Below are 54,016 nucleotides of genomic sequence, written 5' to 3'. Positions count from 1 at the left end.
GTTGCCGCGCAGGGTGTGCACGCTGCGGGCCCGGATGTCGCCGGAGACCGAGTGGACGTCCAGGACCTGGAGGTCGCCGTGGACGGTGGTGTCGGCGCTGGTGGTCTCCAGCCGGACCGAGGACTGGTCACTCGGCAGCTTCACGTCGACGGTGATGGTGCCCATCCCGCCGCCGGAGACGACGGTGCCCTGCTCAGCGACGACGCGGCCGTTCGAGACGACCTTGCGGCCGCCGATGATGACGTCGCCGTTGCTGATGGTCATGCCGGTCACGGAACCGGTGACGACGCCGAAGTTCTGCCCGACGACCATGTTGCCGCCGTTGAAGCTGAACGTGGAGTTGCCCATCGTCATCGTGTTGCCCCGAACCTTGGGGACGCGAACGGTGAGGCAGTTGAGGTTCTGGTGGGTGCTCTCCTGCTTCGTGGCGCCACGCACCGCGTCGGCGAGGGGGCCGTCGTCGTCGCCGGTGCTCACCGTGATGTCGGCGTGCTTGAGGGTCGGGTCAACGGTGACGTTGACCGCCCCGACATGGCTGATGATGTCGGTCCACACGGCGCCGGCGGCGGTGGCGGTGAAGGTCTGGGAGGTACTCAAGGTGGACTCCTTGGTCGGAGAGTGCGGGGGCCTGGTGACCCCCGCACATCAATAATGCATCCTCGAAGGATGCATTTCTAGTGTTTGGCATCTTCTGAGGATGCCTTTTCTGTTTGTGCAGATCAGGCGGCCACGGCCGGGGGAAGCGAGTGGGGGTGCGGGCCGTCGGCGGTGCGCCTCACTGGTCCCCGCCTCCGGCCGGCTGCCGGTCGGCGAGGGCCAGGAGCTCCGCGGCGAGGTCCGGCGCGGACAGGATGGTGCGCAGGATCGAGGTGATCCCGTCGCGCTCGATCGGGTTGAGGCGGTCCCACACGGCGTGGGCGTCACCGTGGACGCCCACGGTCTTGAGGTAGTCGGCCTCGGACGTCGCGGTGTGCTGAGCGCCGCACCGGCCGCATCGGAAGGCGGCCTGGTCCCATCCGCACGCGGGGGTCTTGGCCGTCATTCGCTGATCGCCTCCATTGCCTGCGCTTCGAGGTCGGCGCGGCCCTCGGGGTCGTCGTCCTGGTCGTCGTCGCCGTGGTGGCCGTGGATGGTGCAGCGCACGTCCGGGTCGTTCATCAGCTCGCCGGTCAGGGCGCGCAGAAGGTCGGTGACGGTGTAGGCCGGGGCCCACGCCGCGCCCTGGCACTCGTCGTCGGCGGGGCAGCGCACCAGGACGTCGAAGCCGATGTCGCCGTCGATGTCGTTGCGCTGGGCGAGGACGATGCGGTCCGCTCCGAGCCGGATCTCCGCGACGCGGTCGCCGCCGGCGAGCTGCGAGCCGTCGCGCCAGCGCCACATCGGCAGGATCTCAGGGCCGAAGGTGCGGCGGACCAGGAGCAGGTCGCCCAGGCCCTCGCTGTCGTCCCAGCCGAGCTCCGCGCGTCGGGCGTCGCTGAGCGGCTGGAGCAACTCCCCCAAACGGTTGAGGTTCTCCGCGACGACGACGTGGTCGAACCCTTCGGCGGGCAGGCCGGGGAACGCGTCGACCATGGCGGCGTGCTGCGCGCGGACGGCTGGCTCGGGAACGCGCCGGTTCGCGGGCCGGCCTTCCTGGCGCTCCACGCACACGGAGACCGGGGTCGGGACGACCAGGGCAACGGTCGGCACGCCGTGGCGGCGGGCGGTCGCGATCAGGTCGGCCCGCACGGACTTCCCGGTGTTCGTCGCGTCGAGGATCGTCGTTTTCCGGCGGGCGAGGCGGGCCTCCAGGACGGCCTGGAGCGCGAACACCGCGTCACCGGTGGATTCCTGGCAACCCGCGTCATCGCTCACGAAAGCCCGGAACTTGTCGAGTTCGAGGACCTGCGTGGCGGGCCAGGTGGAGGCCCAGGTCGACTTGCCCGAACCGGCCGCGCCGATCAGGCAGACCAACGAGGGCTCGGGGATCGTCGTATCGACGGGCAGTGCGTTCTCCAGGCGGAACGGTTTCATGGGGCATCTCCTTGCATGCGAGGTGTGGGGGCGGTCCGGATGAGCCGCTGCCCGCCCCGGACGGGGCAGGGCGGGCAGCGGCCGGGCATCAGTCCTGGCGGTGTCCGGGTCAGACCATGGCGCGGTACTCGGCGGTCATGTCCGCGAGCTCGCGCAGCAGGCCCGCGGCGCGGGCGACGAACACCTGCTGCTCCAGCTGTGTGCCGCCGTCCAGCTCCACGTCGAGCGCCTGGTCCAGCAGCCCGGCCGCGGTGCCCAGGTCGTCGGCTCCTGAGATGCCGACCTGGTCGAGGCGGTCTTCGGCTTCGCGGAGCTGGTCGATGAGGTCGGCCCCGGTCGTGGCGTAGGGCTCCTCGGTGAGGAAGGCGAGGTTCGTGGCGTGCCGGGCGATCAGCTCAGCGATCGAGGCCGGAGGCCTGGTCGCCGTCCAGGCGAGGTGGTCGAGAGCGCGTTGCAACAGAGGCCGGTGGGCGGCGTACAGGGTGCGCCCGGCGGCGGTGATCGCCGTTTCGAGCTGCTCGACGCTGCCGAACGGCCACCAGTTGGCGTCCAGGGCGTCGTCGGCGCCGACGGCGGTCACCGTGACGTCGAGCTGGAAGAGCGCGGAGGTCGAGGACACCCAGGCGCGGTCCGTGTTGCGCCAGTCGTCGACGAGGTCACGGCCGAGGATCACCGGGATACGGTCGCGGAGGTCGACGCCCGTCTCCTCACGAAGCTCCCGGACGAGCGTGTCCGGGGCGGTCTCGCCGGGATCGACCATCCCGCCGGGAATCGCCTCAACGCCGATGTCGGACCGGGTAATCAACAGCACCCTGCGCTCCTGGCCGTAGCCCGCGACGACGATCGGGTCGGCCGCGGGGTTCTCGCCCCACTTGCCGAGGTTCCGGCCGGTGCGGCCGGTGCGCCCGTGCGGGTTCAGCGGCTGGCCCCGCTCGTCGAGCCGGTAGGGGACGAGCGCGTCGGCGTGGCGGCGGTCCCAGTCCGGGACTTCGGCCGGGGTGGGGGCGGCTTCGGCCCAGTCGGGCACGTGGTGGGCCAGAGCCGCGGGGAGCAGTTCGGCGGGAGTGATGTCGGTGGGCGTGTACTGCGGCCAGCTCACCGACCAGTCGCGCAGTGCAGCGGGGACGGCCGCGACGGTCTCGGTGGTCTCGCTCATGAGGGTTCCTCCAGGTCGGGTCAGGACGTAGGGACGAGTCAGGTCAGCGGCGGGCGGCGTGGCGGGTGGTGAGCCAGGTGGTGACGGCGGCCGCGCCGATCCCGACAGCGCGGTGAAGTGCCGCGTCCAGCTCCATCCACGCACTGCCAGGCCCGTTCACCTCTCGGGTGAGGGTGCCGTCGTCAGCGAGCCGGACGGCCTGGCAGTGCTCGATGTAGCCGGTCTTCTTGGTCTTCTTCGCCAGCCACAGCAGCAACGCGCCGCGGTCGATCGCGGCGTGCGTCCCGGCGTTGATGGCTGCGCCGGCGAGCAGCGCGGTCGGTGTGACGCGGTAGCCGAACGCTCGGGTGATCGCGATGGTCGCCCCGAGCTGCACGGCGGTGTACGAGGCGACATGGGAGGCTGCGGCACGCCTGCCGAGCGTGGTGGTGGTCATGGTCGGGCGGGTGGAGTCAGGCGTGGCGGGGGAGCCGTCAGCGTGGACCAGGTCCTCGCCGTACAGCCGTTTACGCGAGGCCGTCTTACTGCCCTGGACCCAGTGGTCGCAGGCAGGATGGAGTTCGCCGAAGGTCGCCAGCAGGGTGCCGAAGAGGGCCAGGCGCTCGGTGGTGAGGGGCAGACGGGGCATGCTGGGGTTCTCCTGATCTCGAATCTCGGGTGAAGGGAGCGGGGCGGCCGGCCTCTTTGCCGATGCTGCGGTCAACCCCGTGTGCGCCTCCGTCCCGGCCGGTGTGGCCGGGACGGAGGTCGTTCAGAACGGCGGTTCGTCCGGCCCTGCGGGAACGGGCCGGGGCGGGTTGGGCAGCGAGTCGTTGGGACTGGCGTAGTCGTGCTCGGGGCTGTCGGCGATCTCGCAGGCGTCGGAGCAGTACCGGCGGGCCGTGTAGTACGGGTTGCGCCGCACAGGGCGCACTCGGTCTCTGTGACGTCCTCGAGTTCCCGTACCCAGTCGATGATCACGCTGGGGTCGATGCAGGCTTCGCAGCGTCCTGAGGTCTGGTCGGTTACGCCGTGGCAGCCGTCCTGGCAGATCTGCCAGTCGATCGCCGTGCAGCCGCACTCGCACAGCACGGTCGGGGCGGGGGCCGGCGGGCCCGGGACGGTGCGGTTGGTTGCTTCGGCCAGGACCTCCCACAGGCGGGTGCTCGGGCCGAAGTCCGGGTCGGCGAGGGTCACCTGAAGGGCGCGTGCGGCAGTGTCGATCGCCTTGGGGAAGCCGCGCCACATCAGTTCAAGGTCCCCGACTCCGAGCGCACGGCCGAACGCGGTGTGGCTCTCGCCGTCCCTGAGCGTGGCCACGGCGCCGGGGCCGTGGCCCTGCTGGGCGTCCAGGAGGTCGTTGACGATGACCTCGAGTCCGGCCTTCTCGGCCGTGTCGATCAGCCGGCGCAGCACAACCGGGTCGGAGATGAACCCGTCAACCGCGGCGCGCTGCGCCCAGTGGGTGCCGGTGGCGTCGGTGGTGAGGAGGCCGGGCTGGGAGCCGTGGGTGAGGTATCCGCCCCGGTTGGCGGTGGCGAGGACCTGCACGTGCGGCAGTGTCTCGTCATCCGGTCCGTACCGCGGCTGGTACCCGGGCCTGCTCTGGATGGCTCCTTCGAGCCAGGCTGCGGTCAGCTGGCCGAGGTCGTGCAGAGTATGGGCGGCGTGCCACCGGGTGCGGTCGGCTCGGCTCATCCATGGCAGTCGGAACTTCATCAGTGTTTCTCCCACAGGTCAGGCTCCGCCCGGCCTTGACGGCCGCGGCGAGAACGTCGAAACGGTGGCTCGTCCGGCCAGGCCAGGAAGGACGGAAGCCAGATGCGCGCGATGCGGATGCTGCGGACGTCCGTGGTGCCTTCGCCCCGGCCGGCCGGACTCCGGCCGGGGGCGGCGGTGTTCAGAAGGACGGCACGTCCCAGGCCGGAACGGGCAGGAGCCTGATACGGACTTCGCGCCGCTCGGACCAGCAGCCGCACGCCTCCATCTCGGGGAAGGCGCCACCGACCCACCAGCCGCCCTCGCCATGGCAGCGCGGGCAGCACGGCCGGGGTCGGGGGGTGATCTCGATGCGGTGCCGGTCGGCGTAGAGCTTGAGGTGGTTGGCTCTGAGCGTGGCGGCGACCGTCGCCGCGGCGAGCGGGACTGCGGCGGCCAGCAGCAGGGCGCCGCGCAGATGGCGGGCGGTCATTTCAGCGGGATGGCGCGGCAGGCGGCGGCGTGGTTGTTGGCTTCCGGCCGGATGCAGAACAGGAAGTCCTCCTCGGGCCGGTCGGAGGAGTCTCCGCAGCCGTGGCAGTTCCAGCGGTTCTTGTCGGAGTGCTCGCCGGGGCCGGTGACGTCCACGTACGAGCCGCCGACCGTGATGAACCTGATCAGCAGGTTCTTGGGGCGGTCCGGCTCAGTGAAGGCGGCGGTGCTCATGGGCTGGTGTCCTCTCAGGGTAGGAGGCAGGTAATGGAGGAGAGTGCGGCGGGCGTGCCGGCCTGGAGTGCGTTCAGCGCTGGGTGCAGGCCGGGTATGCGGCGTTGGCGCGGCATGCGTCGTAGTCGTCGACCGTGACCTGGAAGGTCCGCGCGCTGCCGTTGGGCGTCTTGACGGTCAGCTCGAACCGGCGGGCGTGCGTTGCCGGGTCGTGTTTCTGCTCCCGGCTCTGCACCTGGCCCGCCGGACCGGCGGGGTAGGGGTCGCAGGAGGTGGCGGTCAGTACGGCGACTCCGGTCAGCACCACGGCGGTCATACCTCGGGCGGTGTTCATGGTGTCCTCTCTGGGCTATGCAGCCAGCCGATGCGTGGCCGGGGGTGCGGTGTAGCTGCTCGGGTCGGCCGGGGTGCCGTCGTGGCACTCCAGGCAGGACCCCAAGGTCTTGAGCGGGAGGCAGTGGAAGTAGCGCCGGCCGCAGGGGCCGGAGCATGTCTGGCGGGCCGCCATCGCCTTGTCGAGCGCGGCTTCCTTCGCGAGCGTCATCGCGAACTTCGGCTTCGCCAGGTCGATCCGGTACAGCCACGCCCACCGCTTCCCGCCGCGGCATTCGATCCGGGCGACGGGCTCCTGGCCGCCGGGGCGCAGTCCCATCTCGCGCAGCTGGCGGCGGGTCGCAAGGTTCTCGCGCCCGGCCTGCTTCCACCGGAAGACCGGTAAGGAACCGTCGCCGGGGTCGTTCGGGTCGATATCGACCAGGTCCTGGTCCTGGTCGGCCATCACCTGCTCCAGGTGCCGGGGAACTGGGCGGGACGGCGGGGGTAGCGGGGGCCGGGGCGCTGCGGGCGGGGCCGGCCGATCCTGCGACGCGGGCGGGGCATGAGCACGGTGGGTCCTCCGGTAGATCGCGGTGGCAGGCGTGCACCAGCTGGAACGGGTGCGGGGTCTGCAGGGGTGAGGGGTGCTCCGGGGCGGCTGGGGTTCGTGGCCGGCAGCAGATCCGGGCGCTCAGTAGCCCGTCTGGTGGGCGGTCGTGGTGGCACGCGCGGCGTCGCCGATCAGCACGGCGAGCGCGTGACCGGCGTCAACGGCGGCCGCCAGGCGCTCGGTCAGCTCGGGGTCCAGGTGTCGGCCGCGGGCGCCGATGAGGAGCCCCTCCAGGTAGTGGACATCCGCGAGAATGCAGCGCCGGGCGTCCACCACGCCGGCCTGAACGTGCAGGGCGTCGATGTTCATCTCGCCGGCCAGGGCCGCGTGGTCAATGGCCTGACGGTTGGCCGTCGCGGTCTGCGCAGCGAGCAGGATGTCGAGGTGGACCGGGTCGGTGCAGACACGGGACCAGGCCCTGCTGGCTGCGGTGGCTTTGCTCCATACACGGCGGATGACGGACACGGCTCTCCCATGGGTTGATGGCGGGCAGTGCTGCGCCCCGCCTACGGACGGTCTGTCGGCGGGGCGTTGGGTGTGGCGGGTGGCCGGTCGGCCTGCCCGGTCACCGGGACCAGCCGCCCCGGGGCGGGGTGGTGGTGCCGGTGGCCGGACGGGGTGACCGGATCAGCTGGTGGCCGCGAGGGCGGCGGTGCGGGCGCGGTGGACGTCGTGGCGGCGGGGCCGGGTGCCGCTGTGGGAGGTGCACAGGGCGTTGGGCGGGGAGTCGCAGGCCGGGCAGGCGATGGCGAGCGCGGGGTTGGTCAGGGCGGGCGTCTGGTCCCGGGTGTCGGGGGCGTCCTGGGGTGTGGTCTCGTCGGGGTACTGGGCGACGAGCTGGTCCAGGAGCTGGCGGATGCGGTCGGCGTTGCCGCGGATCCACTCGGGGGTGAGGCGCTGGCCGTGGCCGGCGGTGTAGAAGGCGGCGGTGTCACGGGGGTCGGCGGCGAGCGCGTCCTCCAGGTGCGCAGCGGCCTCGACCATCGCGGTGATGGCGGGGGCTTCGGTACGGCCGAGGGGGCGGCTGTGCTCGCAGTGCTGGGTCTGAGGGGAGATCAAGGCTGTTCCTTTCGCGGGTGAGGGGGTGGTCGGGGCCGAGGGTCAGAGGGCGGCGGAGACGACGAGGAGGATGAGGGCGGCCGACCCGCCGATCAGGAGGGCGGCGCCGGCGTTGGCCCACCAGTAGTGGCCCATCGCCTTCTCGTCGCGGAGGTCGCTGAGGCCATCGGCGATGCGGGCGTGGAGAACGGCCAGCGGGGGCAGGGCGGCGTACCAGCGGCCCAGGCGGTCTATCTGGCCGGCGAGTTCGTCGTCGGGGAAGTGGCCGCCGTGGACGGCCTGGCGGTGGGCGTCGCCTTCGGCCGTCAGGTCGTCGGGCTGGTGGACGATGGGGCTGGTGGTGCGGCAGATGGTGCAGCGGTAGCGGTATCGGCGCACGGTGGTCGGTCTCCCGAGAGGGTGGTGTTTCGGGCAGGGAACGGCGACGCCCCGCCCGGAAGGTTCCGGGCGGGGCGCGAGGCCGAGCTGGGTGGGGTCTGTTCTCCGCGTTCTGGGCGGAGGGGCGGTCAGGTGTTGATCTGCCTGCGGACGTCTTCGACGCGGCGGAGGATCTCGTGGGCCATGTCGGTGATCGTCTGGAGCTGCCTGTCGATGTCGGCCGGGTCCGAGCCGGTGAACGAGAACGAGCGGCCGTCGTCGCTGCCCGGCTGCGGGCCGGTGAACGAGAACGACCGGTCGTCACGGTCCGGTTCGGGGTTGGTGAACGAGAACGACACAGGCAGCTCCTCCAGCGTCAGATGTTCATGTGTTGGGCGCGCCGGATGGCGGCCTCCCACACGCTACGCACCTGCGCTCCGCTGTGGGAGTCGTTCCAGGAGGGGATCGTCTCCCACTTCTTGCCGTGCTGGCGACGGGCCTCGTCCAGGAGCAGGTTCCCGGCGTCGCAGTAGGCGGCGTTGCGGGCGCCGGCCGCGGCGCGCAGGGCGCCGATGGAGCAGCGGGCGCCCTCGGGGTGGACGAGGCTGCGCCTGGCCCAGCCGTGGGTGTCGAGGAAGGTGAGGGCGTCGGTGAGGGTCTTCTCGACCGGGCCGGTCAGGCGCACCGGCGGGGCGACGGGCGGGTTGAGGGGAACCTGCGCGGGAGCCGCGGGGGTCGCCCGTGTCGTGAGGGCGGCGGGTTCCGGGGCGGGGTCGAGGAGCTGGAATGCCTTCGCGTACAGGTCGGAGTCGATGGGGTTGAAGTCGGAGTCGATGATGTCGGTCTCGGTATGGGTGTTCATGCTGCCCTCCACAGGCCGTTCTCGTTGATGACCTCGTCCCGCTTCTTCAGCTCGGACAGGCGCGGCTTGATGCGCTTGGCCGGGATCTCCAGCTTTCGGGCGATGGTCTCGGCGGTCATCGAAATGGACTGCTCCCGCAGGAGCTCGAGGATGCGCGGCTTGATCAGCTCCTGTCCCTCGGGTGCCCCTGTGGCTACGCCAGGAGCACCGGGCCTGCTGGATCCGGCGATTACCTGAAGGCCGCCGGGGTTGTGGTGGGGCGCCTCCTGCGAGGAGGGGGCGCCCTCGGCTGCGGCGAGGAGGTCGGCGAGGCTGCCGATCAGGTTCTTGCCGCGCTTGTCGACCATCGGCGTCTGGGCGATCGCGTCGCGCTCGCGCCAGGCGTCGCAGTCCTCGATTCCGACCGGCCGCTCGCCTCCGGCAAGGGAGACGGGCGGCACGTCCAGGTGCAGGGAGCGGAACTGGACGGCCTGCGAGCCGGGGGTAAGGAGGTAGCCCAGGCCGAAGGTGCCGTCCTCGGGGGCGGCGGCGACCTCGGTGGCCAGACCGGACATGTCCCGGTCGGCGACCTTGGCGTACTGGCCCGGCCACTGCGAGGGGATCATCGACAGGTCGAGGCCCTCCGCGCCCTCCACCGCGTTCGCCCCGACCAGCGAGCCCTGACCACGCGCGCAGCGCAGGAACACCGCGCCACCGCCGATCAGCAACTGGGAGCGGATCACCGTGGAGTTGCCGAGGTCTTCGGCCAGCGGCGTCTGGGTGGCCAGGACGACGCCGATGCCCCGCTTGAGGGAGCGTCGGGTCAGCTGCTCCACGATCGCCTTCGCCTCCAGGTGGTACGGGGAGGAAGCCGACAGCAGCATGTGCGCCTCGTCGACGACGAACTCGATCAGCGGGTCGGTGAAGGGGAAGGCCGGGCTGCGGTAGCGGGCCTCGCGGTCGAGCATCATCGCGTAGGCCAGGCGCAGCGCGCCCATCGCCTCGTCCAGGCCGTCCCCGAGGTACGCGGCCAGTGAGGCGCCGGCAATGGTCCCGGCCTGCGGGGAGGCGAGGACCACCGCGACACCGGAGCGGTGCGCGGAGAGCAGGATCTGCTCCAGCAGCCCCGACTTGCCCGACCGCGACCCGCCCACCAGGTAGAGGTGACGGGCGCCGGAGCCGGGCTGCGCCAACGGCAGCAGGGCGGGGCGGCCGTCGACGTAGGTGCCGGCGCGGACGTAGCCGCGCGAGTCCATCGACAGCTCGTCCAGGACCGAGGAGAGCATCGTGCCGTGCATCAGCGCGTGCTCCCGCATCACCCGGATCCCCATCTGCGACGGCTTGTCGCCGGGGGCCAGGGCGATCTGGATCGTCTCCAGGTCGAGGTTGCCCGCGAGGTCCTGGAGGTTGACGGTTCCGATCGCCCTGCGGTCGCGGGTGGCGATGCCTTCCCAGTCCAGCGGCCCGTCGTAGCGAATGAGGGTCAGGGTGGTGCCGGGCATCGCCCCTTCCGGCACGCCCACAAACGCGTCCCACAGCTCCTCGGGAGTCGTGGGGGCACCAACCGCGATCTGCGGCTGCTCCGCCGGCACCCTCAACTGCACGGTGACCGGCAGCGCGTTCGGCGCATAGTGCTTGGGGTCACCCAGATCGACCTGCGAGACGGGGACCCGGTAGACGGAGGCGATGTCAGCCGCCTTCACCCTCACCTGCTGCCCCTGCGGCAGGGTGATGATCCCGGTGAACGCCACGTGATCGCCGTCGGCCTCGAGGGCGAAGTGCTCCAGGTTCGCCCCGGCCTGGATGAGGGCGCGCCCCTCGGTCTGGGTCGGGCCGGAGATGAACTCCTTCCAATAGGCGGTGATGAGCTGTTCCTGCGACGTCAGCCCGACCGCCGTACCCGCGCCCGTGGTCGTGGGTACGAGGGCGGGGGTGTGGCCGGTGATGTTGCGGTGGTGCGCGAGGGCGGCCGCTCCGGCCGGGACCGCGAGCCCGAGGGCGATCAGCGGGTTCATGCCGCTGGCGAGGACCTCGCTGGCGGCGATGCCGCAGCCGGTGGTCGTGAGCCCGCACGCGATCAGGGACCGCAGTACCGGGGCGGAGGTGTTGACGGCCCACGCCCCGGCCCCGGCCGCCGCGGCGGCGAGGGCGGACCAGGGGCCGACGACGAGTGGCACCACCGCGAGAGCGGCGGGCGCGTACTGGATGAACTGTGCTCGGGTCGGCCCCATGATCCTCTGTGCTCCTTACTGCTGGGTGTAGAAGCTGGCTTCGGCCATCTCGACGGGGGAGGTGTCCACGGCGTCGGCGATCCCTCCGTGGTCGCTCTCGGTGGTCGTCTTCGCGTCATCGGCGGCCGCGGAGGCGCTGTCGGCGGCGGAGGTGTAGGCGCCTGCCGCGTCCTTGACTCCGGTCATGGTCAGCGCGGCGTCGGCGAACTCGGAGGTCGTGGCGTCGTCGACGGCCAGCGCCTTCATCGTTTCGGAGGCGTCCAGCATCTGCTCGGCCGCGTCGTCGACGTCGGAGGCGAGGGTGGTGACGGTCTGTGCGTGGGCGTGGACCTTGTGGGTGAGCCAGGCCAGCTTGGTACGCAGGGCCGCGTAGTTCGCGGCGTCCTTCAGGGTCTCGGTGACGGTCATGTGGGGCCTCCCTATCGGGCGTTGTAGAAGTCGCGTTCGGCGGGCTTGGTCAGGGGGGAGTCGGCGACGGCCCTGAAGATCGGCCCGTGGCGGAGCTCCGCGTTCGCGGACGCGGTGCGGCAGGCCTCCTCGCCGCCCTGGATCTTGTCGTGGACGTCCTTGGCGGCGGCGGCCTGGAGGTCGAGCTGCTCCTTGAGGTATTCGCACTTGCCGATCAGGTTCGCGCCGACGCCCTTCGCGGTGATCTCGGCGATGAGCGAGTCGCAGTCCGTGGCCAGCTCCGTGGACTCGTCCATGAGTTCCAGGGCGGTGTCGGTGCTGGCCTGGCACAGGGTGGCCGAGCCTTCGGCGAGGTCGATGACCTGGGTGAGGGTCATGACCTCACCACCGCTGTAGGTGCGGGACTTCCCCGCGGCGGTCGTGACGTGGGTGCCCTTCTCGTCGACGGTCGCGGAGTGCGGTACGGGCGGGTTGGGCTGCATCGCGGGGTCCTTCCGGATGTGTTCGGGCAGCGGGACGGTGCGGGGCGGGGGGACAGTGCCCACCGGGGGAACTGCCGACCCCGGCACACCCGTCGGCGGTGGGGTCGAGGGAGCCGTCGGCGGAGGTGTTGACGGCGGAGCCGTCGGGGGCGGAGGAGCCGTCGGAGGTGTGGTCGGGGTCGTCGGCGGTGGGGTCGGCGGAGCCATCGTCGGAGGCGGGGGAGCCGTCGGAGGAGTCGTCGGGGGTGCGCTGGGCTTGGGCGGCACGGTGGCCGCAGAAGGCCCTGAAGCGGGCCCGGTGGAAGTGGAAACGGAAGGCTTACCGGTCGGCTTCTTGAGGTAGCCGGAACGCCATCCGTCGCGCAGGCCACCGGCCATATGGGCGCCCGCCAGAAGACCGTAATGCGTTTTCGCCGCGACGTTGTACGGCGCGTTTCGGAATGTGTCCGGCGCTCGGGTCGGATTCCATTTCTCTTTTGTTTTAGCGGGGGGTTTCTTGATTCCCGCCTGTTCGTATTTCCCATTCGCCTTCTCCACGCCGAACAGGTAGCTGATGGCGAGAAGTACCAGGAGTTCCATGACCCTCCCTTCTGTGACTCTGTGTGGTTGCGGTCGGTTACCGGTTACCGGTTACAGCCCTCAGAGACCCGCCGAACCCCCCGCTGGAGGGTCCGAACCAGGGTTCTGGGTGCCTGTAACCGGTAACCGGTAACCGCGATCTGTCACTCAGCGCGACGACGAGCCGATGTTGTTCACGGTCGTGTTCGCCGTGTTGAAAACCGACTCCAGCGTGGTGCGGATCTCCTCACTGAAAGGCGTGTACGGCAAGAAGATCCCAGAGACGATCAGCATGATGCAGACCGCCATCTGCTTTCCCTTCGTCTTCTTGAAGGTGAAGAACAGGGCCCAGCAGAACAGGGCGAGAGCGAAGAACTGAAGCGTCATTTCATGCACCCTTCTCGAAGGTGAATCCCTTGTCGTTCATGGGGGTTACCGCGCCCGAACCGGAGGGCGCGGAAAGCTTCTTGTAGGCGATGAATCCACCGCCTCCGACAAGCGCCACCCACAGCCACGGACTGGAGGTGATGCCGCCGCCGGCACCGTCACCGGAGGACTTCTGGGCCCTGGGGGCCGTCCCGCTGAAGACCGGGGCGTCGCACTCGGGGATCCTCGCGATGTCGTACGAGGCGGCCTTGGCGACCGCCGCCGAACGGGCCTTCATGCACTCGCGGTAGACAGTCATCTCCCGCTCGTACGTGACCTTGGCGGCGGCCTCCTCGGTCTGCGCCCGCTGCTTGTCGGCCTCCGCTTCGACCAGGGCGTTCGCGGCGCTCTCCTGGGCCCGAGCACGCTCCTGGGCGGCCTGCTCGTTCTGCAGGCTGGTGATGGCAATGACCGTGCCGCACACGGCGACGACGGCGATCGTGCCGCACACGGCGAGCGCCGCGGTGTTGCGGCGCATCCCGCCGACCGCGGCGGACAGACGCGAGGCCGCGGGCTTCTCCGGTTTCTCCGGTGTCTGCTCCTGGGGGGTCTGAGGGTTCATGCGGGTGAACTCCTTGTCCCAGTCGATTCCGGACATGGGGCCAGCTCCTTTTCGATGTCGTTCGAGTCCACCCCGGCATCCGCCGGAAGCAGGTCCTGATCAGGGGAAACGCGCTGTGATGTACTGGATGGGTGACTGCTTCCGGCAGTCGCGACGAGGGCCAGCCCGATTCACGCGGGCTGGCCCTCATTGGTGTGTGCCGGATGTCTGAGAACTCGCTGGTCAGCGCCGCTTGCGCGGCAGCAGCCAGGGGTGGCACCACCAGCAGGTGGGGCCGTGGTCGTGCAGCGTGCGGGAGTGGACCAGCAGGAACGGCGTGGCCAGCATCGTGACGAGCGCGATCAGGACGAGGATCACGCCGATCGCGTACTCCAGGTTGCTCATGTCGAGTTCCTCTCAACTCAGTGGACGTTCCGTCATTGCTCGGGGAGGGGCGGGCGAGCGCCTGGCGCTCGCGCTCACACACCGGCCCGCGCTCGGGATGCGAGCGCGGGCCGGTGTGTGAGCGTGGGCGCCAGGTGGTGAGCGCGTCGCGCTCACCGGCGCTCACCTACGCGCCCGGGGTGGCCTCTTCGACCTGAGCGCGCAGACGCTGGGCGGTCTGGCGGGAGACCGGAGTGTCGGACAGTTCCGCGTCGGTGAGCGCGTCGCGGATCTCTGTCCACTGCGGTCGGCGCCCGAGCTCGGTGTAGAGCCGACGGATGCGGGAGTGGCGGCGCTCGGTGAGCGCGTCACTCTCGCTGCGCGTGAGCGCGCCGTCCGCTCGGTGAGCGTCGATATCGTCCGTGGCGCGCTCACCCTCGTGAGCGCCGGAGGTGAGCGCTGGGCGCTCGCGCTCACTGTCTGTCTCTCCGGGCGCGAGCGCGCTCACGTCCGGGTGGGCGCGGGCGCTCTCCTCCACCCGCTCGACAGTGAGCGCATCCTCGGGCGTGAGCGTGTCGGCGAGCGCGGCGGGCGCCTGCCCGAGCTTGAGCGCCATCCGCTTGTCCAACGGAGCCTTCCAGCGCCACAGCAGACCGAAGTCTTCCTTGAGCTGCGCTCGCATGTAGGTCTCCTCCTGGAGGCGGGTGAGCGCCTGCTGGTAGGAGGTGATCTCCCACAGGATCATCCGGCGGCGCAGCCGGGCGGTCGGGAAGGGAGCGAGGATCCAGCGGGAGCGGCGTACCGTCTCCATGCGCGTCTTGCCGGTGACCGCGCCGATCCTCGTGCCGTACACGTGCGAGGCGATCTCGGAGAAGATCACCCAGAGCAGCGTGAGGGCGGCGTGCCCGATGCGGCCTCCGGGGGTGGAGGACGCCTGCCAGTTCAGGTAGACCGTCACCGCCGTCAGCACCCGAGGAACCCACCGGATCCAGCGGAGCTCCATGCCCATCCGGATCAGGATGAGGCTGGCGCCGGTGAACGCGGGGATCGCGACGTCGATGCCGACGGGCAGCAGCCACGGCCAGTCCCAGCCCCACGTAGCCGCCTTGGTCTCCAGCGCGGTGTAGGAGGAGAGCAGCCCGAGGGTGGAGACGACCGCGGCCGCCAGGACGATCCCGACGACCAGCACCAGCTCCTGGCCGGACAGCGGCGGCACCCCGCCGGCGGGCCGGGCCTCGTCGCGGGCCTTGCGCCGCTTGGCGCGCGACTCGGTCCGGATCTCCCGGCGCCGCGCCCGCTGGACGGTGCGCTGCGTCGCCGCCTCGAGGATCCGGTCGGCTTCGGCGCGGGCCTGGGCGGCGGCGGCCTGGTCGGCCGTGGCCTGCGCCGCCGCCTCCCGGGCCGTGTTCGCGTCCGTCTCGGCCTGCTCGCGCAGCCGGGCGACGTCCTTGTCGGCGGCGACCCGCAGCTCCTCAGCGGAGGTGCGGGCGTCGGCCAGGGCACGGTCGGCGTCGGTACGAAGGCCGGCGGCCACCTTCTCGGCTCCGGCCCGTACCTGCGCGGCCTGGCCGTCCGCGCTCTCCCGCATCCGGTCGGCCTCGCCCCGCGCCTGCTCCAGCACCTGCTCGGCGTCGGTGGTGGCCCGGGTGCGGGTCTGCGCCGCGGTGCGCTCCGCACCGGCCAGCAGCTCGGTGCGCTGCGTCTCCGCGTCGGCAAGGGCCTTCGCGGCGGCCTGCGCGGCCTCGGTGCTGACCTGTTCCGCCTGCGCGGCCGCCGTGGTGGTGACCTCCTGTGCCTGACGGCGCGCGTCGGCGAGCAGCTGCTCCACCGTCACCTTGGCGTCGGCAAGGACCTTCTCGGCTTCACTGGCCGCCGTCGCCGCGACCGTGTCGGCCTGGCGGCGCGCGTCGGCGAGCAGCTGCTCCGCCGTGGCTTCGGCGGTTGCGCGGACCTGGTCGGCGTCGGCCGCCGCCGTGGTGGCGGCCTCCGTACGGGCGCCCTCCATCAGTTCGTCGGCGAGCGCCTGGCCGTCGGCGACGATGCGGGCCGCAGCGTCGGCGGCCTGGTCCCGGAGGTCGGCGGCGCGGTCCGCGGCGTCGGCCAGGACCGGGTCGGCCTCCAGGTGCACCAGCGGGACGGTGGTCTCGGGGGCGGCGGCCTGGGCGGGGATGGAGGCCGGCGTCGCCGGTGCCTTGGCGCGCCCGGCGCCGCGGGGCTTCGCGGTCGTCGCTGGCTGGCGCCTGCGGCGGGTGGCGGGCTTGGTGGCCACGGGGTGTCCTCTCTCTTCCGGGCGCCTCGTGCAAGAGGGCACCGTGGATCTACGGCGGTGGGTAAGGTCGTGACCAGGCCCTCCGGGGCCCCGGCAGCTGAAATGCCGGGGACTCGGAGGGCCGTTGTGCTGGGGTGGTCAGCGCGGGGCGGGCAGCGTGCTGCGGTCCTGCGCGAGGTGCTGGCGCAGCCAAGCGACGGCGGCCGGGGTCATCGCCCCGGTGTCCGTCTCGCTCAGCGGCGCGGTGTCGATGTCGTGCATCGCGTCCGTCGCCGGGAGCGGCCGCATGTAGTCGGGGTCGATCCCGGCGCGGGCGCGGTTGCCGCTCAGCTCCGTCAGGTCGTACAGGAGCTTGCCGTTGTGGACGTTCGTCCAGGACCGCTCCACCCGGCCGACGAACGTGTGGCCGGGCAGACCGAGCCAGAACCGCTCGACATCGCGGAACAGGACCAGGTCGCCCTTGATGTAGTGGGTCTGCGGTCGTACGGCGGGCTGCGTCTGCGGCTGCTGTGCCATGGGGTCTCCTCGTATCTCGTGCACCGGCGCGGGGCCGGCGGATCCGGCCTGTCCGGCTCCCAGTCACCGCCCGACCCGGCCGCCAGGAGAGGCGGTCGGTGCGGGCGAATCAGGCAGCCGTCAGACCGTGGCGAGGGGCCGGTGCGGGGCGATGATCTGGCCGTCGGGCAGCAGCTCCCCGGTGTCCTCAAACAGCAGGAGGCCGTTGCACAGAAGGCTCCAGCCCTGCTCCGGGTGAGCGGCCACGACCTGCGCGGCCTCACGGTCCGAGCGGGTGGCCGTCGGGCACTTCGGGACGTGCGTGCACGGCGAGTCCGGCATCTGGGTGGTGCCGGTGGGGGGCGTCGCGGTGTCGAGCTGGTGGCTGCTTTCCATGGGGCTCTCTCTCCTGCGGGGAGGAAGGCGGTCCCGGGATTTTCCCGGGCTGGAGACGTACGAGAAGGCCGGTTGCCCGTCGTGCGGACAGCCGTTGTGCGGCGGTGCTGCGAGGCGGGCAGGGAGTTGCCCGCGGCTCCCGTATGGCGGGAGTCAGGCGGTGTGCTTGCGGGCGGCGCGGCGCTTCATGCGGCGGCGGTCGTCCTCGTCGGTGCCGCCCCACACCCCGGACTCGGTACGGTCCAGGGCGTCCTGGAGGCAGTTCTCCATCAGCGGGCAGCGGCGGCAGACAGCCTTCGCTTCCTCGATCTGGAGCAGCGCCGGGCCGGTGTTGCCGATGGGGAAGAACAGCTCGGGGTCTTCGTCGGCGCAGGCCGGGCGGGGCTTGGCGGGCGCGGCGGTGGAGATGGCGTCGTGGTCGTACGGGGCGGTGCTTACGATGGTGAACACATGGGCCTCCCAGAAGGTCCGGTAGTACGAAGCGGCCCCGGGGATGCGAGCCCCGGGGCTGTTCTATGTCGGCGGCCGGAGGAGCCGGAGCGGGCGGGAGCTCCCGGCGCTCTCCGCCGGCCCCGCCCGGTGAAGGCGGCGGGGACGACGGGCTACGCCGGGAAATCAGCGCTGCCGGTTGGACTGGCGGGCGTGGTAGGCGTCCTGGAGCTCGGCGAACCGCTCGTGGATCGGGGCCCCCTCCGCACACGGCGTCTCGCCCTGGCAGGCCGGGCAGGCGGCGGTGTGCTTGGTGGAGTCCTCGAACGCCTTCATGTAGCGGACGAACAGGTCATCCGAGTTGCGCGCGGTCATCGGCGGTTGCTCTCCGACCTCTTGTTCTGCTCCGCGTTCTTCCGCGACAACTCCTCGCGTTCCGCGTCGGTCAGGCAGGTGACGGCGTTGTTCATCACTTACCTCCCCGCGCCCGGCGCAGCGCCTCGTCCATGTCCGGGTCCGAGTCCGAGTTGCCGAGCGGGCGTGCGATGCTGATCTGCATCAGGTCCTCCGATTCAGGTCCTGGACAGCCCCGGGGGGTTCCAAGTCGCCGGGGCTGTCGTCGTGTTGGCTGGTCGTACGACCAGCCACGACCATCGGCCATCCCCTGAGTGCAGGAGGGGGTGGCCGGTGATCGTGGGTGTCCGTCCGGGGCCGGCCGGTCAGGCCGCGGCGTACTCGGGGCGGCAGCCGGAGCGGATCGTCCGGCGCAGGCGGGCGGCGTGGGGGATCAGGACGTCGACCAGGCGCTCGCGGACACGCGCGGTGATCGACGGGTCGGCCGCGAGGATGTCCCGAGCCGCATCCCGTCGCGCCCCGGACTCCGCGATGACGTCGTCTCGGGCTTTGGTCTTTCCCTTCTTCACCGTGGACGCGGCGTCCCATCGGGCCAGCTCGCCTGCGGTCACCAGCTCGTACATCTCCAGCGGCGTACCGAAGGCGACGTCGAGGTCGACGTCGAAGTCGGCGGAGAGCGGGATGTCGAGCTCGTCCAGGAGCGCGAGCGTCTCGGCGTCGAACAGCTCGTCGGTGCTGGGCCGGTGGGACATCAGGGTCGGGGTGGCGGGCATCAGGACCTCCAGGTTGCGGCGCGTCAGGCGGGACGGGAGCAGAAGGCCCCGGCCTCGTCCCCCGCGCGGAGCGGAAGCCGAGGCCGGGGCCGTGGATGGTTGTGCAGGTCAGGCGGCGAGTGCGGACCTGTTGCAGCGGGTGGTGTACGCGGCGGCGGTCTCGCCCGGGGTCGGGGCGAGCAGCGCGGCCCTGACCGCAGTCACCAGGGCGGTGTGCGCGGGCTGGTCCGCCGGGGTCAGGGGGCGGCTCCAGACCGTGGCCAGGTGCGTGTAGGCGGCGCGGGTGAGGTGCTCCGCGAGGACGTCGCTCGCGCACCGGCCCTGGTCGGCGTCGGCCAGGGCGCGAAGGACGCCGGTGGCCAGGGCGCGGACGGAGCGGCGGTCCCCAGCGGTCGGGGCGACCATGGCCAGCGGGGCGCTGGCGGGTCCGTCGACGGCCGCACCGCGAATCGGGAGGATCGCGTCGGCGGGGGCCGTGCGGGCGGCGTCGGCCTGGCGGGCGGCGGGCATCGCACGCTCCCACTGGGCTCGCCGGTCGGCGGGGCGCTCCTGGGGCCGGCTGACCTTGAGGGTCTGGACGGTGGGGCGGCGGTGGCGGGTGATGTCGACGGCGAGGCGCTCCTCGCTTGCCCAGTCCCTGTACTGGCGGCGCCAGGCGTAGTTGGTGATGTCCACGTCGACGAGGCGGTTACTGGAACTGCAGCGGATCGCGTCGGCGACGCTGGCCTTGCCGGTGTGGTGCGGGACGAGCTTGAGCAAGTAGGTACCGCGGTTGGGGGTCAGAGCCACCCAGGTGCCGCAGTCCGGGCACACCACCGAGATGCGGCGGGTCTGCGTGGTCTCCACAGTCCTCATGTCGATGTGTCCGGGCGACAGGGTCGAGAGGACGATCGCGGGGAGGGGGCTGACGCGGGAGGTACGGGTGCGGCCCTTGCGCTTAGCGGCCTTGGGCATGGCGAACTCAGGCATGGCAACTCCTCGGCAGGAAGAGGGAGGGGTGTTCGCGGGGCGGATGCTCTCTCCGCCCACCAGGCTCACGAGCCAACAGCCCGAGTCCTGGCAGACAGACAGCGCATCAGCGCTGAGGTCGTACACGCAGTCCTGCCGGCCGGGGGGTTTGATCGTGCTACCGCCTCCGACCACCTGCCCGACTCCGAAGAGACGAGCCGCGGAACTGCGATGGTGCAGTGGTACGTACGTCTTCGCTGTTGGCGCCGGGTAGGCGACCAACCGTGTCGACGTGGATAACCTAACCAGTACAATCGCTACCGTGTCAACCAGGTTGGGCAGGCTATCCCTTCGAGCGAGGTGGCTCTACGATGTGGCTCATGACGGACGAGGCCATGCAACCCTTCGAGCGCATCGCGCAGGACGTGCGCGAACAAGTTCGGCTCAGGCAACTCAAGCCCGGCGACAAACTGCAGAGCACCAGGGAGTTGGCGAACAAGTACGCCGTCGCGCCCGGCACGGTGCAACGCGCCTTCGCCGAGCTCCGCCGGGACGGAGTCATCTACTCCCACACCGGCCGCGGGAGCTTCATTCGCGAGAACGCCCTCGATGCGCTTGCCGACCCGACTGCACAGACCATCAGGCGCCTCGAGGAGCAGATCGCCGATCTGGCTGCGCGGCTCGAACGGGTTGAGCAGAACCAGAGCAGCGGTTCGGATCAGTCCTGAGCCCGACCACGACGCCGTGCTGCCTCGTTCTCCTGTAGCGGTAACCACGGCGTCCCCCGTTCGTCATCGGCATCACTTCGACGGAGATCAGCTTCGGGGTCGCGGGCGTCTCGGCGAGATGTCCCGGCGTGGAAGGGGTGTAGCAATAGCGTCGCAACAGGGCTCTTCCTGCCTGGCAACAGAGCGTCATAGGGGTGTGTAGTGATCGCAGTTGAGCAGTGGACAGGCGAGGAGGCACTGCTGTTGCGATCAGTAATGCGCGCGTCGGTGCGGGGGTTCGCCGATCACCTCGGGATCAGCCCGCGGACGGTTTCGCACTGGCAGAGGAACAGGGCCAGCGTGTGCCGTCCGCATATGGCGCAGATCCTCGACACGGCGCTCAACCAGTGCACCCCCGAGGAGCAGGAGGCGTTCCGCCTGCGCCTGGCGGTCCTTCACGGCACCGCAGTCGCGGCCGCGGGCGCCGACACTCCGCAGCCGACACCTTGCACCGTCGTCTCCCACAAGTTCCTGCCGGCCTACGTGGGCGAGCGGATCGCCCCCCTGTACGCCGTCGGCGCTCCCGCGCCGTCTGGCCCGGGGGGCTTAGAGCGACGGACGCTTCCGGCCGGACACCGCTCAGCCCAGTCGTCCTCGGTCCACGTCTACGGGTGCGGCGTCGCCGTAGTGCACCTGGAAGAGCATCACCGCGTCGAATCGCTGACCGATCTGGCGGTGTGGCGATACCGCACCTATCTGCAGGAACCCGCCTGGGCGGGCAAGCAGATCACGCAGCTCATGAGGCTCCACGCTCCCGAAGGAGCCCCGGCTTACGAGGTGCCCGCGCCGCAGTACGTGCTGTCGGTCTACGAACTCCGCGAGAACTCCTGGGCGGGCGCGGGTCTGGACACCGCGCTGCAGCTCCTGGCCACACCCTCTGTCCTGGTCAACCGCCAGGACCCGGAGAACGTCGTCTCACTGGGGCCGGACGTCGAGGCCGCCAAGTTCCGCGAGGGCTGGTCTCACGCCGAGGCTGTCCCCTTCGGAGGCGGCGTCTCGCAGGGTGTCGCCGGCTGGTCCGGAGTCTCCTACCACCCTCAGCCGGATGAGCGCGCCCTCACGACGGGCCAAATCGTCGCTCTGGAGCTGGATGTCCAGGCGTTGTGGGCCCTCTCCTCCCACGTCCTGCACACCATCGAGGACGGCCACGACCCGGTGATGCCGCCCGAGTACGGCTGGCGATTTCTGCGGAGTGCGTACTACCGACTCACAACCGCACGTCCCACCGAGACGGCTCAGCACCGCGTGATGCGCGAAGCGATCTTGACCACGAGCGAGCTCCCCGATCGGCTCCGCGCCGCTCAGGACGCCCTCCGAGACAGCAACCCCTGATGGCCATGGGAAAGGTGGACGGGTTGGACCCGCGATCGACAGCGCTGCTGGTTATCGACGTACAGCAGGGCTTCGTCAACCAGCACAGCCGCGACGTTGTCCCGACGGTCGTACGGCTGGTGGAGGGCTGGCGGGCAGCCGGCGGTCCGGTGGTCTTCACCCGGTTCCACAACGCGCCAGGCTCGCCGTACGAAACGATTTCCGGTTGGAAGCGGCTGCGCACCGCCGAGGAGCAGGCGTTCGTGAAGGACCTGGCTCCCTTCGTCGACGACTCGGCCGTGGTCATCGACAAGTCCCAGGCGTCCGTCTTCACGCCCGAGGGATCGCAGCTCATCCAGGACGCCGGCTGGAGTGACCTGGTGCTGTGCGGCATCGACACTGACGCCTGCGTGTACGACTCCGCCACAGCTGCCTACCAACGCGGCTACCGGCCGTGGGTCGTCACCGACGCGTGTGCCTCTAGCGGCGGCGCCCAGTACCACGATGCCGCCCTGCTGCTCGCGGCCCGGAACCTGGGCGCCGATCAGCTCATCACCAGCGACATCGCTCTATCTCGTATCAGCGGAACCGGGGGAATCCAGTGAGTACACCTTCGTTCGACGCCGACGTCCTGGTCGTCGGGGCCGGCCCCGCTGGCGTGGCGGCCGCCCTGATGGCCACCAGCCTCAACATGAAGGTCCTCGTCGTGGAGGCCGACAGCATCGGCAGCAAGCTCCAGACCATCGGCGCTCTGGAGAACGTCTCCGGCAACTGGACGACCGGCCCCCAGCTGGCCGAGGCCCTGGCCGCGGATCTGACTCGCCTCGAGCAGGCCGGTCGGTGCTCACTGGTCCGATCTCGCGCCGTGGCGGTCAAGGGGCACTCCGACCGAGCGGAGGTCCTCCTCGCAGACACCCAGGTGCTCACCGCACAGGCGGTCGTGGTCGGCACGGGCGTGACCGCGATGACGCCCGCCGACACCGACTGGATCAACGCCGCCCCTTCGCTGTCCACGCCTCCGCTGTGGCGTGCCAAGCCCGAACAGGTCGGTCCGCGGACCTACGTGCTTGGGGGTGACAGGCCGCTCGGCACCTGGCTGCGAGCTCATCCTCAGTCCTCCGCCACGCTCCATGTCCTCGCCCCACCGACGGACGACTACAAGCTGGCCGAGGTGTCAGGGGACGATCGAGTTCGGGTGGTTCCGGTTTCTCACGTCGTCGTTTCACAAACCCACCCCGGGGCCGACTTCATCGTGGCGATCGAGAATCGCCACGGAGAACGCAGCAGCTACGCCGCAACGGCGGTGCTGAGCAATCTCGGCAATCGGCCGGCGGCCCTCGAAGGGCTCGCGGTCGACGAGGGCGGATACTGCCCGCCGGAAATGCAGCACCCCCGGATCTTCATCGCCGGGGATCTGCGGTCAGGTCGGTTCCAGCGCATCACCACGGCACAGGGCTCAGGAGCCGAAGCAGCCCTGGCGTACTACTACTCCACCGCGCTTGAGCGGGTCTGACGTGGCTACGGCTCGGGTCTATCTGATCGGCTCCCCCGAATCTCCACTCGTGAAGATCGGGTGGTCCGACAACCCCGAGCGGCGTCTTCGTGACCTCCAGACCGGCTCACCTGTTCCTCTCCAGTTGCTCGCGCTCTTCGAGGGTGGCGCCGTCATTGAGGCCGCGCTTCATCGCCAACTCGCCGACAAGCGCCGTCACGGCGAGTGGTTTGACCTGGGGGCGGACCCAGTGGCGGTCGTGAGTCCGCTCGCGAAAGTCGCGCAAGTGAAGGAAGAAGAACGCGCGGGACATCGCCAGCCGGTACACGATCTGCACCCGCACTACGCCTCCATTGAGGAGTGGTCGGTGTGGATGCCGGATGTGCCTCCGCGGGTGTACGAGCGGGTGGAGCAGGAGTGCCCGACCTGGAAGGAAGCTGGACAGTGCCTGTGCGACAGCTAGCCGTCCCGCAGTCGGGCCGGGACAGACCTCGACGGCCCGGAGCGCTCGCCGATGCGGAAGCGGGATACGGGCACGGACCCGACCGGGCGCCCAGCGGAACTCAATTCGTGGAGGCCGTTTCTCCCAAGCGGAGATCAGATCGTGTATCTTTCGCAGTTACAACGATCATGGAAGGCTCGACTATGCCCGACCCGGACGACCGCTCGCAGCAGGTCGACGCCCTGCTGAACGGCCTGCCCGAGGTTCTGCCGCCTCCGCACGTATGCGCGAAGCTGCGCCTCGCGGCTGGCCTCACCCAGCAGGACGTCGCGGATGCCGTGGGCGTGAAGAGGGTCGCGGTCACGCGGTGGGAGTTGGGCCAGACCAGCCCTCGACGCCCGCACCGCGAGAACTACTTGCGTCTCCTCAAGGGCCTCGCGGCACGTTTTCCCGAGGCCGCGACGGCGGATGAGGGTATGCCGACGCCGGCCTCCGAAGGGGGGTCGGGATGACCTAGGTCATCGGCCGCGCGCGCCGAGAAGCGGATTTACCACCCGCTGGCCTCGCGCGGCCCGTCTACCGACCGGCTTACCACCGTGTCGGTCGCCCAGGTCCCGGTTGCATCCGGTCCCGAGCTGCGGCTCACCAGCCGCTTGTTTTCCCACGGCCCCTAACCAGGGCCACTCACCACCACTAACCAAGGCCACCACAGCCAGATCAGTACCGCCCCGCTTCAGCCGCGGCGCCCCCACCACAGGGGCCACGCGGTTCAGCAGGACCGGGAGGGACGGAGAAATCTCCCCCCACCCGATCGGTGTCCGCCCTCTTCTCACGAAGGGGGCTTGCCAGCACATCCGCAGATGGAGGTCGGTCCAGCCCCGAGGGGCTCGATCGGTCCAGCTATATGGAAGGTAGGTCGTTCTCATAGTGCCCGAAGTGGTGTCCCCTTGTCAGCTTGGCCTTGTCCGTTTCACCCCGGTTCAGGCGCGGCGGTCGTCCCGTGTGACGGGACCGACGTACGATTCATCCCTCTTTTTCCGTTCCGTACCGGAAGTTGAATTTCCGGTAGGAAGCTACAAGAGCAGCGCTTTCGGAGCGGTCTCGCTGTGCTCGGTCGCGGCGTCGGCCGCCCGGCTCGTGCACCCGCTCGCGGACGTCGTCCACAACTCCGTCGACGGGGTCGTCCTCGATGGCGGCTTCCCGTGTGGCGGGACGCGATCTGAAGTCGTTGCCCGTCGTGCGGGAGCGACGGGGGCAATCGGGGTTCGCCGGCCTTTGTCCACAGGGCTCCTGTTGCAGGGTCGGCAGGTGGATCACGAAACAGCAGTTCCGGCGGCCCCGGGCGGAGGTGTCCGCTTTGGCGCATACACCGGCCCTATGACGACACAGACGATCTCGGTTCTCGCGGTGTCCGCCGCTCCGGTCGGGGCGGTGGGCCGATGAGCCCCGTGGCGGCGCCGGCCGCCGCTTTCACGCACCCTCGTAGGGAGTCGTCTGTCCCGGCCGGGCCGGTTCCGGAGCGGACGGCGGGTCATCCGCTGTCGCTCGGTCGGGACGCTCGTGCCCGTCTGGGTGGCGCGGTGCGCGCGCTGCTGGACGTCGCGGGCCTGGACGGTGCGTCGGACGCGGTGCGTCTGGCGGTGCTGGTGCTGGCGTCGCGGACGCCGTCGGAGACCGGTGTGGTGGAGATCCATACCTCCGAGCTGGGCCGGTGGCTCGGGCTGTCCGCGTCGTACACAGCCTCCAACGTGGTGCCGGTGCTGCGCCGCTCGGGCGTGGTCTCCGTGGAGACGAAGGAGGGCGACTACGGTCAGGACGACGGCCTGAAGTGCAAGGTGCTGCCGCTGTGGGCGGCGCAGGACGTGGTCGGGCACCCGCTGAACCTGGCGAAGAAGGAGTACGCGACGCTGCAGCGGCTGGTGGAGGCCGTGATGGCGCCGGGCTGGAAGCACCGCGACGGCCGGGTTACCCCGGCAGGGCTGATCGGTACGCGTACCCGTCGGGGTGCGGCGACGGACCGCCTGGCTTTGCTGCTGCTGGTGCTGGAGGCGCGGGAGACCGGGCGGGTGCGGCAGTGCGGCGGGGCGGTGGACACCAAGCGCGGTAGGGCGGCGGTGACGCTGGCCCGGCTGATGGGATGCACGGCAGCGGCGGCGGCGGGGATCCTCGGGCGCCTGGAGGACCGGGAGCTGGTGCTGCGGGTGCGTCTGAAGACGGGCTCGGGCATGCCGAACCGGTCGCGGCTGATGGTGCCGGCGGTCGCGGCCGCGCACGGCCGTACGGTCGCCGACGACGTCCAGGAGGACCGTGCGGAGGCCCCGGAGTCCGAGTTTTCAGAGCCCGACGTTGCGGCAGGGCCTGTTCAGGTGCCGGAGCCGGAAGTGGAATCGCAGGTCAGCGGCGTGCTGGTGACGGATGAGGCTGCTGTTGCAGAGCACGGCGTTGCGGCAGCCCTTCACACTGACCACCCTCACCTGGTTACTCCCGTCGTCCCTCAGCAGCTTGATTGTGGCTTTTCCGGCGAAGGCCGTGGTGGGTTCGGTGATCTGCCGGACCGCGCGTGCGTGCGTGAGGACGGCGGCCCGCTCCGCGGGGAACAGCCGAAGAAGTCCCCGTCGATGAGCAGCGAGAAGACCGGCCGCGGGCCGGTGGCCGGTGCTCCGGTGCGGGTCGTGGACGGTGCGGGCCAGGGCAGGCAGCAGCGGGGGAGGGTGCCTCTGCCGCCGAAGGATCTGCGGGCCGTTCTGGCCCCGGTCGACCTGGTCTGGGCGCGCCTGGAGCGTCCGGCCGCCCGGAAGTTGGTGGAAGCCGCGGCGGGCAGCGAGCTGGAGCGGGTGATCGGTTTCGCCGGTCGCACGGATGCGCCGCAGATCCTCGCCGACAGGCTCGCCCGGCGCCTGGACGAGCAGATGCGGCTGGGCAAGCCGATCGCGGACCCGGTGGGCTGGCTAATCGGTCGGGCCCTGCCGCAGCGCCAGTTGTGCGCGGAGCCCCGGTGCGACGAGGGCGCGCTGCTCGACTCCGGCCGGGGCTGCCCGCGCTGCGAGGACCGGCAGATCGACCGCCGTGGTCAGCGCCGTACGGTCGCGGCCGCCGTCGACGCCGCGATGCCGCACGCCTCGGAGACCGAGCGCCGTACGGCCACCGAGCAGCAGCTGCACAGGGACGTGACCGCCGAAGCGTGGGCCAAGGCCCGCCGCTTTGAGCAGGTCCGTGAGCAGCGGGCCGCCGCAGCTCAGGCCCGTGCCGAAGCCGCGGCCGCGCAGCCGGCCGACGACGTCCCGGCCGCGCCGGTGGCTCCGGTCGTACTGCCCTCGCCGCGCCCGGTCGCCGTCGCTCCGGAGCCGGAGCCGGAGCCGGAGCCGGAGTTCGCCGACGTCGACGACGACCAGGAGCTGGTCATCGAGGAGCTCACCCGGGAGCAGGTCCTGGACTGGCGCTACCGCGCCGCCGCCGACCACCAGCTCGTCCACGACCACATCGACCGGTACGGCGAGCTGTCGGCGCAGCGCCTGTTCACCCGGACGTTCGTAGCCCAGGTGCAGCGCCTGGCCGACCTCGGGCACCTGGACCTCGGCTACACCACCTGGGGTCAGGCATGAGCGGCGGCGAGACGTCCGGCGTCGATCTGGCCCGGGTCGCGCTGCGGGCCGCGATGGAGGCGGCCCGCAAGAACGGCAACGGCCGGAAGGTGAAGCAGAAGCTGCGGCGGGTCCGTACGGTGCGGCGCGACGGGCGGGAGCCGATGGGTCTCGGAGCGGCGATCGGCGCGCTGGTCACCGAGCGGGCCTGGGAGCTCCCGGCCGCCGGCGCGACGCTGCGCGAGCGGTGGGCGGCCATCGCCCCCGAGCTCGCCGGGCACGTCGCCGCCGTGTCGTACGACCCCGACTCCGGCCGGCTCACGGTGTGCCCGGAGTCGACGGCCTGGGCGACGCAGGCTCGGCTGGAGCAGACCCGGGTCATCGCGGCCGCCAACAAGGCGGCGGACCGTACCGTCGTGAGCGCACTACGGATCCTGCCGCCCGGCGCTGCGCCCGTCCCCGGTCCGGCCGATGCTGTCCCGGTGGTCCCGGCCCCGGCCGCGCCCGCCGGTCCGGCCAGGACCCGGGAGACGGCGTGCGAGGGCTACCGCCGCGCACTCGCCGTCCACCGCGCTACCTGGACGAGACAGCAGCACACCAACCCGAAGATCCAGGCAGCCGCCGAACGGCAGCTCCGAGAGCGGCTGCGGGAACCGGAAGAGGCCTTCGCTGACGGCCGCCAGGCGATGGAGGAACTCCGTACCAAAGCCGCCACCCAGCAACGAACGCGCTCCAGTGACGCAGCCCGGGCACGCGCTCTGCAACGTCTGTCGGCAGAACGGGCCGGACTGCCAACGATCACGCCTGCGGCAGCCCCTGACTGCCTGAAGCGCACAGCCTGAGCAGGAAAGCCCGAGGCACGAAGCAACGCCTGTCGCAAACGCATCGTTGTCACTACGGTTCGATGAGATCGGGCTTCTTGCCAGCGCCGGTTCAGGCAGCGGCACTGGGTGGTACGGGGATCCGAAACACCAAAGCGGTGAGGGACGATGCAAGTAGGGGCAGGTAGTCGCGCGGCCTGCGACTCGAGGCATCGTCCAAAACTGATCGGGAGATGACATGCCGAAGTCACGGAAGCGCCGCACCGCACGGCCCAGGAACCCGCGTAGGGAACTTCACCGCCGTCTCGCGGCTCCCTCGAGCGAGCCGCGACCAAAGCACTCCAGTTACGGACAGGTCTGTCCGGATGACGTCCTGATCGATGAGTTCGGTGAGGAAGGCGCAACCTGGCTGCAGGAGGAGTACGGCCGGCCTCTGACGCTTGCGGAGTTCAGCCTGGAACACAGCATCCGCACCGACGAGTTTCTGCTGGACGATCCGTTTACGGGGCCGGAAACCGCCACCGCCGAAGAGATCAGCAAGGTGATCGAGATGACGACTGATGCCATCCTGACAATGGCTGAACAGCAGGGAGTGCTCAACAAGGAACAAGCTCGCGAGGTCGCGGAAACCAAGGCCATGTCCCCCATCAACCACACTGCCGAGGGAATCGACGTCGTACGCATCGCCTTTGCAACGGGAGGGCTCTTCCTCAACGACCGCGGTATGTGGGACTTCAGCGAATAGGACTGACACCACTGCACCAGATTCCCGCCCCTGGCTTTGTCGACGTCACGCGACAGCAGCTGTCGACGGCCTCGGGAGGCGCTCGCTGAGCCCGGATCTCGATGTCGACGAGAACGAACGGGAGGCACCCGCGGCACTCGGCAACGGCGAGACGACGGCCGCCACCTACGCCCGTAGCCAGCGCTTTTGTCCCGGCCTCGGAGAGGCGCCAGACGTCGTCTTGCCGGTCGACACCGATCTGCTGTCCGAAGCCATCGATATTCGACGCGGGAAACGCCTCCCGAACTGCCAGATAAACGCTGCTCCTCATCATCGACAGAGCCACGCCCCGCCCCATGATGGCCTCGGCCCCGCTCACGGCTTGTCCGGCCTCGTCAACGACTGCTGCCAGGCCCCGGTTCAGCGGATGTGGCTGAGGTGGATGACGCTGACGCAGATCTGTCGGTCCCTGATCTCCTAGTCACCCTATGAAGCGACCGACCTCACCGTGCTGATGCGCCTGCCCGGTGAGCGTCAGGCGGGCCTCGCCGCCGGGATCGGTGCGAGTCAGGCCCAGGTCAGCCGCAAGCAGTCCGGGCGGCAAGGTGGTCACTAGCGGATGTCGACCGGCCGCACGGTCATTACGGAATCTCTGTCCTGGACCTCCTGGCCGGCGTCGACCGCGCCGTCCACTGCCTGCCCGCCCGCCGATGTGCACCCGCACCAGGCGCCACCCAGTTGAGGCTGATCAGCGCTCGTCTCATCACCGCAGCCAACGCGACCACTGGCACCAGAACCGTACGCACCATCCGCGTTCTGCCCCTCGGAACAGTGCCCGCGGACCAGCTTGTCCGGCCCGCGTCGACCTCCCCGGCACCGGCCGCGCCGCAAGCGCCGGCGAAGGCACCGGAGACGGCCACCGACGGCTACCGCGAGGCCATCGCCGCCCACCGCGCCACCTGGAACACCACCCGGCAGCACACCAACCCCGAGATCCGGGCGGCCGCCGAACGACAGCTCCGTGACCGGCTCCGGGAACTGGCGGAGAACTTCGCCGACGGCCGCCAGGCCCTCGAGGAGCTCCGCGCCAAAGCGGCCGCCCAGCAGCAGGTGCGCCCCAGTGACGCATCCCGGGCACGGGCTCTGCACCGTCTCTCCGCCGAACGGGCCGGACTGGCCACCATCGCCCCGGCGACGGCCGCCTCCCAGCGGCTGGACCGTACGGCGTGACTTCGCGGTATGCACCGGGTGGGTAAACAGGGTGATCGGCTGCGAGGCGAAGGGGTCGGCTGTCACGCTTTGTTCAGAGGAACAGGAGGGCACGTGCGGCGTGATAAACGGCAGATCCAAACAGCGGTTCTCGGCAGTGCGGATTCGGAGGATCCACTCGTCTTGCCGCTGGAGGCCATCGAGCTGGACGCTTTTCGCCTCCGTCACGAGCACCACTCCTTCTGGTGCGGAATCCTCCTCGGGGGCTGCGGGGGCCAGTTGACGACGAAGCTCTACACCGACCGGGTCTGCCACTTCGCGCACAATCCAGGGCCCGAGGGGCACCGGCCTCTGTGCGGCCGGTCCTCCCGGGGCGTGAACAGTGCGGATCACCTGTACGTGAAGTCCGCGACAACTGCCTGGCTGCGCTCCCGTGGCGCGAGTGCCCATTTCGACTTCGCCCGGCCGGACGGGGCACGGATCGGATCCGTAGTCGATATCCAGCTCCAGCACACCGCGCTGCGCGTGCACTTGGACGGCGAGGTCACACCTGAGTGGGATCAAGAGGACCATGAACCGGTGCTCGGCGTGTCCGTGCCTGTGGACCCGGACACACTGATCCGCCGGTGGTACGTCCACCGCATCCGACTGGACAGCCAGGGCACCACCCGCCAGGTCCAGATCGGCACCGAGGCCTTCGCCCGGCCCACGGAGTGGTTCGGGCTGAACGAATGCACCATGACACAGCGCGGACTCTCCACGCCGGCAGTGCAGCGCATCGTGGAGTCCCGCACCGCACCATCACCGCGGTGGTCCCCGCCCAGGGCCCGTAAAGAAGTAGCCCCGGACGCCCGGGCGCGCGCTCTCCTGAGCCGTTTGGTCGACGCACGTGTATTCAGGAACGAAAGTTCCGCCGATCACGCCTGCTGGCAGATCGCCCAGCTGGAAGGGGTGAGCGAACCGGTGCGAGCGGCACTGGATGCCGCAGTGGCAGAGGCTCAGGTCTGGAGAGAGGAACTGGCCGAGTCACGCCGTGAGCTGTTCTCCAGCCTGGAGCAAGCCCTTGACGCACAAGACTCTCAGCATGTCCGCTCCCTGCTGGGAAAGATCAAATCGTCGGCGGCCGACGGCCGTACCAGCAGTGAGCAAGCTGTTGTCGACCGGGCGGCTGAGCACCTCGCCTCTGCGGCCCTTGTGACGCAGAGGAGAATCCAGGCGCAGGTGGCCGCCAATACCGCGTCCGCGGACGCCGCAAGCAGTGTCGGGAAGATCCTCAGCAACCTGCGTCGCGGAAAATACGAGGACCTGGGAAGCGAGATCGAGGAACTCGACCGCTGCGCGAGAATCGCCGGCGGACGACTGACGATCCACCACAAGCGTCAGATCGCCCAGTGGAAGCAGAGGCACCACAGCGCCTCTTACGAACAGGACGAGCAGCCGCAAGACAGCACTCAGCAGGGGGAGACCACGCCGCCCCCAGCTACGAAACCCGTTCTACGACGCTACTGGATCCACCGGGAGTGCCCGATCTGCCTGTCCGCAGCGGGCAAGGAATGCCTCGACAACGATGGCCGGGGGAAGTGGGCCTGGCGCCCGTCCCCCCATGACGAACGAGTCAAGTTGCCTCCGAAGGCGGTTCCGACCCAGGACGCACCGCAAGAGGTCGGCCAGAACGCACGGAGAGGCCGGGGGAATGCGGTCAACCGGCGTTCCGCTCCGGAAGCGAGGCCGGTTAAGCGGGAACCACGGACCAGTCGGAACTCGACAACAGCCCCGTCATGGACGGTGACGGACATCGTCTGTCCCGACTGCGCCGCGACGCCCGGGTATCACTGCAAGCCTCGCAGCAGCCACCCGCACCCGGAACGTGCCAGACAGTTCCGGCTTCGGTGGCCCGGCAACTAGCTATCCGGCTGCCCGGAGCCTGCGCTGTCAGGCGGTGGTCTGCTGGGTGTCGGCGATGCCGTGCTGCTCGTCCCACTCCTGGAGGACCGTGTGCAGCCGGACGGCCAGTCCTGTAACCCCTAGCCACTCCGAGCGCCCCGCCGCTGCGGTCACGACCGCGCCACACGACCGGCCCTGCTTGTGTGCTGGGCCGGACGCGGGTCACGGCCGGCTACTCAGGAGGTCAGGCACCCGGCTGGTCTGGCCCAGCCAGGCGGCGACGTCCTGGTCGATGTACTCGACCAGGCGCAGGACCTCGGAGTGGGCCTCGGGCAGAGTGAGCCGGCGGGTTCGGCCGCGACGGTCGCTCTGGCCTGGGAGGGGAACTCCGCCGATCAGCGGTTCATGGTGGGCGGCCCGGTTACGCAGGGAACGGACGTGGCTGGCGGTAGTGAACACCGTGGTCCGTTTACCGCCGCTGTTCGGGAACGCCTTGTGCAGGGCCTTGCGCCACAGTGTGGAGTCGTAGTCGACGCTCATGCGGTACGGCCCGTCGCCGCGGGTGCCGCCCTTGTCGAGCAGATTCACCCAGCAGCCGAAGGTCGACTCCGCCACAATCTTCCCGGCCGGGACCGCGCGGAGAGTCTTGACCGGCACTTCGGGGCCACACCGCCCCGCCGCGGCCGGGACCTCGCGCATGACATCCAGGTCAGCGAGGCGGAAGCCACAGCAGGCGCGATCATCCCGCTGCGGATCACCGCCCGCAAAGCCTGTCCCGCCTGCGCCACACGGACAGACGAGAACGCCGCACGGGCCTGCACCACATGCGAGGGAGAAGGCCGCGTCATCCGTGAGCAGCACACCCACAAGGTCCGTATCCCCGTCGGCATCAAGAACGGCCAGAAGGTCCGGCTCCGCGAACTCGGAGGCCCCGGCCAACACGGCGGTGCGCCAGGAGACATGTACCTGAAGGTGCACGTAGTCGACTGAGCAAGTTCTGGAATCCGACAACAGCGCCCGGTGTGGCCGTTCCACGCGTCACCTGCGCTTTGTCGTGCCTGATCCAGCCAATCGGTTTCTTTGCGTCATCATCCGGTGACCTGGAGGCACGGGGTGCCGGATGCGGATACACAGAGGGGTCGCAAAGAGACCGAAGTGAGCCGGGGGCGGAAGAACGTGCTGACGATCAATGTGGGAGTGCTGCTCGCCGTCATCGTCTTACTGCGGTTGCGCCGGCGCACTGAGTCCCGGAGCCGGAACGACGAGAAGCTGACCGTGATCATCGTGCTCGCGCTCGGCGTCGTCATCGCCCCGACCCCGCTGGGTGAGGGCATTGGTGACTTCCTGGGCCAGCTGGCCTCCGGCGTCACCGATTCCTCCCGCTGAAACCGGAGCGCGCCCGATGGCCAACCGCCGCCCACCGCCCCGCCGCCGGCCCGTTGCCCGTCGCGCACGCCGCAGCGCGCCACCGCGCCGCCGCTCGCGCCGGCAGCAGCGCCGCGACACCCAGCTGCTCCTGCTCGGATTCGGTGCCCTCGCAGGCATCACGCTGGTCTGGGCGGTGATCTCCTGGCTGCTGGTGAACTGGTGGGCGCTGGTCGTGCTCGGGGCCCTCGCCGCCGTCGGCGGGACGGTGTGGGCTCACCGGTACCGCGAGCAGCAGGCCTGGGACCGGGTACGGCAGCAAGCACTTCGCTACGGGCTCCAGCAGTTGGACGCCCTGCACCACCGCGACTTCGAGTACGCGATCCGAGACCTGATGCTCCGCGACGGGTGCACCGACGCCCGGCAGATCGGCGGGGCCGGAGACAACGGTGCCGACGTCCTGGCCACCGACCCCCTGGGCCGCACCTGGGTCATCCAGGCCAAGCACCGCAAGGACGGCGACCGCGGCTCGGCCGTCGGTACCCCCGACCTCCAACGGGTCAACGGCACTGCCCGCCAGCTCTACGGCGCCGACGTCGTCCTGGTCGTCACCAACGGCCGCTTCTCCACCCGCTGCGCACCCCTGGCCCAACAGCTGCACATGCACCTGGCCGACCGGCGCACCCTCGCCACCTGGGCGAGCGGCGGGCGTCCCTTATGGGAGCTCCTCCCGAAGATTCCACCGCCCCGCAAAGGCCGGTAGCCTGAGGGCCAGTCGACGACGCGGCGATGCGGCGGCCGGTCTGCAGGGGCCGATGAGGACAGCAGCCGGTGTTGGGTCCGGAGCCGTGCGGTCAGAGTCGGGCGGGGGCGACGGCTGTCTGCCTGCGTGCTGCGGGTAGAGCGATGCCTTGTTGCTGAGCGGCTGTCCCTGGGCGGAGCGTCCAGGGGACTTCTCCGGTCTTGGTCAGCCATTCGTTGGTCACCAGGCGCACCAGGACGAAGCCGAGGACAGGGCGTGGGAGCGTCCAGCCCAAGCCGTTGCCCAGTTGCTTGAACGAGGGGCCGTGCCCGTGTTCGGCACGGAAGGACACGGTGAAACCCGCTGCCTGCGGGCCGCGGTCCGGGTGTTCGTCCTTCCACTGCCCGTAGGCAACCTTGACGTTCCGGGGGAAGAACTTGTTTCCCGCCGGGAGCATGAAGGCCTCCGCGATCCGTTCCACGGACTGGGAACACAGGGCGCAGTGTTCGACGCTCTCCACGTGCCGCCGCAGCGCGGGTGTGGCCACGTCCTTCCACTGCTCCCAGGCCTCGGTGCGGAACACGAACCAATGGCCGGCCCCTGCTCGTGCCGGGCGGCGCAGGACTTTCTCTTCGTCGGTGGGCGGTCGCATTCCCGCCAGGTGACCTACGGCGGGGGCCAGCTGGAACGTCGTGTCGGAGAGTTCGGTGAGGAACCCCTTGCTCAGAAGGTCCGCCAGTGCAGGCCGGCATGCTTCAGGCAGGTCGGCAGCAATCTGGCCGAGGAGCGTGGCGGTGCTGTGGGCGGCGGCGAACAGCGCAGCCAGCCGAGCGGCCGGTGGGAGCTTCTTGACGGGCTTGGCCGACAGCGCCCGGGTGGTCCATCCGGACACCCGCGAGCGCACCTGCTTTCCCAGGGGCAGCGGGTGGCCCGCCTCGCGGGCCAGGTCGGGGACGGTGACGGGGACCGGCGGCGCGGCAGGATCGCTGTCGAAGATCCCGTCACCGATCTGCCAGCCCAGGCCACGAAGAGCCTCGACAGCTTCGCGGGGGTCATGCAGCCGCAGAGCAGCAAGATCCGCACCGGTGAGGTTCCCGGTGCCGCCGCGCGCTGCTCTGATAGTCACCACAACGGCCAGGAGCTGCGGGTCGGGTCCGGGCAGCGGCTGGGATGCCACGTAGCTGAGCAGCGCACGGGCAGCCTCGCCCTGCGGGGCCGTCAAGAGGAACGGCAGCGGCTGCGAAGCGTCGACCCCTGCGCCGGTCTTACTGGAACTGGATGCTGGCTCTGACACGCACTTCCAACGCCCCCCGGCGGCCGCAGTTACTGGTGAACTCCCGCATGGAGCAGTTAGCCCGGCCCCCAGCGCTCATGGGCGCCCCCGACTGAGTCGGGCGTACCCAGCGGTGCTGCTCAGGCGACAGATCCGAAAGCCGGCCATTGGGCCGGGCATGCCTTCGCCGACGGCCCCCAGGCCCTCGAGGAGCTCCGCGAGAAAGCCGCTGCCCAGCAGCGTGCTCGTTCCAGCGGCGCGGCCCGGGCGCGGTTTCTGCAGCGCTTCGCGGCTGAGCGGGCCGGACTGGCCACGATCACCCCGGTGGCGACGACAAGGCCGGTGGGGCGTACGGCATGAGAAGAGCCGACAAGACCATCTGGCCAGCCCCCTGATGACACGATGGTTTGCCGGGATAGACGGGGGAGTACGTGCGGGCTGACAAGCGGCGGATTCAGACGGCGGTGCTGGGCGGGGCGGGCTCGGAGGAGCCGTTGATGCTGCCGATGGAGGCGATCGAGCTGGACGCCTTCCGTCATGCGCACGAGCGCGACACCTTCTGGTGCGGCACCCTGCTCGGTGGCTGCGGCGGCCGCCTGACCACGAAGCTCTACACCGATAGAGCGTGCCACTTCGCCCATCATCCCGATCCGGACGGACTCCCGCATGTGTGCGGGCGCGCCGCCCGCGGTGTGAACAGCGCGGACCACCTGTATGTGAAGTCGGCGGCCGCGGCCTGGCTCGCCGACAGGGGAGAGCAGGCCACCTTCACCTACACCCGCCCCGGGGGCGGGTCGCTGGGCTCCGTCGTCGACGTCCGGTGGCGGCACGGTGCCCTGCGGGTACATCTGGACCAGGCGGTGGCCCCGGTGTGGGACGACGCGGGGGAGCCGGTGCTCGGCACCATGGTCCCCGTGGACCGGGACACGCTGGTCCGCCGCTGGTACGTGCACCGGATCCGTCTCGACAGCGAGGGCACGGTCCGCCGGGTACGGATCGGGACCGAGGCCTTCGCCCGGCCCACCGAGTGGTTCGCCCTGGACGAGTGCGAGATGACCGAGCGGGGCCTGTCCACCCCGGCGGTCGAGCGGATCATCCGATCCCGCAGCGCGCCCCCGCCGGTCCGCCCGGCCGCGCGCACGGACAGGAAGTTGCCGAACGCCCAGACCCGGACGCAGGTCCTCTTCCGCCGCATCGAGGAGGCCCGTGCTGTGGGATCCGTGGTCGTGGTGGCCAGGGTGAGCCACGCCCTGGCCACCCTGGACGGGGTGGACCAGGAGACCCGGGCCCAGATCGACATCGTTCTCCAGGACGCCAAGATCTGGCTGCGGGAGCAGGCCGCGGCGCGGCGGGAGATGTTCTTACGGCTGGGCGAAGCCGTGGCCGAGGGGAACGTCCAGGAGGCCCGCGGGCTGCTTGCCCGCGTGAACGCGATCGCGGCCCACGACCGCACCGACAGCGAAACCCAGACGGCCGGGACGGCCGCCACCTTCCTCGCTGGAGTGCTTCGGGAACAGGAAGAAACCGCCCGCAGGCTCAACGCTGCGGCCGAGGCCAAGGAAGAGGCCCGTCGGAGAACGGCCCGGCAGAAGACGGAAGCACTGGAGCGGGTACGCACGACCCTGCGCACCCTGCGTCGTCACGGCCGCACCATGCTGGGGACGGAGAAGCGGCGTCGGGTCGCCATGCTCACCGACCTGGCCGCCACAGCTGGTGATCAACTCTCGCGCAGCGAGACCACCCAGATCGAGGCGTGGAAGGCCCGCGTGCAGCGCGAGCGAAAGACGCCGGCACCTGAACAAGCACTTCCCGCACAGAAAAAGCCCGCCCCGGACCGGACACCGAAACCCGACCGGGACCGAAACGTACAGCAGCAGAAAGGCGAGCCCCGCCTGCACCTACAGGTGGCGCGCGCGGACTGGTACAGCGAAACCTGCCCGCGCTGCTACGCCGGGGCCGGGAAGCCGTGCGGCAACGACGACCGGGTCGGCCCCGGCCGGACGCGGCAACTTCCTCACGACGAACGCCTGCGCAGAGTCCTGCACCACAGCAACGCCCGCTCCCGGCCGCCACGACAACCCCGGGAGATGCGGAGCGAACAATCGACCGGTGACACGGCGGCCCGGACCTGGCACGCGCGGGAAGTCAGGTGCCCGAAGTGCCAGGCCCCGCCGGAGGCCCGCTGCACGTCCAACGGGCCGCACCGCGAACGGGTGGAGTGGGCAGCGGAGTTCACTCGCAAGCTGTGGGGCTGACCTCCGGCCGCTCAGGTGCCGGCCGATCTCTGGCCGTCGGCATCACCCGTTTCTGGTGAGCTCGCGATGAACGCTGCCTGGCCACGAGCTCGGGTGCAGTTGATCGGCCTGTGATGATCAAACTGTTCCGCGGCCGCCGCGCCACCTCCGTCGATCAGGCCGCTATCGCTGCCTTCGCCCTCACCACGGCCGGGCGGACGACCCGCCCACCTATGTTTCCTGCCGTAAGTGATTCCTGCGGCGTAGCGTGACAGGCCCACGCCCGGTAGACACCGTGAGCCGCGGTCACCAGCAAAGGGAATGGGTCCGAAGCGACATGGACGAAGCGCCCTGACCTGCGGCTGATTGTCAGTGCTGCCGTTTAGGATCCCGCCGTGGCGAAACCGAGCGATGAACTGATCCAGCTATACCGCACGGCCGTCGAGGCCCAGACCAAAGCGACCAGCGAGCCGTACACCGATGAAGGCTGGGCGCCCTGGCGTGCGGCGGCAGCAACGTTTCAGCAGGCCGTGACAGCGGAGGCCGAAGCAACCGAGGCGGACCGGGCGAAGCTGGAGCAGGCGGTGAAGCGGATCGTGCTGCACCCAGAGCCCGAAACCGAGTAAGCAACTCCGCCCCCGTCCGGGAGCAGCCAGGCGGGGGCGGGAAGCATTGCCGCCTCGTACAGAGCCTTCCACCCGTGGGGAAAGCGTAGGGAATCCCCGGCGGAATGGCCGGGGACCCCTGGACTACTTGTTCTGCATGCACCAGATGATCGAGGTGGTGATGAAGGTTCCGAGTGGCCCGCCAGCGCTGCGAGCAGCTCCGTGAGCTATGGACCGGCTCAGGGAGTTGAGAAACGGGCGGGGCCCGCAGGACGAGCGGGCGCAGGAGTTGATGCGCTGGCTGCTCTATGCCCGCCGAACTGAGTCGCCTGACGGTGCGTTACCGCAGCCGCTCCGCCTGACGGTGCCGGTCGTGGTGCTGAATTGCTTGCTCGGGAAAGGCACGGGCCATCCAGTCCGCGGGGGCGCCGACCTGGTGCAGTGTTGCGATCTGCCGGTCGTAGTCGTGCCCTTCGGGGCTGGCATGGACGCGCAGGTAGACGGGGTCGTCGTTGCCGGCGGTGTGGCCGTCGAAGTAGAAGGCGCAGGTGTGGTCCCACTGGTAGGGGGCGTCCGGTTCGGCGCAGTGGCAGAACCGGTGGGCCACGCGAACCGGCAGGCCCCAGCGTGGGTGGCACAGTCGCTGCAGGAGCTGGTCGTGCCAGCGGGCACGGGGATGGGCAGTGCGGGCGTCGATCTTCCAGCTGTCGCCGTCGTCCCAGCACTGGACCCGGTAGAAGGCGGTGACGGTGTGGAAGAGCGCGATACGTCGCAGCAGCCCGCTGCCCACGGCGGCCCGCCTGGCTCGTGAGCCTTCGAGGCTGGGGTAGGCGTGCAGGTGCCTGGATTCGCCGCCGTCGAGTTGCGGGGCCGTCCACAATGGCCGCAGACCGGTGTCGTCGCACCAGCGCCGGTGCCGGCGCTCGATGTCCACCCAGCTTTCCGTCAGCCCCTTGGGCAGTGCGAGGACGAGCGTGGCTGTCTGCCCAGGGTCCTTCACCGTGTGCAGGTGCAGTTGCCGACCGTCGGCCTTGATGCCGGTCATCCGCAGGCCGGGGATTCCGTGCGGATCGTCACCGCTTCCTGGTGCGGGAGCCGCGGGGAGCAGCCGGCTCAGACAGTGCTCGGGAAAGGAGTACCGCTTGTGGCCCATGTAGGCGTCGAGGTGCAGCGTGAGGGACGTGACGGTGCTGCTCAGGGAGGTGATGCCGAAGGGGTGCGCGCATAGGTCCGGAGAGGTTCCCAGCTGCTCGAGGACAAGGCTCTCCAGCCGTGCCTGCGCCGGCGAGGCTGCGGGCGTCGGGTGGCTGGTGCGAAGGCCGGTGCGGCGGGAGCGGCCACTGCACTCGGACCAATAGCGGAGTTTGCGGGATTCCCACGAGGAGCGGTCGCTCACGGCAGTGTGCCTTCCTGACGCGCCTCTGCCCGATCCCGGCACGTCAACGAACACTGACGAGCTGCTGTGTGTGATGTCGTGGTGCAGGCCGGTGCAATGCCACGCTCCTTGCGTTCCGGTTCGCCGGATCGGGCGGCGGTCGAAACGTGGCCCGCCTCGGGCCACCGCCCATCATGCAACCGGTGACCGAGCCAAGTGGACGACACCCTCACGGGTTCACTCGGACGGGCGGGCGCCCGAAGCCTGACGTAGCCCCTCAGGACGTGCGCGCCCGGGCGGGTGTGCCGTTCAGGGAGTCGAGGAGCTCGCCGAAGGTGAGCTTGGTGTCGTCGTGCTCGAAGGTCATGGCGGTGGCGAGCGCCTCCCACCGGCTGGTGCTGCGCCCGCAGTGTTCCAGCAGGGTCGTCAGAGTGATCTCGGGTTCGTGGCGGGTGAGGACTTCGCCGGCGGGGATCTGGCGCAGGTGTTCCAGGGTGTGGTGGCGGGAGTTGAGGAGGGCTCGGTAGACCTCGGAGCGGGAGAGGATCTCACCGGTGGCGGGGGAGTCGAGCCAGGACTGCAGGACGGCTGCCGGGTCGGGGTGCTGGTCGAGGTCGTCGTCACTCAGCAGCCGCAGCACACCGTCGTCCTCGTCCTCGGGGGCAGGGACGGCCGCCGCCGCTCCCAGGAACCAGTCGGGGCCGTCGACTTTCTCGGCGGTCCAGGCCAGCTCGGCGGGGTGCAGCACGGTGAGGACATGGGTCACGGCGGGGTGCGGAGTGTGCGGGTTGGCGGCGAGAGCGGCCAGGGTCTGGGCCCGGCGGTGTTCGGAGTGGCGTTCCAGGAGCCGTGCCGGCCGGTCGTGGTCGGCGAGAAGAGTGTCGTCGACGATGCGGATCAGGGTCCGGCTCGGTGCGGGGGAGACGACGGCCGGCGGATCCAGGGCGGCGAGCTGAGCGCAGGCGCCCGCGAGGTGGTCGGGGTTGGTGCTGAGCAGGGCCAGGTCCTCGGCGAGCCGACGGACACGTCCGTCGAACTCGTAGTCGTTGGCCCGCTTCTCGGGCAGGCTGAGCAACTGGCCGCGGACCACGGCCGTGTCGGCGGCCGCGTGCAGCTGCTCGGCGGCGATGTCGGCCAGGTGCGGGTTGTTGTCGACGCGGCAGGCGATGTGGTGCAGGGTCCTGCGGGCCGTCACCTGCGGGTTGGGTAGTTCGGCCAGCTCGGGCAGGCACAACGCGGGCAGGCAGGCCCGCAGCAGGTCCTCGTTGAGAGCGGGGGCCGGCTCTTCGGCGGGGAGTGTTTCGCCGGAGTCTTCCTCGCCGGGCGGATAGCCGGCGGCGTAGGTTCGGGCGTCTTCCCGGGCCTGGGTCTCGGCCTGGTCCAGGAGCAGGTGCTGGACGGCCGCCCCCAGCGTGGGATGCGCGGCGAGTTCCGCCCACCGCTCGGGACACCGGGCGAGCATTGCCCAGGCGCTGCGGCCTCCCATTTCCAGCGACCAGTCCTGCGCGTACCCGGACATGGCCTCCCAGCCCTCTTCGGGTTCCGGGTGGAGCAGGTACGCCGCCAGCGGGGTGAGGGACGCCTCGAGGACGGCGTCGAACAAGGGCTGCGGCACCGGCGGGGGCGGCGCGGCTCCTTCCTTGCGGGTGTACCGGTCAAGGTCCCAGTCCCCCACGACCCGCTCTACCTCGTGGTCGGCGAGGCGTGGCAGGAGCGCGATCGCCGCCTCAACCTGCTCGGGGCGCCGGGCCAGGGCGGAGACCAGCCCGGCCCACAGGCGACGGTGGCGCAGGATGGCCGGCACGTCGTCGGCGGTCACCGTGCCCTCGGCCGCCAGGGCGGCGAGCAGCTTCTCGTCGCCGTGGACCAGGAGCCGGCCCCGCAGCCGCTTGGCCGACGTCCGCGCGAGCAGTGCGGGAAGCGCCGCTTTGAGGGCTTCCTCCCGCCACTGGTCACCCCGGGCATCGAACAACCCGTTCGGGCATTCCGCCGGAGCACACAGGGCCTCGATCACCGTCTTGAGAGCCTCTTTAGGGAGTTCCTCGCTCATCGCGAGGTCCCGCCACAGCGGATACGTACGGGCATTGACCATCCCCGGATCCCCTCTCCCACCTGACCCGGCGTCACCGCCCGGTCGCCATCCGTTGTGACGACCGTACGGCGTACCCGGGCCGGAGCGGGGCGCGATCCACGAAGTGCAACCGTGACGGTGCAGACGTCAACCACGGTGCCATGCCACATCCGTTCCGGTGATCTCCGAGTGAGAGCCGCCTTCTTGATCAGGGCCGACGCCAGACTCACGATCGTGCCCGATCCCCATGTCCCGCTTCCCTCCGCCAGCTCTCCCGACGGGGCAGGCCCGACGACGGCCAGCCCCGGCAGGGTCCGCTTCTCCCTCGCACGGTGGGTGCTCGCCCCGCGCACGACGTGGCAGGCGCGGCGCCTGGCCGCCGAATTCGGTGTGGGGATGGACGCGAGGACCGCGTGGGTGATGGCCCGGCTCGCCCGCCACCCCGATGAGCACGGCTACGCGATGGCCCACCTGGACGACCAACAGCGCGCCGCGGACTGAACGCCGTACGGCGTTCAGACACCGGCCTCCGGATCGCTGGGCTCCCGCTGCCCGGCCTGCTCTGCGGCCAGGGCCTTGTCGGCGTCGCGTGCGGCAGTGCGCTCCTGGTCGTTCAGCCACAACGCGTTCCCGAGGTAGTACATGGCGACGACGCCGGCCCCCATGAACGCGCCCCAGCCCAGAGCCAGGACGAAGAGGTTGGAGTCGGTGCGCTGACCGCTGTAGGCCATGCCCTGTCCGGTCGTGAACAGCCATGGAAACCAGGTGATCCGGCCGAAGCCCGGGTCCGCGTGCCAGTGGCCGCCTATGCGCCATCCCAGCAGAGGGACCGACGCGAAGCTCACGCAGGCCACGCAGTACATGAAAGCGAAGAAGTCGTTCTCGATGAAGTCGTGCCCGTTGTGGATCCCGAGGAAGGCGATCCCGGGAAGGAAGAGCACGACCGCCAGGCCCAAGCCGAGCACATCTCCGCGCCGTCGAACCGGTCCTGCCGTCACGTTCCACCCACTCCTGCCGCTGCCGTTGTCCCGGGCACCGTACCGGGCACGGTCATGGCCCCGGCCGCTTGAGCGGCGGTCCGGCCCGGCAACAGCGCCTTCTCGGCCAACGCACGTAAGAAACCGGGCACACCGGGCCATTGCGGGTGTGGCGGGGCTGCGCCCACTCCATGATCTGCGGCAGCGGGACGCGACGGGCGGTCCTGGTGGCAAGGGGAGTTGAGCCGGTGGCGGTGACCGAGCTGTTGGTCGCGGACGAGATCATGACCCGGCTGTCGGACAAGGCCCGCCAGGAGGTGGCGCTCAACCTGCACAAGCGGGACTGCCAGACCTGCGGGGCGCCGCTCGGCGAGCAGACGCCGGCGCTCGCCGTCGACGACTGCGGCCCGTTCCTGAGCGCGTCCCTCAACCACCAGGACTGCCGCCCCTCGGGCTGGTACGAGCTCCGCTCGCTCATGGTCGGTGCGCACCTGTCGTGGACCAGCCGGTTCTTCACCCTGCCGATGGACGAGGGCAACGGCCGCCCCCCGCGGCCGGTGTTCATCGTCTGTCCGCACCTGGAGGCGGTCCACCTGGACCAGGACGGCGGCGACGGCTGGAGCGTGAACACCGAGCGGGACTGGCGGGCCCGCGGCTTCCGCCCGATGGGCCGCGAGCTGATCGTCGACAAGTGGGTGGCCGACCAGACACCGCCCAAGGCCCGGCTGACCGGAGCCACCATCCACATCGACGCGGGCCTGAACGGGCGGTGGTCGTCGTCGGCGAACCTGGACACCGTCAAGGCGTGCCGGCAGCTGGGCGGGCTGCTGCTGGGCATCTCCACCGTCTGCGAGCCGACTTCCACCACCGGTCCGAACGACATCCTGCGCTACGGGGCCGGCGGCCACATCTTCCTCGGCTGGGTTCCGCTGGTGTGAGCGAGGGAAGGACGGCTGCGTCTGCGTCAGCGTGCGGTCAGGATCAGCAAGAGAAGGGGAGGACCTTATGACGGAGCAGGACCGCATCTACCACGGTGTGCAGCCGGTCGAGGATGACGATGACTGGCAGTGCCGGATCCTGGTGGAGAAGAGGAAGCTGGGGCCCACCGAGCGGCAGGTCGACGACCTCGTCCTGTACGAGCTCACCCCGAAGGACGCTGAGGGCCTGGGCGGGTTCGAGTGGGGATACAGCGGGTCCGGCCCCGGCCGGGCCGCCAACGCGATCCTCGCCGACGCCCTGGGCCTGGGCGATCCCTGGACCTGCGGATTCGAAGGAGGGCCGATTGACCCGGTTCTCCAGGCGCTGAGCGTCGACTTCGCCTCCGATGTGCTGGTCCAGTGCTGCTCGCAGTGGCGGCTCAGCCGCCCCGGCGTCCTGCGCTGGTGCCGCGGCTGGTACGCACAGCAGGGCGCCCGCGATCTCCCCGCTGCCCTGGTCGACCTTCCTGAACTGACCAGCAGCCGCCTGTGACGACTGGCTGCACCTATCAGCCTCATACGTCGTTTCCGCAGGTGGAAGTACTGACGGCCTGACCCTGTGAGCTGTGAGCGCGGGTAGGTACACTGGGCGACGAAGACCCTGGATTCGTCCCTGGTAGTCCCGGAAGGGGCAGGCCACACACCCAGGGTTCAGACTTCATCGAAGGCCGTCCGGCATCCGCCGGACGGCCTTCTTGCTGTCCACCCCACCCCCTCGAAAAAATCCGAACGGGTTAAAAAACAGGCTAAAGACTAGGGTAAACAGTGCTAGGGTGAGGGCACGAAAGGAGATCCACCCATGGCATCCGAGGAAGAACTGTTCGCGTCCGTCGATGCGTTGCTGGAGGAGGAGCCGCAGCTGCCGCCCCCGGCGGAGCGCGCCCGGCTGCGTGAGGCTGCCGGCATCACCCAGGCCCGTCTCGCGACCGCGTTGAAGTCGACCGTGCAGACGGTGAAGAACTACGAGAACGGGAGGAGCGAGCCGAAGTCGCCGCGCCTGGAGGCGTACCAGCGGCTGCTGAACGGATGGGCGGCGAAGTACCCCGCCCACGCCGTCCCCGCCGCTCCCGCCCCGGCCGTTGCGCCGCAGGCTCAGTCGGTGCCGGAAACGTTCACTGGTCCGGCTGCGCCCGAGGTACCCGAGCCGGAGACCGTCGCACCGGCCCAGGCCCTCGCCGCACCGGAGCGCCCGGCCGCCCGTCCGGCGACGTCGTCTCGCCGCCCGGCGAAGAAGGCTGCGAAGCCCGCGATCGACCCGCGCTTCCCGCACGGCCCGCTCGCCGTCCTGGACGGCGACGGCTCCGCGTACGGAGTCGACGGCATCGTGCTCGACTGCCCGGCGACCACGGTCGTGGAGCTGGTGGAGTGGACGCTGCGCGAGGCCGGCCTCGGTGCGCCGAAGCTCCACCGCAACGGCAAGGACGCCGATCCGCTGATCGTCCTCACCACGGCGGCCGCCGTGAAGCTCGGGCTGCCCGAGCGCCTGGAGGACCGCCGCGGGCTGCGCCTGGAAGAGGACCACCCGGTCGTCAAGCAGGTCCTCAAGGCGAAGTGGCAGCTCACGAAGAGGGGCTTCGGGCCGTGGGCCCGCATCTACCGCAAGGCCACCGGCGCTCAGCGCCAGTGCGTGCAGCTCGCGATTCTGCCCTGGGACGCCCTCGATGAGCGTTCCTGGCCCGGCGTCACGGACATGGCGCCGGCCGACATCGCCCAGGTCCTCGGCATCTACGCCCAACGGGTCAGCACCCCGCGCGGCAGCACCGCCGTGTCCGGCCTGGAGCTGATGACCGCGCTGCGCCCGCCGACCCGCCCGGTCCGCGACGAGGAGACCGGCAACTGGGTGAGCGGCCCCAACCCCGGCTCGCTCGGCACGCAGCCGATGGACCCGGCCCCGCCGGAGGGCCAGATCGAGCACCCCGCGGTCCACAGCATCGGCTGGAAGGGCGGCTTCCTCCGGGAGGAGGCGTTCCAGTGGGTGCGGTCGGTGGACACCCTGTCCGATGAGGAGTGCATGCTCCCCTACGCGGTGGGCCTGGACCTCAACACGGCGTTCCTCGCGGCCTCGGCCCGGCTCACGGTCGGTCTGTCCGAGCCTGACCACTTCATCGGCCCGAAGTTCAGCCCCAAGATTCCCGGGTCCTGGCTGGTCGACCTCTCCCACGTGGAGATCGACCCGCGCCTGCCCTCGCCGTTCACCCCGGACGGTGAGCGTCCGACGGGCCCGGCCTGGTACCAGACGCACACCGTCGCCTACGCCCAGGAGCTCGGCTACAACGTCGAGATCCTGGAGGCGTACCTGCGCCGCGAGACCGGCGCGTACCTCGACCCGTGGCACGACCGACTCAAGGCCGCCTACGTTGACACCCTCGCCGACATGGGTGTCACCAAGGACCTCACTGACACGGAGTTCCTGGCGGCGATGGAGCGGCACAAGGACGTGGACCCGGTGCTCACCGCCGTGCTCGCCGCGATCAAGGGCACCATCAAGGGCGGCATCGGGAAGCTGTTCGAGAACCCGCAGGGCAAGGGCCACAAGGACGGCGAGCCGTGGCCGGCCATGATGCGCCCCACCTGGCGCCCCGACATCCGGGCCGCGGTCATCAGCAAGGCCCGGGTCAACATGCACCGCAAGCTGGCGAACATGGCGAAGATGACCGGGATGTTCCCGCTGGCCGTGCTGTCCGACTGCGTCGTCTACCCGGCCCCCAGCGCCTCCCCGCTGGACTTCCTGCCCTACGCGGCGTCCGGCAAGCCGCAGCCCGGCGCCTTCCGCCTCGGACCCACCCCGGGTCTGGCGAAGCTCGAAGGCGTCCAGGACATGGCCTGGGCCGTCGACCTGATGGAGAAGAGCCTCAACCCGGCCCGCCACATCAAGGGTGACGGCCACGATGCCGTCCTGGACGAAGGGAAGTAAGCCGTGGGGGAGATCGAGGACGCCATCGAGCGGGCCGACCGGGAAGCCTTCACCAAGGACCCGCCGAAGACGCTCAAGGGCCAGATCGGCTACCTGCTCAAGCAGCTGGGCAGCGCCAAGGCCGTCGCCCAGGAGCTCGGGGTGACAGCCGACTCCGTCAACAGGTACCGGCGCGGCGCCCGCAAGCACGCCCGCGCCGACGTCGCGTCGAAGATCGACGACGCCGTACGCCAGCGGTGGCAGCCCCAGGTGCGCAAGCGCCGACGCCAGCAGGCCGCCGCCTCCGGCGGGATCACGGTGGAGACCCGGGCCCGGTTCGGCTACGAATCGTCCGCCGGATCGACCGACGACGGAAGGTTCCGCCGCCTCACCGTCAAGCTCCCCGCCGCATACGCGCAGCGCCTCTTCGACGCCCGCGACACCGGGGCCAGCGACCAGGAGATGCGCGGGATCATCGCCGAAGGGTTTAAGGAAGTCTATTTCCAGGACGGCGGCGGCCGGGCTATGGGACTCTCGGACGTGGCAATTAATGATATTGATTACCTGGACCTGGATTACTGAATAGGAGCGAATGCATGACTGCTGAATTCCCGCCCATCGACCGCGACAAGAGCCCGCTGCTCGACGCCGACCACGACCCGGTCCGCGTCGCCGAAGCGCTGCGCCGAAGCCCGCACTTCGCCGCTGCGGACGCCGACCCCGGCGGCGACACGGTGTGGTTCACCACCGAGGCCGGCATGAACTTCACGCTGAGCTTCAAGGAGGCGGAGCCCACCGACGACGACCTGCTGCCCGAGCCGGTGCTCACCGAGGCCATCGCCGCGGCGATCCTCAACCACCCCGGCTTCGTCACCGCCGATGCGGACTCGCCGCGCGAGGACACCATCACCATCCAGACCCGCAACCAGGTGCGCCACCTCCTGGTCCTGGACGTCGACCGAGGCAACGCCCTCGCCCCGGAAGACCTCTCCACCCCGGCCGTCGACGTCGCCCTCGCCGCCGACAAGCTGCTCGCCAGCGACCCGAGCGACTCAGAGCGCGCCACGGCCGAACTCCTCAACCACATCGCGGCCACCTGGGACAAGCAGGACCTGCCGTTGCGCGAGCACGCCCAGGCCGTCGCCCGCACCCTCCGCACCCAGTAGGAGGGATCACCGCATGTCCCCTTCCACGGCCACCCGGCGCGCGTACCGTGAGGTGACGACCCGCCGGGAGGAACAGCCGATGAGCGCGCAGCCCGACCACGCCCCCCTCACGCCGTACGCCCCCGCCCCGGGAGCTCCGGCCGAACTCCTCGCCCAGCTGCGCGCCGACCGGCGCGCCGCGCAGTGGGGGCCGGCCTTCGAGCGGGAGTGGGCGGCCGCGCTCGAGGAGTCCCGCCGGACGTTCTCCCTCGCCGTCCTGTACGAGGTCGTCCAGGACTGGCAGGGCCGACTCGCCCACGCCCCGGCCGTCGACGCGTTCGTCGCCTCCGGCTACGACGACAGCGAGACCATCGACATGGCAGAGCTGCGGCGAAGGCGACAGCGCCGGTGAGCGGACAGCCATACGCGGTCCGCTTCTCCGCACCGGCCGCCAAAGTCCTCGACACCCTGCCCGAGCACGTCGAAGACACCGTGTGGGACGTCCTGGGCGCCGCCGCCGACGATCCGTGGGGCTTCGGCCAGTGGAACGCGGACGACCTCGAGGGCGAGGACGTGCGCTACGCGTCCGTCGGCCAGCTCTCCCTCACCTACTGGGTGAACCGGCCGCTGCGCCGCTTGACCGTCCTGAACATCGTCTGGCTCGGGTAGCCATCCCCGGTGACAACGCCCTGACCCCGGCATCGCAACTGCCGGGGTCAGGGCGTTTCCGATCGTAGCCACGGCCGTATCCACCCGTTGCCATCCAGGCGGCACCGCGTAGCCGGCCGAGTAGTCACCAGCGGCCGCGGGACCGTTCCGCACCGAGCTGGACCTCGCGCAGACACTCGCGGCAGTCCGGCAGCCCGTCCACGACGTGGCCCTCCTGCTTCGACCAGCTGAAGCCGCACAGCGCCTTCGGGCGGGAGCGTTCTGGATCGCCGGTGGCGTGGGAGCCGTAGCCCGGCACGTTCCACACGACCGGCGTCCCGCCGTCGTACGGGGCGCCCTTGGGCCAGATGTAGGCGGCCTCGGGCGTGGTGCAGCGCATCCGTAGATCAGGGCCGGTCCAGCGCTTGCCGTATCGGATCTGCGAACTGGCATCGACCGCGTCCGCAAGGCGTTCGAAGGACAGGTCGAAGTCGTCCATGTGCCTCCACCGGCCGGGCCGCTGCTCACGCATCACCAGGCGGAACATCAGCAGCAGCCGCGCCAGGTCGTGCTGGCCGACCCGGACCGTGGTCGTCTCCGGGTCGTAGCCGTACGGGTTCTCGGATCCGGTCTCCTTGGGCATAGAACTTCCCCTCAACCGGACGCGAGCGGACTGAGGGTGCCGGAAGCGAGCGCCTTGCGGCTGCGGCGCGTACTGACCATCTGCCGGGCCTCCACGATGCTGAGGTCGTTGGCGGACAGAGCTGCCTGCTTCTCGGGGGTGAGCTTCAGAAGAGCAAGGCGCTGCGAAGCCGTCGTAGGGCTCCACCCCAGACTCCGCGCGTAGGCATTCTGGCTCTCTGTCCGTCCCGGCGCGCTGAGCGCGGCGTGGAGCAGCGATGCCTCATCCAGCGGCCCCAGGTAGTCGTTGTGACGATGCCGGCGCAGCACGAAGGCGGCAATCGAGTCCTGGGGCATGTCCCGGACCAGGACGGGAATCCGGGTCCACCCGAGGGATCGCGCAGCCTCCAGCCAGTGATAGTCGCTGATCGCCACGTAGGAGAAACAGCGCTGGACGGAGTTGGTCTGACGCGGCAGCTTCTTCAGATAGGCCTCGCGGGAGACCACCGTGATGGGATGCTCCACCCCGTGCTTGACCAAAGACGCCTTGAGCTGTGATTCCTTGGCCAGAGTGTGGCGGGGACGCTCAGGCCACGAGATCACCTCGGCCACCGGCTGTTCTTCGATCAGTCTCGTCACACCCTGACCAACGACGGGGTCGTGTTCCCCGGCTTAGGCCGTCCGGGTCAACTCCGCCGGGAACAATCCGGCAGAGGCACGGGCCGCTCACCACCGGGACCGGCATTTGCGGGCGGCGGGCCGTTGGCGTCAACACCCGGGGTAGCGTGCCGGGAACTGATCCGGCCCGGGGTGGGGAGTGGCGATGCGGTTTGCACGGTTCGATGAGCCCGGCTTGCTGACGTCGATCGAGGTGGGGGCGCTGCGGTCGTTGAACGCGGCGGTCTTGACCGCAAAGTACGAGTTGCAGTCAGCGAGCGCTCTCTGGGACCGGCTCCAGAGCGGCTGGGACGTGGCCGATATGCACGAGGCGAACACGACGTTCCCGTTCTACGGGCAGGCCGTCCAGGAGATCGCGAGCGGCGCGGCCGCCTACGAGCACCACGTGGCGCTGACCTCTTGGCGATACACGGCCGCGGCGGTCGTCCTGGGCGTCACCGTTCTGCAGCGCGTCGCGGAGGCGAAGCCGCCCCTGACGGCCACGACGGTGAAGGAACTGTGCCAGGAACCGACCCTGGGCCGCCTGTACGAGGCGCTGTCGGTGCCGGTGGCCGATCTCCTGCCCGAGCGCAAGCGCGAGCACAGCATCCCGAACGAGCGCGAGGACACGGCACAGCGGTGGGCCCAGGTGCGCGACGGCGTCGATGACGCGATCGAGCTCGTAGTGGAGATCGCCGCAGACGAGGAAGCGACCCACCCCCGGACCAAGGACGAAGCCGCCGGCTGTCTGCTGACCGAGCACTGCCCGCCCCACACCGACCCGGTGTACCACGGCGTCCTGGAGCCACTGTTCAAGCTGGCGGAGGACGTCCCGTTCGACATCTCCCGAATCATCAAGAGCAGCTGACCCCGCCGCGGCTCAGTCCTGAGACGTCGCGCCGGGCAGTTCGCCGGCGAAGTCCCACCACTGCTGGATGGTCCACACGGCGAAGCTGGAACGGTCGGTGGACATCCGCAGCCAGCTCGTCACCGCCGGGCATGAGCGCCACCTCCAGGTGCGGCTCCTCCCACGTCCCGAGCGGGTACATCCACTCGATGCCGTCGGGCCAGGTCCGCATCGCCACCGTGCGCACGCTCAGCGCCGCGGCGAAGGCGTCCAGCGCCGTCTTGGGTATCCGTACCTCCGCCGGCTCCCGCTCGATCCCCACCACCTGGTCCCCTTCGGCTCGTACGGCGAACCGCGCCCGCCGTCGCGGGTCAGCGTGACAGACCCGCGCCGCGCACGGTGTCACGCTGTGAGGCTGGCAGGCTCACAGGCCGTTTCCCCAGGTGGACGGGGCGAACTGTGAGGCTGTGAGGCTGTGAGGTGGGCTCGCGGCCCGTACTCCCGCACGCCCTGGTGGTGCCCGCCGGCGCGGAGGACGATGGAGTCGTGGGCGAGGACACCGAGGACCAGGAGCACGGCGTCGAACCCGCGCGGCCGCCGCTCACCGCAGAGCAGGCCCGAGAGGTCACGGCCGGGCTGCGCGAGGCGATAGACCACGTCCAGCGCTCCGTCGCGCTGCTCGCCGCCCGGGTCCGCGCCGCCCACGCCGCCCGCGTCTGGGCACCCCTCGGCTACGGCTCGTGGGAGTCGTACTGCGCCACGGAGTTCGGCATCAGCCGCGCCCAGGCGTACCGGCTGCTCGACGTCGCCCGCGCCCTGGCCACGATCCACGACGCCGTCGCAGCCGGCCCCGGGACGTCTCGCACGCGAGACAGTGACCCCGGTGCCGCGGCCGCGCTCGACTACGGCCTGTCTCAGCGGGCCCTGATCGCTGTCTCCGGCCGTAGCAGCGACGTCGCGGAGCTGATCACCCACCGACTCACCGCGCTCGCCCACAGCGGCCTCCAGGTTCTCGATGAGCCGACCATGCGCGCCGTGGTCCGCCAAGCCGTCCGCGACGTCCGCACCACACCGCCCCCGCCGCCCGCCGATCCGCCGGCCGATCCCGCACTCACCGAGCTGCGACGCGTCGTCGACGACCTCGCCGCCACCACCCACCAGCTCGGGGAGCTGATGCTCGAGGTCGCCCCGGCCTATCTGTCCGACACCGCGGCCGCCGACGTCATGGCCCCGCTGTGCGACGCGATCGGTGAGGCCCTGGAGAACGGCCTCGCCGCGCGCCGCTACGCGATGTCCGGCGACCGCCGCGCCCTGTCCGGCACCGTCCTGTAGCTCACCCATCCCAGCTGCTCCTGTGTGGCACACAGCCTGTTTCCCCAGGTGGGCGAGGCGCGCTGTAAGGGTGTGAGGTGTGAGGCGAGGGCCTGCGGCAACGGGATGCTGCTGTTTCTGGTCGTGCTGCTCGATGGGTAGCGGGAGTAGTGGCCATCGTCCTGGTGGTGGTTGTCGGGGTGCAGCACGGTGGTGTCGCGGGTGCAGCGCAGCATTTGCCTGGGCCGGGCGGGACAAGGGTGCTGCTCGTGCAGCAGGCCAGAAGATCTATGCAGCGGCTGCATGCAGCGCGGCGCGATGCCGAACGCCGGCGGGCCGACCATCGCGCTGCCGCCGTGCTGCACCGTGGCGGCCGGGAACGACGACGGCGCCCTCCCCCGATGGGGTGGGCGCCGTAGCAGTGGCGGGCAGGAGCCGCGGTTCATCCAGCCAGCCGCAAGAAGGGCGTGGCGTCAGGCAGCGGGGCGTCCTCACCGCCGTCTGGGTCCGGGTCGAAGTCTGTCCCGATCCGGGCGTCGCGGGCGCGCGGCGGGCGGATGTCACCAGTCGGAAAGTTCAGCGGCCACACGAACGTGTCGGGGGCCTTGAGGTGGTTGACCATGTGACTCAGCGACTCGTAGCCGGCCAGCAGCGGGTGGATGAGAACCTCACCGCGGCGCTGCCGCTCGCTGATGATGCCCTTGTCACGTAGCTGACTGATGGCCCGCGAGACCACCGACTGGGTCAGCCCGAGACGCTCGGCAAGCTCCTGCTGGCGGACCCTGACCAGGCCGCCCGGCTCCTGGCGGGAGGTGAGCACGTCGAAGACATCCCGGGCCGTCGGCGACAGACAGGCGTTCGGCAGGACCTCGAAAATCTCCGGGTTGTGGAAACCAGGAATGGAAGCGGAGCTCATCGCGTGGCCTCGTTCCTCACAGTCGGAATGGTGATCTCGTGCTCCACCAGGGTCTTCTTCAACGACTTCACCAGGCGCAGCTGCTTCTCGCTACCCCACCGATAAGCGTAGAGCGGGTTGAGGCGATACACCCCACGCTGCTCCCGCCACGTGAAGTTGTGGTGACTCAGCTGGCCGACAGCGCGGGAGACCTTCGACTGCGAGCAGCCGTACTTCTTCGCCAGGCTGCTCTGGGTCATCTCCACCAGACCCTGCTTGTCGTGGTGCGTCTTGAGGTAGTCCAGGACGTTGCGCGACATCGCGCTCAGATCGAACTTCCACAGGTTGTCCTCGATCACCTGGGACATACTCAGGTGCCCCTTGCCGTAGAAGACGTACGGCTTGACCGGGTCCTTCGTGGTGAAGGTACCGCCCCGCTTGGCCAGCCTCTCCAGGCTGCTCACCAGCTGCTGCGCCGTCTCCATGCCGTTGACGGCATCGGCGGGCGGCGGAGCAGGCGCCAGCCGCGACTTGGTCGCCGGCGCCTCCGCACTGCGCCTCAAGGGCTGGGCCACGAGCTCTCCTCCAAGATCGTTGAGGCTGCATAACATAGCAGATCTGCAATGTTATGCAGGAGATCTATGCACGTGTCGGCCGCGTCTCTGGACAGAACCGATCTATGCACCTACGTGCATGCAACTCGCCGCATCCGGACGTGATCCATTCACTCAGGCTGCATATATCTCGCGCGTTTCCGCAGGTCAGAGGCTCGCGCCTATCTGATCTTTTAGAGGCGCGCCCTCCACGACCCGCGCCGCGTCCTCCAACCGCCGCATCCAGCGGCGAAGCGGCGGCCACCAGGACCAGGCCGCCGATCCATCCGCCGGCGGCCCACCAGCTGCTGCGCGTCGGCTCGCGAGCGGGGCTGAGGCGGCTTCGCGTGCGGCTCCGTGGGACCGGTGCGGACCGTAGGCGGCAGCAGCGGCTCTGAGTCTCGGGTGGTACCGGCCGTGACGATCAAAACCAAGGAAGCGTGGCCGGTGCCGGTGGGCGGTTCCGCCGCCCGGCCTAGCGGCCGATCGGCTCCGGCACCTCCGCACGTCGAATTGAACCGGTCCCATATCGGAGCGTCCTTTCCGTGGCTGAGCTATTTCGGGCCGCGCAATTCTGAATTCATCCGGTAGTTTATTGGCCGGGGTGGAGGTGGCGCGACAGCGATCCAAACGCTACACAGCTCGGGTACGTGATGCATCACCCACGCCGCGCGTTCGCCCCCTCGGGTGACGTCTCGTCGAATCCTGCCCCACGGTGGCCGGTTGGCGTGTATGCTGGCGGGGTATTGGTGAACGGGAGCGGGAAAGTTCGGGAGTGGGGGAGGGGTCAGGGTGGAGCGCAGCGGAACCCGTCACTGCGGTGAGGCCGGCACCCATGCGACCCGACGATCCGTCACCGTCGTTGCGGGGGTGGTGGCTGGGAATCCCAAGCCCTACACAGTCCCGCGCGTGATGCACCTTCCCCCGTAGCCAGCCCCGGTGATCGCGCTTGCGCGGTCGCCTCCAATTCGCGCTTGCGCGAATTGCATTCCGTCCGGAATTCCGTTTACGGAATTCCATTCCGGCGCTTGCGCCGGAATTCGAATTGCGCTTGCGCAATTCGGCGCTCTATGCCCCGGCTTGCCGGGGCATATCCCGCTCCGCGGGG

General features: G+C 70.1%; 65 protein-coding genes (1 of these 65 cut by a window edge). 26 read left to right on the top strand and 39 right to left on the bottom strand.

What is annotated here, in order from left to right; genetic code table 11:
- The 28 genes from ACGFU7_RS34935 to ACGFU7_RS34800 all read right to left on the bottom strand — a co-directional run.
- Nucleotides 1-597, bottom strand: partial view of a DUF4097 family beta strand repeat-containing protein gene (locus ACGFU7_RS34935; RefSeq protein WP_393701329.1) — the 5' portion only. The gene continues 198 nt to the left of window position 1, outside the view; 597 of the gene's 795 nt are visible here — the first part of the coding sequence; its start codon is at nucleotides 595-597; the stop codon falls past the left edge of the window.
- Nucleotides 598-775: 178 nt separating this feature from the next.
- Nucleotides 776-1,042, bottom strand: coding sequence for a hypothetical protein (locus ACGFU7_RS34930; RefSeq protein WP_393701327.1), 267 nt, complete (start codon nucleotides 1,040-1,042; stop codon nucleotides 776-778).
- Nucleotides 1,039-2,013 carry an AAA family ATPase gene (locus ACGFU7_RS34925; RefSeq protein ID WP_393701325.1) on the bottom strand — a complete coding sequence of 325 codons (975 nt, stop codon included), beginning with the start codon at nucleotides 2,011-2,013 and terminating at the stop codon, nucleotides 1,039-1,041. The genes ACGFU7_RS34930 and ACGFU7_RS34925 overlap by 4 nt, the downstream gene beginning before the upstream one ends.
- Nucleotides 2,014-2,122: 109 nt before the next feature.
- A complete protein-coding gene (locus tag ACGFU7_RS34920; protein WP_393701324.1) occupies nucleotides 2,123-3,169 on the bottom strand; it encodes an NUDIX domain-containing protein in 1,047 nt (348 codons plus the stop codon).
- Between the two features lie 43 nt (nucleotides 3,170-3,212).
- Entirely contained in the window at nucleotides 3,213-3,797 is a 585-nt protein-coding gene (locus tag ACGFU7_RS34915; protein WP_393701323.1) for a hypothetical protein, read from the bottom strand.
- Between the two features lie 71 nt (nucleotides 3,798-3,868).
- Complete coding sequence (locus tag ACGFU7_RS34910) at nucleotides 3,869-4,846, bottom strand: DUF6919 domain-containing protein (RefSeq protein ID WP_393701322.1); 978 nt, start codon at nucleotides 4,844-4,846, stop codon at nucleotides 3,869-3,871.
- Between the two features lie 202 nt (nucleotides 4,847-5,048).
- A complete protein-coding gene (locus ACGFU7_RS34905) occupies nucleotides 5,049-5,339 on the bottom strand; it encodes a hypothetical protein (RefSeq protein WP_393701320.1) in 291 nt (96 codons plus the stop codon).
- Nucleotides 5,336-5,572: a hypothetical protein gene (locus tag ACGFU7_RS34900; RefSeq protein ID WP_393701318.1), complete on the bottom strand. Its 237-nt coding sequence runs from the start codon at nucleotides 5,570-5,572 to the stop codon at nucleotides 5,336-5,338. Before ACGFU7_RS34900 ends, ACGFU7_RS34905 begins: the two co-directional genes overlap by 4 nt.
- 73 nt (nucleotides 5,573-5,645) lie before the next feature.
- Entirely contained in the window at nucleotides 5,646-5,906 is a 261-nt protein-coding gene (locus tag ACGFU7_RS34895; protein ID WP_393701316.1) for a hypothetical protein, read from the bottom strand.
- Between the two features lie 15 nt (nucleotides 5,907-5,921).
- The gene (locus tag ACGFU7_RS34890) at nucleotides 5,922-6,350 is read right to left on the bottom strand and encodes an RRQRL motif-containing zinc-binding protein (protein WP_393701315.1); all 429 of its coding nucleotides are present in this window, start codon (nucleotides 6,348-6,350) and stop codon (nucleotides 5,922-5,924) included.
- A 228-nt stretch (nucleotides 6,351-6,578) separates the two neighbouring features.
- A complete protein-coding gene (locus ACGFU7_RS34885) occupies nucleotides 6,579-6,962 on the bottom strand; it encodes a hypothetical protein (RefSeq protein WP_393701314.1) in 384 nt (127 codons plus the stop codon).
- Between the two features lie 162 nt (nucleotides 6,963-7,124).
- Nucleotides 7,125-7,556, bottom strand: coding sequence for a hypothetical protein (locus tag ACGFU7_RS34880; protein ID WP_393701312.1), 432 nt, complete (start codon nucleotides 7,554-7,556; stop codon nucleotides 7,125-7,127).
- Between the two features lie 42 nt (nucleotides 7,557-7,598).
- On the bottom strand, nucleotides 7,599-7,934 hold the full coding sequence (locus ACGFU7_RS34875; protein WP_393701311.1) for a hypothetical protein: 336 nt from the start codon (nucleotides 7,932-7,934) through the stop codon (nucleotides 7,599-7,601).
- Nucleotides 7,935-8,062: 128 nt separating this feature from the next.
- A complete protein-coding gene (locus ACGFU7_RS34870) occupies nucleotides 8,063-8,272 on the bottom strand; it encodes a hypothetical protein (protein WP_393701309.1) in 210 nt (69 codons plus the stop codon).
- A gap of 17 nt (nucleotides 8,273-8,289) precedes the next feature.
- The gene (locus ACGFU7_RS34865; RefSeq protein WP_393701307.1) at nucleotides 8,290-8,775 is read right to left on the bottom strand and encodes a hypothetical protein; all 486 of its coding nucleotides are present in this window, start codon (nucleotides 8,773-8,775) and stop codon (nucleotides 8,290-8,292) included.
- On the bottom strand, nucleotides 8,772-10,985 hold the full coding sequence (locus tag ACGFU7_RS34860; protein ID WP_393701305.1) for a hypothetical protein: 2,214 nt from the start codon (nucleotides 10,983-10,985) through the stop codon (nucleotides 8,772-8,774). Before ACGFU7_RS34860 ends, ACGFU7_RS34865 begins: the two co-directional genes overlap by 4 nt.
- A 15-nt stretch (nucleotides 10,986-11,000) precedes the next feature.
- The gene (locus ACGFU7_RS34855) at nucleotides 11,001-11,393 is read right to left on the bottom strand and encodes a hypothetical protein (RefSeq protein WP_393701303.1); all 393 of its coding nucleotides are present in this window, start codon (nucleotides 11,391-11,393) and stop codon (nucleotides 11,001-11,003) included.
- A gap of 11 nt (nucleotides 11,394-11,404) precedes the next feature.
- Nucleotides 11,405-11,938, bottom strand: coding sequence for a hypothetical protein (locus tag ACGFU7_RS34850; protein ID WP_393701302.1), 534 nt, complete (start codon nucleotides 11,936-11,938; stop codon nucleotides 11,405-11,407).
- A 663-nt stretch (nucleotides 11,939-12,601) separates the two neighbouring features.
- Nucleotides 12,602-12,820, bottom strand: coding sequence for a hypothetical protein (locus tag ACGFU7_RS34845; protein ID WP_331725520.1), 219 nt, complete (start codon nucleotides 12,818-12,820; stop codon nucleotides 12,602-12,604).
- Between the two features lies 1 nt (nucleotide 12,821).
- Entirely contained in the window at nucleotides 12,822-13,457 is a 636-nt protein-coding gene (locus tag ACGFU7_RS34840; protein WP_393701300.1) for a hypothetical protein, read from the bottom strand.
- A gap of 186 nt (nucleotides 13,458-13,643) precedes the next feature.
- The gene (locus ACGFU7_RS34835; protein WP_393701298.1) at nucleotides 13,644-13,805 is read right to left on the bottom strand and encodes a hypothetical protein; all 162 of its coding nucleotides are present in this window, start codon (nucleotides 13,803-13,805) and stop codon (nucleotides 13,644-13,646) included.
- 166 nt (nucleotides 13,806-13,971) lie between these two features.
- Nucleotides 13,972-16,053, bottom strand: a complete 2,082-nt coding sequence (locus tag ACGFU7_RS34830) for a DUF2637 domain-containing protein (protein ID WP_393701296.1) — start codon at nucleotides 16,051-16,053, stop codon at nucleotides 13,972-13,974.
- Nucleotides 16,054-16,191: 138 nt separating this feature from the next.
- Nucleotides 16,192-16,569 carry a hypothetical protein gene (locus tag ACGFU7_RS34825; protein WP_393701294.1) on the bottom strand — a complete coding sequence of 126 codons (378 nt, stop codon included), beginning with the start codon at nucleotides 16,567-16,569 and terminating at the stop codon, nucleotides 16,192-16,194.
- Between the two features lie 120 nt (nucleotides 16,570-16,689).
- A complete protein-coding gene (locus tag ACGFU7_RS34820; protein ID WP_393701414.1) occupies nucleotides 16,690-16,890 on the bottom strand; it encodes a DUF5999 family protein in 201 nt (66 codons plus the stop codon).
- A 207-nt stretch (nucleotides 16,891-17,097) separates the two neighbouring features.
- Nucleotides 17,098-17,352: a WhiB family transcriptional regulator gene (locus ACGFU7_RS34815; RefSeq protein WP_393701412.1), complete on the bottom strand. Its 255-nt coding sequence runs from the start codon at nucleotides 17,350-17,352 to the stop codon at nucleotides 17,098-17,100.
- Between the two features lie 207 nt (nucleotides 17,353-17,559).
- Nucleotides 17,560-17,748 (bottom strand): hypothetical protein, encoded by a 189-nt coding sequence (locus tag ACGFU7_RS34810; RefSeq protein ID WP_393701292.1) that lies wholly within the window; start codon nucleotides 17,746-17,748, stop codon nucleotides 17,560-17,562.
- A 344-nt stretch (nucleotides 17,749-18,092) separates the two neighbouring features.
- Complete coding sequence (locus tag ACGFU7_RS34805) at nucleotides 18,093-18,500, bottom strand: hypothetical protein (RefSeq protein WP_393701290.1); 408 nt, start codon at nucleotides 18,498-18,500, stop codon at nucleotides 18,093-18,095.
- A 108-nt stretch (nucleotides 18,501-18,608) separates the two neighbouring features.
- Entirely contained in the window at nucleotides 18,609-19,469 is an 861-nt protein-coding gene (locus ACGFU7_RS34800) for a hypothetical protein (protein ID WP_393701288.1), read from the bottom strand.
- 359 nt (nucleotides 19,470-19,828) lie between these two features.
- Here ACGFU7_RS34800 and ACGFU7_RS34795 point away from each other — a divergent pair, with 359 nt between their 5' ends.
- The 11 genes from ACGFU7_RS34795 (at nucleotide 19,829) to ACGFU7_RS34745 (ending at nucleotide 31,700) form a co-directional block, all read left to right on the top strand.
- The gene (locus ACGFU7_RS34795; protein ID WP_393701286.1) at nucleotides 19,829-20,176 is read left to right on the top strand and encodes a GntR family transcriptional regulator; all 348 of its coding nucleotides are present in this window, start codon (nucleotides 19,829-19,831) and stop codon (nucleotides 20,174-20,176) included.
- Nucleotides 20,177-20,530: 354 nt separating this feature from the next.
- A complete protein-coding gene (locus ACGFU7_RS34790) occupies nucleotides 20,531-21,547 on the top strand; it encodes an XRE family transcriptional regulator (protein ID WP_393701284.1) in 1,017 nt (338 codons plus the stop codon).
- A gap of 14 nt (nucleotides 21,548-21,561) precedes the next feature.
- On the top strand, nucleotides 21,562-22,131 hold the full coding sequence (locus ACGFU7_RS34785; RefSeq protein ID WP_393701410.1) for an isochorismatase family cysteine hydrolase: 570 nt from the start codon (nucleotides 21,562-21,564) through the stop codon (nucleotides 22,129-22,131).
- Complete coding sequence (locus ACGFU7_RS34780) at nucleotides 22,128-23,039, top strand: FAD-dependent oxidoreductase (RefSeq protein ID WP_393701283.1); 912 nt, start codon at nucleotides 22,128-22,130, stop codon at nucleotides 23,037-23,039. The genes ACGFU7_RS34785 and ACGFU7_RS34780 overlap by 4 nt, the downstream gene beginning before the upstream one ends.
- Before the next feature lies 1 nt (nucleotide 23,040).
- Complete coding sequence (locus ACGFU7_RS34775) at nucleotides 23,041-23,481, top strand: GIY-YIG nuclease family protein (RefSeq protein ID WP_393701408.1); 441 nt, start codon at nucleotides 23,041-23,043, stop codon at nucleotides 23,479-23,481.
- 167 nt (nucleotides 23,482-23,648) lie between these two features.
- Nucleotides 23,649-23,972, top strand: coding sequence for a helix-turn-helix transcriptional regulator (locus tag ACGFU7_RS34770; protein ID WP_393701281.1), 324 nt, complete (start codon nucleotides 23,649-23,651; stop codon nucleotides 23,970-23,972).
- Nucleotides 23,973-25,040: 1,068 nt separating this feature from the next.
- Entirely contained in the window at nucleotides 25,041-27,062 is a 2,022-nt protein-coding gene (locus tag ACGFU7_RS34765; protein WP_393701280.1) for a hypothetical protein, read from the top strand.
- Entirely contained in the window at nucleotides 27,059-27,883 is an 825-nt protein-coding gene (locus tag ACGFU7_RS34760; protein ID WP_393701279.1) for a DciA family protein, read from the top strand. The genes ACGFU7_RS34765 and ACGFU7_RS34760 overlap by 4 nt, the downstream gene beginning before the upstream one ends.
- Nucleotides 27,884-28,100: 217 nt before the next feature.
- Entirely contained in the window at nucleotides 28,101-28,607 is a 507-nt protein-coding gene (locus ACGFU7_RS34755) for a hypothetical protein (RefSeq protein WP_393701277.1), read from the top strand.
- Nucleotides 28,608-29,417: 810 nt separating this feature from the next.
- Nucleotides 29,418-29,816, top strand: a complete 399-nt coding sequence (locus tag ACGFU7_RS34750) for a hypothetical protein (RefSeq protein WP_393701276.1) — start codon at nucleotides 29,418-29,420, stop codon at nucleotides 29,814-29,816.
- Between the two features lie 162 nt (nucleotides 29,817-29,978).
- The gene (locus ACGFU7_RS34745) at nucleotides 29,979-31,700 is read left to right on the top strand and encodes a hypothetical protein (protein ID WP_393701274.1); all 1,722 of its coding nucleotides are present in this window, start codon (nucleotides 29,979-29,981) and stop codon (nucleotides 31,698-31,700) included.
- Between the two features lie 27 nt (nucleotides 31,701-31,727).
- On the opposite strand, the gene ACGFU7_RS34740 is transcribed toward ACGFU7_RS34745, so the two are convergent.
- Together ACGFU7_RS34740 and ACGFU7_RS34735 are read right to left on the bottom strand one after the other, a co-directional pair.
- Nucleotides 31,728-31,853 (bottom strand): hypothetical protein, encoded by a 126-nt coding sequence (locus ACGFU7_RS34740; protein ID WP_393701272.1) that lies wholly within the window; start codon nucleotides 31,851-31,853, stop codon nucleotides 31,728-31,730.
- Between the two features lie 48 nt (nucleotides 31,854-31,901).
- A complete protein-coding gene (locus tag ACGFU7_RS34735; RefSeq protein ID WP_393701415.1) occupies nucleotides 31,902-32,378 on the bottom strand; it encodes a hypothetical protein in 477 nt (158 codons plus the stop codon).
- On the opposite strand from ACGFU7_RS34735, the gene ACGFU7_RS34730 reads away from it, so the two are divergent.
- The 3 genes from ACGFU7_RS34730 (at nucleotide 32,262) to ACGFU7_RS34720 (ending at nucleotide 33,807) form a co-directional block, all read left to right on the top strand.
- Nucleotides 32,262-32,669: a DnaJ C-terminal domain-containing protein gene (locus ACGFU7_RS34730; protein WP_393701406.1), complete on the top strand. Its 408-nt coding sequence runs from the start codon at nucleotides 32,262-32,264 to the stop codon at nucleotides 32,667-32,669. The two genes, ACGFU7_RS34735 and ACGFU7_RS34730, sit on opposite strands and share 117 nt — an antisense overlap.
- 186 nt (nucleotides 32,670-32,855) lie before the next feature.
- On the top strand, nucleotides 32,856-33,065 hold the full coding sequence (locus ACGFU7_RS34725) for a hypothetical protein (RefSeq protein WP_030595027.1): 210 nt from the start codon (nucleotides 32,856-32,858) through the stop codon (nucleotides 33,063-33,065).
- 16 nt (nucleotides 33,066-33,081) lie between these two features.
- A complete protein-coding gene (locus ACGFU7_RS34720) occupies nucleotides 33,082-33,807 on the top strand; it encodes a restriction endonuclease (RefSeq protein ID WP_393701270.1) in 726 nt (241 codons plus the stop codon).
- Nucleotides 33,808-33,898: 91 nt separating this feature from the next.
- On the opposite strand, the gene ACGFU7_RS34715 is transcribed toward ACGFU7_RS34720, so the two are convergent.
- A complete protein-coding gene (locus tag ACGFU7_RS34715) occupies nucleotides 33,899-35,080 on the bottom strand; it encodes a hypothetical protein (protein WP_393701268.1) in 1,182 nt (393 codons plus the stop codon).
- A 410-nt stretch (nucleotides 35,081-35,490) separates the two neighbouring features.
- On the opposite strand from ACGFU7_RS34715, the gene ACGFU7_RS34710 reads away from it, so the two are divergent.
- Nucleotides 35,491-37,314: a hypothetical protein gene (locus ACGFU7_RS34710; protein ID WP_393701266.1), complete on the top strand. Its 1,824-nt coding sequence runs from the start codon at nucleotides 35,491-35,493 to the stop codon at nucleotides 37,312-37,314.
- A 374-nt stretch (nucleotides 37,315-37,688) separates the two neighbouring features.
- Nucleotides 37,689-37,919 carry a hypothetical protein gene (locus ACGFU7_RS34705; RefSeq protein WP_393701265.1) on the top strand — a complete coding sequence of 77 codons (231 nt, stop codon included), beginning with the start codon at nucleotides 37,689-37,691 and terminating at the stop codon, nucleotides 37,917-37,919.
- Between the two features lie 319 nt (nucleotides 37,920-38,238).
- On the opposite strand, the gene ACGFU7_RS34700 is transcribed toward ACGFU7_RS34705, so the two are convergent.
- Together ACGFU7_RS34700 and ACGFU7_RS34695 are read right to left on the bottom strand one after the other, a co-directional pair.
- Nucleotides 38,239-39,294, bottom strand: coding sequence for a hypothetical protein (locus ACGFU7_RS34700; RefSeq protein ID WP_393701264.1), 1,056 nt, complete (start codon nucleotides 39,292-39,294; stop codon nucleotides 38,239-38,241).
- A 256-nt stretch (nucleotides 39,295-39,550) separates the two neighbouring features.
- A complete protein-coding gene (locus ACGFU7_RS34695; protein ID WP_393701263.1) occupies nucleotides 39,551-41,365 on the bottom strand; it encodes a hypothetical protein in 1,815 nt (604 codons plus the stop codon).
- 213 nt (nucleotides 41,366-41,578) lie between these two features.
- On the opposite strand from ACGFU7_RS34695, the gene ACGFU7_RS34690 reads away from it, so the two are divergent.
- Nucleotides 41,579-41,845, top strand: coding sequence for a hypothetical protein (locus ACGFU7_RS34690; RefSeq protein ID WP_393701261.1), 267 nt, complete (start codon nucleotides 41,579-41,581; stop codon nucleotides 41,843-41,845).
- Between the two features lie 14 nt (nucleotides 41,846-41,859).
- On the opposite strand, the gene ACGFU7_RS34685 is transcribed toward ACGFU7_RS34690, so the two are convergent.
- Nucleotides 41,860-42,342, bottom strand: a complete 483-nt coding sequence (locus tag ACGFU7_RS34685; RefSeq protein ID WP_393701260.1) for a hypothetical protein — start codon at nucleotides 42,340-42,342, stop codon at nucleotides 41,860-41,862.
- Between the two features lie 227 nt (nucleotides 42,343-42,569).
- On the opposite strand from ACGFU7_RS34685, the gene ACGFU7_RS34680 reads away from it, so the two are divergent.
- The 7 genes from ACGFU7_RS34680 to ACGFU7_RS34650 all read left to right on the top strand — a co-directional run bounded on the left by ACGFU7_RS34680 (nucleotide 42,570) and on the right by ACGFU7_RS34650 (nucleotide 48,005).
- Nucleotides 42,570-43,259, top strand: coding sequence for a hypothetical protein (locus ACGFU7_RS34680; protein ID WP_393701258.1), 690 nt, complete (start codon nucleotides 42,570-42,572; stop codon nucleotides 43,257-43,259).
- A 67-nt stretch (nucleotides 43,260-43,326) separates the two neighbouring features.
- Nucleotides 43,327-43,791, top strand: coding sequence for a DUF6166 domain-containing protein (locus ACGFU7_RS34675; RefSeq protein WP_393701256.1), 465 nt, complete (start codon nucleotides 43,327-43,329; stop codon nucleotides 43,789-43,791).
- Between the two features lie 306 nt (nucleotides 43,792-44,097).
- Nucleotides 44,098-46,212: a telomere-associated protein Tap gene (gene tap, locus ACGFU7_RS34670; protein WP_393701254.1), complete on the top strand. Its 2,115-nt coding sequence runs from the start codon at nucleotides 44,098-44,100 to the stop codon at nucleotides 46,210-46,212.
- Between the two features lie 3 nt (nucleotides 46,213-46,215).
- Nucleotides 46,216-46,773, top strand: a complete 558-nt coding sequence (tpg, locus tag ACGFU7_RS34665) for a telomere-protecting terminal protein Tpg (protein ID WP_393701253.1) — start codon at nucleotides 46,216-46,218, stop codon at nucleotides 46,771-46,773.
- 14 nt (nucleotides 46,774-46,787) lie between these two features.
- A complete protein-coding gene (locus ACGFU7_RS34660; RefSeq protein WP_393701251.1) occupies nucleotides 46,788-47,357 on the top strand; it encodes a hypothetical protein in 570 nt (189 codons plus the stop codon).
- Between the two features lie 79 nt (nucleotides 47,358-47,436).
- A complete protein-coding gene (locus ACGFU7_RS34655; RefSeq protein WP_393701404.1) occupies nucleotides 47,437-47,748 on the top strand; it encodes a DUF6247 family protein in 312 nt (103 codons plus the stop codon).
- Complete coding sequence (locus tag ACGFU7_RS34650; RefSeq protein ID WP_393701249.1) at nucleotides 47,745-48,005, top strand: hypothetical protein; 261 nt, start codon at nucleotides 47,745-47,747, stop codon at nucleotides 48,003-48,005. The genes ACGFU7_RS34655 and ACGFU7_RS34650 overlap by 4 nt, the downstream gene beginning before the upstream one ends.
- Before the next feature lie 124 nt (nucleotides 48,006-48,129).
- Here ACGFU7_RS34650 and ACGFU7_RS34645 read toward each other — a convergent pair whose 3' ends face one another.
- Both ACGFU7_RS34645 and ACGFU7_RS34640 read right to left on the bottom strand, forming a co-directional pair.
- Entirely contained in the window at nucleotides 48,130-48,627 is a 498-nt protein-coding gene (locus ACGFU7_RS34645; RefSeq protein WP_393701248.1) for a hypothetical protein, read from the bottom strand.
- 11 nt (nucleotides 48,628-48,638) lie between these two features.
- A complete protein-coding gene (locus tag ACGFU7_RS34640; protein WP_393701247.1) occupies nucleotides 48,639-49,217 on the bottom strand; it encodes a ParB/RepB/Spo0J family partition protein in 579 nt (192 codons plus the stop codon).
- Between the two features lie 211 nt (nucleotides 49,218-49,428).
- Here ACGFU7_RS34640 and ACGFU7_RS34635 point away from each other — a divergent pair, with 211 nt between their 5' ends.
- Nucleotides 49,429-50,130 (top strand): hypothetical protein, encoded by a 702-nt coding sequence (locus tag ACGFU7_RS34635; RefSeq protein ID WP_393701245.1) that lies wholly within the window; start codon nucleotides 49,429-49,431, stop codon nucleotides 50,128-50,130.
- Here the strand turns inward: ACGFU7_RS34635 and ACGFU7_RS34630 are convergent.
- Complete coding sequence (locus ACGFU7_RS34630; RefSeq protein ID WP_393701244.1) at nucleotides 50,117-50,434, bottom strand: hypothetical protein; 318 nt, start codon at nucleotides 50,432-50,434, stop codon at nucleotides 50,117-50,119. The genes ACGFU7_RS34635 and ACGFU7_RS34630 overlap by 14 nt on opposite strands.
- Nucleotides 50,435-50,589: 155 nt before the next feature.
- On the opposite strand from ACGFU7_RS34630, the gene ACGFU7_RS34625 reads away from it, so the two are divergent.
- A complete protein-coding gene (locus ACGFU7_RS34625) occupies nucleotides 50,590-51,441 on the top strand; it encodes a hypothetical protein (protein WP_393701242.1) in 852 nt (283 codons plus the stop codon).
- Between the two features lie 421 nt (nucleotides 51,442-51,862).
- Here ACGFU7_RS34625 and ACGFU7_RS34620 read toward each other — a convergent pair whose 3' ends face one another.
- Entirely contained in the window at nucleotides 51,863-52,336 is a 474-nt protein-coding gene (locus ACGFU7_RS34620) for a helix-turn-helix transcriptional regulator (protein WP_393701241.1), read from the bottom strand.
- Nucleotides 52,333-52,890 carry a replication/maintenance protein RepL gene (locus ACGFU7_RS34615; RefSeq protein ID WP_393701239.1) on the bottom strand — a complete coding sequence of 186 codons (558 nt, stop codon included), beginning with the start codon at nucleotides 52,888-52,890 and terminating at the stop codon, nucleotides 52,333-52,335. The genes ACGFU7_RS34620 and ACGFU7_RS34615 overlap by 4 nt, the downstream gene beginning before the upstream one ends.
- Nucleotides 52,891-54,016: the final 1,126 nt, after the last annotated feature.

Source organism: Streptomyces sp. NPDC048473 (assembly GCF_043200155.1).
Classification (GTDB): domain Bacteria; phylum Actinomycetota; class Actinomycetes; order Streptomycetales; family Streptomycetaceae; genus Streptomyces.
The sequence above is the reverse complement of the archived record's forward strand: the minus strand, read 5'-3'. Positions and strand labels throughout refer to the sequence as shown.

Bases quoted from the DNA above. Each gene is read 5' to 3' on its own strand.
- ACGFU7_RS34720 (WP_393701270.1), top strand. From the start codon at position 33,082: ATGGCCAACCGCCGCCCACCGCCCCGCCGCCGGCCCGTTGCCCGTCGC.
- ACGFU7_RS34930 (WP_393701327.1), bottom strand. From the start codon at position 1,042: ATGACGGCCAAGACCCCCGCGTGCGGATGGGACCAGGCCGCCTTCCGA.
- ACGFU7_RS34860 (WP_393701305.1), bottom strand. From the start codon at position 10,985: ATGGGGCCGACCCGAGCACAGTTCATCCAGTACGCGCCCGCCGCTCTC.
- ACGFU7_RS34805 (WP_393701290.1), bottom strand. From the start codon at position 18,500: ATGCCCGCCACCCCGACCCTGATGTCCCACCGGCCCAGCACCGACGAG.
- ACGFU7_RS34645 (WP_393701248.1), bottom strand. From the start codon at position 48,627: ATGCCCAAGGAGACCGGATCCGAGAACCCGTACGGCTACGACCCGGAG.
- ACGFU7_RS34800 (WP_393701288.1), bottom strand. From the start codon at position 19,469: ATGCCTGAGTTCGCCATGCCCAAGGCCGCTAAGCGCAAGGGCCGCACC.
- ACGFU7_RS34755 (WP_393701277.1), top strand. From the start codon at position 28,101: ATGCCGAAGTCACGGAAGCGCCGCACCGCACGGCCCAGGAACCCGCGT.
- ACGFU7_RS34925 (WP_393701325.1), bottom strand. From the start codon at position 2,013: ATGAAACCGTTCCGCCTGGAGAACGCACTGCCCGTCGATACGACGATC.
- ACGFU7_RS34760 (WP_393701279.1), top strand. From the start codon at position 27,059: ATGAGCGGCGGCGAGACGTCCGGCGTCGATCTGGCCCGGGTCGCGCTG.
- ACGFU7_RS34905 (WP_393701320.1), bottom strand. From the start codon at position 5,339: ATGACCGCCCGCCATCTGCGCGGCGCCCTGCTGCTGGCCGCCGCAGTC.
- ACGFU7_RS34770 (WP_393701281.1), top strand. From the start codon at position 23,649: ATGGAAGGCTCGACTATGCCCGACCCGGACGACCGCTCGCAGCAGGTC.
- ACGFU7_RS34635 (WP_393701245.1), top strand. From the start codon at position 49,429: ATGCGGTTTGCACGGTTCGATGAGCCCGGCTTGCTGACGTCGATCGAG.
- ACGFU7_RS34835 (WP_393701298.1), bottom strand. From the start codon at position 13,805: ATGAGCAACCTGGAGTACGCGATCGGCGTGATCCTCGTCCTGATCGCG.
- ACGFU7_RS34695 (WP_393701263.1), bottom strand. From the start codon at position 41,365: ATGGTCAATGCCCGTACGTATCCGCTGTGGCGGGACCTCGCGATGAGC.
- ACGFU7_RS34795 (WP_393701286.1), top strand. From the start codon at position 19,829: ATGACGGACGAGGCCATGCAACCCTTCGAGCGCATCGCGCAGGACGTG.
- ACGFU7_RS34620 (WP_393701241.1), bottom strand. From the start codon at position 52,336: ATGAGCTCCGCTTCCATTCCTGGTTTCCACAACCCGGAGATTTTCGAG.
- ACGFU7_RS34735 (WP_393701415.1), bottom strand. From the start codon at position 32,378: ATGCGCGAGGTCCCGGCCGCGGCGGGGCGGTGTGGCCCCGAAGTGCCG.
- ACGFU7_RS34810 (WP_393701292.1), bottom strand. From the start codon at position 17,748: ATGACCGCGCGCAACTCGGATGACCTGTTCGTCCGCTACATGAAGGCG.
- ACGFU7_RS34855 (WP_393701303.1), bottom strand. From the start codon at position 11,393: ATGACCGTCACCGAGACCCTGAAGGACGCCGCGAACTACGCGGCCCTG.
- tap (WP_393701254.1), top strand. From the start codon at position 44,098: ATGGCATCCGAGGAAGAACTGTTCGCGTCCGTCGATGCGTTGCTGGAG.
- ACGFU7_RS34790 (WP_393701284.1), top strand. From the start codon at position 20,531: ATGGCGCAGATCCTCGACACGGCGCTCAACCAGTGCACCCCCGAGGAG.
- ACGFU7_RS34845 (WP_331725520.1), bottom strand. From the start codon at position 12,820: ATGACGCTTCAGTTCTTCGCTCTCGCCCTGTTCTGCTGGGCCCTGTTC.
- ACGFU7_RS34910 (WP_393701322.1), bottom strand. From the start codon at position 4,846: ATGAGCCGAGCCGACCGCACCCGGTGGCACGCCGCCCATACTCTGCAC.
- ACGFU7_RS34890 (WP_393701315.1), bottom strand. From the start codon at position 6,350: ATGGCCGACCAGGACCAGGACCTGGTCGATATCGACCCGAACGACCCC.
- ACGFU7_RS34660 (WP_393701251.1), top strand. From the start codon at position 46,788: ATGACTGCTGAATTCCCGCCCATCGACCGCGACAAGAGCCCGCTGCTC.
- ACGFU7_RS34655 (WP_393701404.1), top strand. From the start codon at position 47,437: ATGAGCGCGCAGCCCGACCACGCCCCCCTCACGCCGTACGCCCCCGCC.
- ACGFU7_RS34820 (WP_393701414.1), bottom strand. From the start codon at position 16,890: ATGCCGGACTCGCCGTGCACGCACGTCCCGAAGTGCCCGACGGCCACC.
- ACGFU7_RS34920 (WP_393701324.1), bottom strand. From the start codon at position 3,169: ATGAGCGAGACCACCGAGACCGTCGCGGCCGTCCCCGCTGCACTGCGC.
- ACGFU7_RS34915 (WP_393701323.1), bottom strand. From the start codon at position 3,797: ATGCCCCGTCTGCCCCTCACCACCGAGCGCCTGGCCCTCTTCGGCACC.
- ACGFU7_RS34900 (WP_393701318.1), bottom strand. From the start codon at position 5,572: ATGAGCACCGCCGCCTTCACTGAGCCGGACCGCCCCAAGAACCTGCTG.
- ACGFU7_RS34825 (WP_393701294.1), bottom strand. From the start codon at position 16,569: ATGGCACAGCAGCCGCAGACGCAGCCCGCCGTACGACCGCAGACCCAC.
- ACGFU7_RS34675 (WP_393701256.1), top strand. From the start codon at position 43,327: ATGACGGAGCAGGACCGCATCTACCACGGTGTGCAGCCGGTCGAGGAT.
- ACGFU7_RS34865 (WP_393701307.1), bottom strand. From the start codon at position 8,775: ATGAACACCCATACCGAGACCGACATCATCGACTCCGACTTCAACCCC.
- ACGFU7_RS34895 (WP_393701316.1), bottom strand. From the start codon at position 5,906: ATGAACACCGCCCGAGGTATGACCGCCGTGGTGCTGACCGGAGTCGCC.
- ACGFU7_RS34840 (WP_393701300.1), bottom strand. From the start codon at position 13,457: ATGTCCGGAATCGACTGGGACAAGGAGTTCACCCGCATGAACCCTCAG.